The sequence below is a fragment of the Achromobacter sp. 1011811831 genome (genome assembly GCF_059760905.1).
Genome location: NZ_JCBANG010000032.1, coordinates 1 through 55,066, shown reverse-complemented (window position 1 = coordinate 55,066; position 55,066 = coordinate 1). Strand labels below are relative to the sequence as shown.

Below are 55,066 nucleotides of genomic sequence, written 5' to 3'. Positions count from 1 at the left end.
CCGAGCTGGCCGGCCACCTGGGCGTGCCCGCCGACAAGCTGCAAGCCACCGTCGCGCGCCACGACACGCACGCGGCACAGGGCCAGGACCCCGACTTCGGCAAGGGCAGCACGGCCTACAACCGCTACCTGGGCGATCCCGAACACCAGCCCAACCCGTGCCTGGCGCCGCTGGGCGATGGCCCCTACTACGCGGTCAAGGTCTACCCCGGCGACATCGGCACCGCCTGCGGCATCGCCGCCAACGAACACGCCCAGGCGGTCGACGCCGCCGGCCAGCCCATCGCAGGCCTGTACGTGGCGGGCAACGACATGCAATCCGTGATGGGCGGCGCCTACCCGGCACCCGGCATCACCCTGGGCCCGGCCCTGACCTTCGGCTGGGTGGCCGGACGCCACCTGGCCAGCGCGACTTCCTGACGCCAGCAACCGACAAGGATCCTTCCATGAAAATCTATTTCTCCCCCGCCTCTCCCTTCGTGCGCAAATGCCTGGTGGCCGCGCATGAACTCGGCTTGGCCGATCGCATCGAGAAGCTGCCCAGCGCGGCCGGCCCGGTCGCGCGCGACCAGACCATCATCGCCAGCAACCCGCTGGGCCAGGTGCCGACCTTCTTCACCGACGACGGCCAGGTGCTGTACGACAGCCGCGTGATCTGCGAATACCTGAACGTCCTGGGCGGCGGCGCGCTGTTCCCGGCCGAAGGCAAGCCGCGCTGGCAAGCGCTGACGGAACAATCGCTGGGCGACGGCATGCTGGGCGCCGCGCTGCTGGCCCGCTACGAAACCGTGCTGCGCCCCGAGGCGCTGCGCTGGGACGGCTGGTACGAAGGCCAGATGGGCAAGGTACGCGACGGCCTGGCGCTGCTGGAACAGAACACCGCCGCGCTGGCGCAACGCGTGGACATCGGCACCATCACCATCGGCTGCGCGCTGGGCTACCTGGACTTCCGCTATCCCGACTACGACTGGCGCGCCGGCTTCCCCGCCGTGGCCGCGTGGTTCGCCGCGTTCAACCAGCGCCCGTCCATGCAGGCCACGCTGCCGCACGCCTGAGCGCGGCGCTCCGCTTTTTTAGGGCGGGCCGCGAGGACTGGGGATTCCCGCCGGGCCCCGGGCCGGACGCCCGCCTGGTACGGCGCCTATCGGGCCGCCGCTGGGCCCCTGGCGCAAGCCAGGGGCATTTTTTCGTTCATGCGTCCGGCAGCCGCCGCCATGAAGCTGGAAAACACCTGACGCGCCGCCCGGTCAGACTGGCCCGGGGCAAGACTGCGCTATGCTGCGATGCGCCGACTTCGGCCATACTCAGCCGGCCCCCTATCCCGCAAGCAGGAACCGCTTCCATGAAACGCCTTTTGACGCTCGTCCTGTTCGCCGCCGCCCTGCCCGCCCACGCGGGCTGCCCCGCGCCGGAACAATGGGCGCGCGACTTCCATAAGACGCACGCCGACTTCTATTCCGGTCCGCCACGCCTGGACCGCGCGCTGTACACGCCCGCCTTCGGCGCCGCGCTGCAGCGCGAGTGGAACTACGCCAAGGGCGAGGTCGGTCATCTGGACTATGACCCGTGGCTGGGCGCCCAGGACGGCGACATGGCCCCGCCCTTTGTCTTCGAAGTGGAGTCGGAGGCCAAGGACTCGGCGGTGGTGGCCATGCGCTACGGCTTCGTGCTGGACCCAGGCGCCAAGCCCGCCAAGCATGCGGTGCATCTGGTGCTGAAGAAGGAAGCGCAGCAATGCTGGCGCCTGGACGACTTCATCACGCCTCTTGGCGACTCGCTGATGCGGCTGTATGCGCCCGAACCGGACGCCGGCGCCACCGACAAGACCGCAGGGGCGCGCTGACCCGGGCCGCCGCGAGGCCCTGCCGGCGCCCCGCCGCATTCATCGCGCACGCTGATCCCGCCCCGACGCCACGCGGCGCATGACGCCGGCCGCAGGACAGGAGTACATTGGACTTGCCTGGCCGGGCGGAACTCTCGCCCCGCCGGCACGCTCCAAGCCTTCAGTCTCGGATGCCCAGGGAGCCCCGCATGAACATCGCCGCGATCTCGCCCGTGCCCCGCGTCGCCGCTCCGTATCCGGCGCGCATCCCCCTGCTGGACGACACCCGCCCGGTCTGGGAAACCGAATTCGCCGCCCGCCAGGCGCAACGCGCCGCGCAGTTGCGGGCGGGCCGCAATGCGCAGCCCGTCGCCAACGCGCGCATCGCGCAAGTCCCGGCAGGCGACGGACGCGCCGATGCCGCCACGGCCACAACGCCGCGCGCGCCAGCCCTAGCCGCCACGCCGGCACCACCTACCGTCGATGTCGACCTGCTGCGCGACCAGCACGCGGATTTCCGCATGCGCCAGGCGATCGACGACTTCATCGCCGCGCCCGCCCAGCCGTCCGCCAATGGCGCGCAGGACCTGGGCACCATCGCCGGCCTGGCGCCGCTGCAACCCTACCGCGTCGCCATGGGCAATCCGCAGGTCCAGGAATTGCAGACGGCCGTGGCATTGAAGGCCGCCGGCCTGGGCATCCCGAAGGTCGCCAACATCGGCCCCGTCGAGAACGCCACCGACAACGCGCGCTACCGTCCCGGCGCGCGGACCTAGCCGCCGCCCCTGGCCCTGGCCGCAACGGGTCGGCCGCGGCGTGGCCGGTGAGCGCCCGGCCCGTCATCGCACAACAAGACGCATGAAAAAAACCACCCAAAGGGTGGCTTCTTTCATCGAGGCAACGCGCCGCTTCAGTGGAAGAACTCGGCGATCATCGTCGCGCCCAGGAAGGTGCCGGCGTTGGCGGCCAGCGACACGACCACGATCTTCCAGCCCAGCTTGCGGAAGGCGGGCAGGTCCTTGAGGATGGACAGGCCGGCCATCGCCAGGATCACGGTGGTGAAGGGCAGGAAGTTGACCTTGCCCACCAGCGCGATGATCTGCTCGGAGTACGGCAGCACGCCGGGGCAGCCGGCGGTCATGGCCAGCACCGACAGCACGAACACGGCCGGCAGCTTGGGAATCACGCGCAGCAGCAGGTCGGTCAGCACCACCAGCGCCAGGATGATGAGCATGCCCGGCAGCGCGTCCAGGATCGGCACCTTGTAGCCGAACTGGTTGCCCACCAGCGCGAACAGGCCGCAGACCGCATAGGCGGTGAGGCGGTCGCCGAAGCCCAGCTTGGAGCCATGTGCGGGCGTCTCATCGGCCGTGGCATCGGCGGCGACGGTCTCGTCGGCCTTGGCGCGCGAGAAACGGCCCAGCACCGGCTCGAGCTTGCCGTACAGCCAGATGGTGGTCGGCAGCGAGATGAACAGCGTGAAATACACGCCCACGACGGTGGTCAGCAGGTTGGCGGCGGCGGCCAGCGCGGCCACCTGGTGCGCCATTTCCGGCGTCTGCTGCGAAGCGATGGCGCCCACGCCGGCGGCCATCATGCTGCCCGAGCCCACGCCCGCGCCCATGGCCAGCGAACGCGGATCGAAGATGTTCAGGCTGGTGATGAAGCCGGCCAGCAGCGCCACGAACAGCGCGCCGATCACGGTGCCGGTGATGTACTCGGCCATCACGCCACGGCCTTCCGGCGAGTTCATGCCGTAGCGCTCGCCGATGATGGCCAGGCTGGGCTCTCGGCCCACCGAGAAGGTGGCGCCGATGGCCTCGCGCTTGATGCCCAGCAGCAGCGCCAGCGGCAGGCCCACGGCCATGGTGCCGAAGAAGTGGCCGAATTCCTGGAACACCAGGGCCCAGCCCGCTTCGCGCACCTGCGGCAGCGCGCCGCCCACCATCAGGCCGAGCTTGGCCAGGAAGGGCAGCAGCGCGTATTGCAGGTAGCCGCTGATGCGCGTCTGCATGGCGGTATCCACGCCAGCGCCTGCGGGCAGGCGCTGGCCCAGGGCCGCGACCACCGCGCCGATGAAGATGGCCCAGAGCATGGGCTGCAGCACGATCTTGCCCGGACCGACCGCGAAGGTCATGCTGCCGATGGCCTCGGAAATGAGCACCACCATCAGGATGACGACAAGCATGCGGATGCGGCTGGACAGCGACATCGAAGGCGCGGCCAGGCTGGCGCTGGCGTGAGACATGGGATTCCCCTGGAGTACGTGAGTAGCTATTGGAAGAAAGCGGGCGGATCCGCGCGCGCATCCGCCGGCATCCGCCGCGTCCTCCGGGGACGCGCGCGAACGCGCAGGGGCGATTTTCGCCCCGCCCCCACCCCGCAACCATGACATCGCCCGCGCAGAAACGTTGCGTAAAATGCAACGGTTGAGTGTTTCCTGGGAATTTCTTGCACGAACAGCCAGGAAACCTGGGTAAACCCTTAAAGCAAGTGTGGGTTTGCCGCCGCACTCCCGCCCTTTCGACGCACGCCGCCCCCGCTCTAGCACCTGGATCCCGCCATGGACGAAACCCTGGACGCCCGCCGCACCCACTATTTCATGCAGGTCATGAGCCGAGGCTCGGTGCGCGGCGCGGCCGAGCTGCTGGACATGGACCCGTCCGCCGTCAGCCGGGCCATCGCCGCGCTGGAGCGCGACTGCGGCATGGCCCTGTTCGAGCGGCGCGGACGCGGCCTGGTGCCGACCGACGCCGGCCACATGCTGGCGCGCTACGTGAAACGGCAGCAGGACATCCAGGACAGCTTCTTCTCCGAGATCGACAGCCTGCGCAAGGCCGAGCGCGGCCATATCGACCTGGTGCTGGGCGAGGGCTTCGTGGAACTGATGTTCGACCGCGTGCTGCCGGGCTACTGGCGCAGCCATCCCGAGGTCACGCTGGACATCGACGTGGCGCGCACCTCCGAGATCGCGCAGCGCATCATCGACGACCAGGCCTATATCGGCCTGGTGTTCCAGCCGCCCAACGACGCGCGGCTGCGCACGCATTACTCGCGGCCCGAGCCCATCCGCGCCATCGTGCGCGACGACCACCCGCTCACCCGCCTGCGCCGGCCGCTGCTGCTGACCGACCTGGCCGACTATCCCGGCGCCGCCATGCAGGAAGGCTTCGGCGTGCGCCAGCACATCCAGGCCGCCGAGATCAGCGAGCAGGTACGGCTGCGCAACGTGCTGACCACTTCGTCCTTCAAGGCGCTGTGGCAGTTCGCCGCCACCGGCATCGGCTACGCGCTGACCCCGCCCATCGCCGTCACCGCCGACCTGCGCGCGCAGCGCCTGGCCAGCCTGCCGCTGTCCAATCCCATCCTGAACCAGGGCAGCCTGCAGGTGCTGAGCCGGGCCGGCCGCCATGTGTCCCCGGCCGCGCGCGAGCTGCTGGACCATATCGTGCGCGGCATCGCCCTGCCGGACGGCGCGCCATCTGCTACGCCCGATTGAGCCGCAGCTGCGCCTGCCGCGCGGCGCCGCGCCGGCCTACATTGCCCGGACGACATCACGACGGGAGCAGGACATGCGGGCTTTCTTGCGCACGGTCAAGACCGTGCTGTGGGGGTTTCTCGGGATACGCCGCAGGCGCGATTACGATGCCGACATCGCGGGCAACAAGCCCGGCCACGTCATCGCGACGGGGCTGCTGATGGCGGCCGTGCTGGTGGCCCTGCTGGTGGCGGCGGCACGCTGGGCGGTGCGCGCGGCGCTGTGAGGTCGGGTTATGAAGCCCGGACCGCGCCCGGTCATATGCTTATCGCCCGCATGACCTTATTACCACAATGACTTAGACGCTCGTCGTGGCTGCCTGCTACGGTTATGAATCCTCCCGTGGACGCGCCGCGCCCGGCGCTCCGGCAGGATACCAAGAACCGAAAGACTTCAAGGGCAGTAGACATGTACGTGTATGACCCGGTCGACCAGCAGCTCGTCGAGCAGCGCGTGGCGCAGTTTTCGGACCAGACGCGCCGCTTCCTGGACGGCCAGCTCACCGAAGACGAATTCCGCGTGCTGCGCCTGCAGAACGGCCTGTACATCCAGCGCCACGCGCCGATGCTGCGCGTGGCCATTCCCTACGGCATCCTGGCGTCGCGCCAGCTGCGCACGCTGGCGCACATCGCCCGCAAGTGGGATCGCGGCTACGGCCATTTCAGCACCCGCCAGAACATCCAGTTCAACTGGCCCAAGCTTGAAGACGTGCCCGAGATCCTGGCCGAGCTGGCCACGGTGCAGATGCACGCCATCCAGACCAGCGGCAACTGCATCCGCAACACCACCACCGACCACTTCGCCGGCATCGCGCCCGACGAGCTGGTGAACCCGCTGGTGTGGTGCGAGATCATCCGCCAGTGGTCCACGCTGCATCCGGAATTCGCCTTCCTGCCGCGCAAGTTCAAGATCGCCGTGAGCGGCGCCGTGCAGGACCGCGCCGCCGTCGGCGTGCACGACATCGGCCTGCAGGCGGTCGAGCGCGACGGCAAGCTGGGTTTCCGCGTCTGGATCGGCGGCGGCATGGGCCGCACGCCCATCGTCGGCAAGCTGATCAACCCCTTCGTCGAATGGCAGGACCTGCTGACCTACCTGCAGGCCGCGCTGCGCGTCTACAACCTGCACGGCCGCCGCGACAACAAGTACAAGGCGCGCATCAAGATCCTGGTCAAGGACCTGACGCCCGAGGTGTACGCGCAGCAGGTCGATGAAGAGTGGCAGACCATCAAGGGCGGCCCGGACACCATCAGCCAGGCCTTCGTCGACCAGATCGCCGGCCGCTTCGTCTGGCCGCAATATGACCCGGCAGCCAGGGACGAGCCCGATCATTCGGCCGAACTGGCCGCCGCCGACAAGCGCTACGCGCGCTGGCTGCGCACCAACGTGCACGCGCACCAGGTGCCCGGCTACGCCGCCGTCACCGTCTCGCTCAAGGCCACCGGCGTGCCGCCCGGCGACATCACCGCCGACCAGATGGACGCGGTCGCCGCGCTGGCCGACGAGCACGGCTTCGGCGAGCTGCGCGTGTCGCACGAACAGAACCTGATCCTGGCCGACGTGCGCCGCTCGCGCCTGCATGAACTCTGGCAGCAGCTGGAAGCGCTGAACCTGGCCACGCCCAACGTGGGCCTGCTCACCAACATCATCGCCTGTCCGGGCGGGGACTTCTGCGCGCTGGCCAATGCCGTCTCCATCCCGGTGGCCGAAGCCATCCAGCGCCAGTTCGACGACCTGGACTACCTGTTCGAGATCGGCGAGCTGGACCTGAACATCTCGGGCTGCATCAACTCCTGCGGCCATCACCACGTCGGCCACATCGGCATCCTGGGCGTGGATAAGGCCGGCGAGGAGTGGTATCAGGTGACCATCGGCGGACGCCAGAACGGCGCGGCCCGGCCGCTGCCCGATATCGAATCCACGCGCGGCGGCGGCGCGGCGGTGGGCCGGATCATCGGCCCCTCGTTCGCGCGCGACCAGGTGCCGGGCGTGGTCGACCGCCTGATCCAGACCTATCTCGGCCTGCGCGACAGCGAGGCCGAACGCTTCATCGACGTGGTCGACCGCGTCGGCATCGATCCCTTCAAGCAGGACGTGTACGCCGACCCCGCTTTCGCCAAGCCCGCGCAGGAGCCCGCCCATGTCTGAGGTCTTTGCCCACGACGCCCCCGGCCCTCACCTGATCCGAGGCGGCCGGCTGGAAACCGACACGGCGCGCCTGTTCGCGCCCGATCCCGAAGTCGCCGCCGAAGGCCAGGTGCCGCGCGACGAACCCGGCTGGATCGTGCCGCTGTCCACCTGGAAGACTTCGCGCGCCACGCTGCGCCGTCACCATCATCCGGTGGCCGTGCTGCTGGAACCCGACGCCGACCTGCGCGAGCTGGCCGACGCCGACGGCGCGCTGGATCCGTCCGGCATCGCCTTCATCGCGGTGGACTTTCCCATCTATACCGACGGCCGCGGCTATTCGCTGGCGCAGCTGCTGCGCACGCGCTATCAATGGCAAGGCGAGTTGCGCGCGGTCGGCGACGTGATGATCGACACCATCCACTATCAGGCGCGGGTGGGTTTCGACAGCTTCCTGGTCAAGCCCGGCCACGATCCGCACAAGGCGCTGGCCGCGTTCAATACCTTCACGGTGCATTACCAGAAGACGTATCCGGCGCCGGCGGCTGCATAAGCCGCAACATCATCCGCCAGGCCAGGACAATGCCGGGCCTGGCGGATGCGCCGGTGTCAGGCCAGCGTCGGAAACCGCGTCGCGATCTCGTCGCCGGTGAACCGCGCCACCCAGCCTGCCGGATCGTTGAACAGGCGGATGCAGGTGAAGGCCGGGCTCGACCCCATGTCGAACCAATGGCGGATGCCGGCCGGCACCGAGATCAGATCATCCTTTTCGCATAGCGCCGCGTACACGCGGCCTTCGGCGTGCAGCACGAACAGGCCGCTGCCGGCGACGAAGAAACGCACCTCGTCGTCGGCATGGATGTGCTCGGCCAGGAACTTGGCGCGCAGCGCCGCGCGCTCGGGATGGGACGGGTCCAGGCTGACCACGTCCACGCTGCGGTAGCCGCGCTCGGCGACCAGCCGGTCGATCTGTTCCCGATAGGCCGCCAGCACGTCCTCTGGCGCCGCGCCGGGCGACAGCGGCGCCTGCGCGCGCCAGCGCTCGAAGCGCACGCCGATGGCGGCCAGCTCGCGGCCGATCTCGTCGGCGTCGCGCAATGTGCGCCCTTGCGCGGGCGCGTCCTCGGAATAGATGGTCAGCGAGGACATGGACGGCTTACCAGGAGGTGGCGTAGGCGCCGGGGAACTGCTTGGCGACGAAGGCCTTGACCTCGTCGGACTGGTAGGCCTTGATGAAACGGGCGATGCGCGGATCGCTCTTGTTGTCCTCGCGCGCGGCGATGACCACGGGTGCGAAGGGCGCGTCCTTGCTTTCCAGCGCCAGCGCATCCTTGGCGGGCGACAGGCCGGCCGGGATGGCGTAGGCCGAATTCACGGCGGCGGCGTCCACGTCCTTGAGCGAGTGCGGCAGCTGCGCGGCCTCGATCTCGATGAACTTCAGGTTCCTGGGATTCTCGGCGATATCGAACAGCGAGGCGGTCACGGTCACGCCCGGCTTGAGCGTGATCAGCCTGGCGGCCTGCAGCACCAGCAAGGCGCGCGCGCCATTGGTCGGGTCGTTGGGAATGGCGACCTTGGCGCCCGGCTGCAAGTCGTCCAGCCTGGACACGCGCTTGGAATAGATGCCCATCTGCTGCACCACGGCGGTGGCGACCGGCACCAGGTGATAGCCGCGCGCCTTGTTCTGCGCGTCCAGGAAGGGCTTGTGCTGATAGATGTTCAGGTCCAGCTCCTTGGCGTCCAGCGCCGCGTTGGGCTGGATGAAGTCGCTGAATTCCACCAGTTTGACCTTCAGGCCGTCCCTGGCCGCGACCTCGCGCACCACCTCGCCGATCTGCGCGTGCGGACCGACGGTGACGCCAACCTTGAGTTCGGCGTCCTGGGCCGAGGCCGGGGTTGCGGCCAAGCCGGCGACGAAGCCGAACAGGACGGAGAGTAGGGCCAGGGAACGGCGCAGGCGCATGGGAGTTCTCGCGAGACGGGAGTCGAAGGAAGCCTGGGATTCTAGAGAGCGCCCCTCAAAACCGGAAGCGATGAATTTTCATATTCATATGCCCACCCGAACATAAGGACGCGGCCATGACAAGCGCGCCGCGCCACGACACAATAGCGGCTGCCTTCATCGACCCGGCGCGCACGCTTCGCGCCCGTACGCTCATGTCCACCGCTACCGAACTCCATCCCCTGGCGCGCGCCCTGCTGGCCGACCACTACGCCGCCGTCGACGCCGACCTGCCCGCTTTGCTCGACCTGCTGTTCGCCCGCAGCGCCGGCGAAGACTGGCACAAGGCCGGCACCTTCAAGCATCACCTGCTGGGCGTCTACCGCACGCTGGCGCTATGGGACCAGCCGCGCGAAGTGCGGCTGCTGGGCCTGTTCCACAGCGTGTACGGCAATGAGTACGTGGACCTCACGCTGTTCGACCGCGAACGCGAGCGCAACACACTGCGCGCGGCGCTGGGCGAGGAAGCCGAGGAATGGGTCAGCCTGTTCTGCGCCATGCCGCGCACGAAGTTCGTGCAGGCCGTGCTGCAGGACCAGGGCGCCGGTCCCGAGGGAATGGCGCTGGAAGGCGCCGACGGCCAGGTGTTCACGCTGACGCCACGCCAGGTGGCCGCGTTCATCGTGGTCTCGGCCGCCGACATCGGCGAGCAATGGCACAGCTGGCAGGACGAGATCTTCGCCGGCTATCCGCAGCAGCAGCGCCGCGACCTGAAGACGCACTGGGCCGCCTCGCTCTGGCCCGGTCCGCTCAAGCCGCCGTCGAACATCCTGTCCATGCTGTCGCACCTGCTGGCGCCGCTGTCGCGGATGCCGACGAGCACCGGCATCCCGGTGCCGCCGGCCTTCAACCATTGCCGCGCCACGCTGACGCCGCGCGACGAGGCCGCGGCCAGCGCGCTGTACTGGCAGGTGGTGACCCGCATGCAGCCGCTGACCGAGATGGACAGCGCCCGCCACATGCTGGAAGCGGCCATGGAACACAATCCCTGGGTCGGCGAGCCGCGCCTGCTGCTGGCGCAGCTGGCGCTGACGGCGGGCGATTTCGAGGCCGCCGAGCGCCACGCCGCGGCCGGGCTGGCGGCGTTGCAGGCCTGGGGCACGGCCTGGGACAAGCGCATCGAATGGGCCGGCTGGATGGCCTGGGCCCGCATCGAGCTGCAGAACGCGCGCGCGCGCCGCTGGCCGGAGAACCTGGCCGCGCTCAACGGGCTGGGACTGGTGGAGTAAGCCTACATGCCTTCCCAATGCGGGCCGGGCACGTGGATGTCGAACATTTCCAGCACGCGGGCCACGGTGTGGTCCACCATTTCCTCGATGCTGGCCGGCCGGTGATAGAACGCCGGCAAGGGCGGGAACACGATGCCGCCCATCTCGGTGACGGCGGTCATGTTGCGCAAGTGCGCCAGGTTGAACGGCGTCTCGCGCACCATCATCACCAGGCGCCGGCGCTCCTTCAGCGTGACGTCGGCCGCGCGCGTGATGAGATTGTCGGACAGGCCATGGGCCACGGCCGCCAGCGTGCGCATCGAGCAGGGCACGATCACCATGCCGGCGGTCTGGAACGCGCCGCTGGCCAGCGTGGCGCCCACGTCGCGGATGCTGTGCACGTGGTCGGCCAGCGCGTAGACGTCGTGGCGGCCCACGTCCAGCTCATGCTTGATATTGAGCACGCCGGACGCCGAGATCACCAGGTGCGACTCGACGTCGTCCACGCCGCGCAGCGCCTGCAGCATGCGCACCGCGTACAGGGCGCCCGTGGCGCCCGTGATGCCGACGACGAGACGACGCACGGGATCAGGCCGTGGCGCCGGATTGCTCCAGCAGGGTCTTGAGCTCGCCGGACTCGTTCATCTCGGCCATGATGTCCGAGCCGCCGACGAATTCGCCGGACACATACAGCTGCGGGATGGTCGGCCAGTTCGAGTATTCCTTGATGGCCTGGCGGACTTCGTCGTCCTCCAGCACGTTGACCGTCACCAGCTTCTTGACGCCACAGCCCTTGAGGATCTGGATGGCCTTGCCGGAGAAGCCGCACTGGGGAAACTGGGCGGTGCCCTTCATGAACAGCACGACGGGATGCTGGGTAACGGTTTCGCGGATGAATTCTTGGACGTCGCTCATGGTGATCTCGCAGACAGGCGCCGTGCGGGCGCCGACAAGGGAATTACGCAATTATAGGTACTGCCGGGAAAACCGGCCGGAACCCCCTGCGCGCCGTCGGGGCATCGGCGGGCGCCTGCCCATCCCCGCGCCGCCGGTCGGGACGGCGCCCGGCCCCGGATCGGTCCGTTTCCTCGGGTTCGGCCCCTCAAGTCGCCTAAACTTGGCGCTCGATCAGGGGAGATCGAGTCCCGCCCCCTGATGCCGCGACGCAGGATGAGGCCGCCAGATGCGATACCAGACGACCCGGCCGGAACCCCGGCCCACCAAGTCCCCCCGAACCAAGCCGGCCGAAGTTCGCCTGGACGAACTGATGGCCGCCGCCGAAAAGCTGTTCCTGGCCAAGGGCGTGGAAGCCACGACAATCAGCGAGATCGTCGAGGAGGCGCAGGTTGCCAAGGGCACGTTCTACCACTACTTCGCGTCCAAGAACGACATGCTGAGCGCCCTCGCCCAACGCTACACCGCCCGTTTCCTGGAGCGCCTGCGGGGCGCCGTGGACGCCTGCCCCGCCGGCGACTGGCGCGCCCGTCTGCGGGCCTGGATCCACGCCAGCGTCGAGACCTATGTCGAGACCTACCGCACGCACGACATCGTCTACGCCAACCATCATCACCACGACCGCGCCAATGCGGACAGGAACGCGATCCTGGACCAGTTGCAGGGCATCATCGAGCACGGCATGGCGGCGGGCGCCTGGACCACGGACCAGCCCAGGGTCGTGTCCCTGCTGATCTATTCCGGCGTGCACGGCGCGACCGACGACATCATCGCGGCCCGGCCCGCTGACTGCGCCGCCTTCGCGCGGGCCGTCGCCGACAGCTGCATGCGCATGCTCGACGCCCCCAAGTCGGACGCGCCCAAGCCTCGCGGCCGGACCCGCTAGCGCCGACCCGACCAGCGGCCGCCGGAAATGCGCTCGATGCCGGCCAGGTCGCGGCGGCTTGCCACGTCCTCGTAGCCGGCCGCCTGGAGCAGGCCGCGCACCGCCTCGGCCTGATCCCAGCCGTGCTCCATCCACAGCGCGCCGCCCGGCTTGAGCCGCGCGCCGGCGCCCTGCACGATGCGGGCCAGGTCGCCCAGCCCATCGGCGCCGTCGGTCAGCGCGCCGCGCGGCTCGAAGCGCACGTCGCCCTGTTGCAGGTGCGGATCATCGCTGGCCACGTAGGGCGGGTTGGAGACGATCAGCTCGAAGCCCTCGCCGGCCGGCACGGCGTCGAACCAGCTACCTTCAACGAAGCGCACCGAGGCCGCCAGTTCCCAGGCGTTGCCGGCGGCCACGGCCAGCGCGGCCGGGCTCAGGTCGCTGGCCATCACGCGCGCGTCGCGCCGGGCCAGCGCGATCGAGATCGCGATCGCGCCGCTGCCGGTGCCCAGGTCCAGCACCGCCGGCGCGGACTGGCCTTCCAGGCATTGCAGCGCGGTTTCCACCAGCACCTCGGTGTCCGGACGCGGGATCAGCACGTCGGGCGTGACGCGGAACAGATGGCCCATGAATTCGCGGCGGCCGACCAGATAGGCCATCGGCTCGCCCGCCAGCCGGCGCCGGGCCAGGTCCTCGTAGGCCTGTTGCGCGGCGGCCGGCAGTGGATCGGTGTCATGCGCCAGCAGCCAGGCACGCGGCTTCTGCAATACGTGCTCCAGCAGCATGCGCACTTCCAGGCGCGGCAGCCGGGTATCGGCGAGCAGGGTCTTGACCTGGGTCATCGCGCGCCTCCGTGGCTCAGACGTCGTCGCCCAGCGCCGCCAGCTGCTCGGCCTGGTGTTCGGCGATCAGCGCGCCGGTCAGCTCTTCCAGGTCGCCTTCCATGATCTGCTGCAGCTTGTACAGCGTCAGGTTGATGCGGTGGTCGGTCACGCGGCCCTGCGGGAAGTTGTAGGTGCGGATGCGCTCGGAGCGGTCGCCCGAGCCGATCAGGCTCTTGCGCTCGGCCGCTTCCTTGCTCTGGCGCTCGCGGGTTTCCTTGTCCTTCAGGCGCGCGGCCAGCACCTGCATGGCCTTGTCCTTGTTGCGGTGCTGCGAGCGGTCGTCCTGGCATTCCACCACCAGGCCGGTCGGCAGGTGGGTGATGCGCACGGCCGAATCGGTCTTGTTGATGTGCTGGCCGCCGGCGCCGCTGGCGCGGAAGGTGTCGATGCGCAGGTCGCTGGGGTTGATGACGATCTCGGACACCTCGTCGGCCTCGGCCATGATGGCCACGGTGCAGGCCGAGGTGTGGATGCGGCCCTGCGCCTCGGTGGCGGGCACGCGCTGCACGCGGTGCGCGCCGGACTCGAACTTGAGCCGGCCGTAGGCGCCGTCGCCGTCGATGCGCGCGATCACTTCCTTGTAGCCGCCCAGTTCGGACGGACTTTCCGACATCAGCTCGACGCGCCAGCCGCGCTGCTCGGCGTAGCGCGTATACATGCGCAGCAGGTCGCCCGAGAACAGCGCGCTCTCGTCGCCGCCGGTGCCGGCGCGGATTTCCAGGAACAGGCTGCGGCCATCATTGGGGTCGCGCGGCAACAGCAGCAGTTGCAGCGCGCCTTCCAGTTCCTCGATCTTGCCGCGACTGGCCTTGATCTCTTCCTCGGCCATGGCCTTCATGTCGGGATCGGACAGCATCTCCTGCGCGGTGGCGAGATCTTCCTCGCTGCGCACGAAGGCAGTGAAGGCCTCGACCACGGGCTCCAGTTCGGCGCGCTCGCGCGAGAGCTTGCGGAAGCGGTCCATGTCGGACGCGGTGTCCGGTTCGGCGAGCATGGCATCGACCTCGATGAGGCGATGGCACAGATGCTCCAGCCGGCTGCGCATGGATGATTTCATGATGGGCGGTACTCGAATGGAGGAAAGCGGATGGCGGGCGCGCGGCAACGCGGACGCCCGCCGGAAGGCGGGACGCGGGCCAGCGCCGCTAACGGCGGGAGTCGCGGCCGGGGAACAGGCGCGGCATCCAGGCAAGCAGCTGCTTGCGGTCCTCGCCTTCGCTGCGGTTCAGCGCCGCCAGCGGGCCATGCAGGTACTTCTGGGTTAGGCCGTGGGCCAGCTGCTCCAGCACGGCCTCGGGCGATTCGCCGCGCGCCAGCATGCGGCGCGCGCGCTCCAGCTCGGCGGCGCGCACATCCTCGGCGGCCTGGTGCAGGTCGCGGATGACGGGCACCACTTCGCGGGATTGCATCCAGTGCATGAAGCCCTGGACGCGGGTTTCGATGATGGCCTCGGCCTGCACCACGGCGGCGCGGCGCGCGTCGGTGCCGGTCTGCACCAGGCGGCCCAGGTCGTCCACCGAATACAGGTAGACGTCGTCCAGGCGGCCGACTTCGGGTTCGATATCGCGCGGCACGGCCAGATCGATCATGACCATCGGGCGGTGGCGGCGCAGCCGCGTGGCCCGCTCCACCATCCCCAGCCCGAGGATGGGCAGGGAGCTGGCCGTACAGGACACGATCACGTCGAATTCGGAGAGGCGGTCGGTCAGGTCCGACAGCTTCATGGTGCTGGCCGAGAAACGATTGGCCAGCAGCTCGGCGCGCTCGGCCGTGCGATTGGCCACGACCATGCTGCGCGGGCGCTGCGCGGCGAAGTGCGTGGCGCAGAGTTCGATCATCTCGCCGGCGCCGATGAACAGCGTGCGGGCCTGGCCCAGGTCGCCGAACACGCGCTCGGCCAGGCGCACGGCGGCCGCGGCCATGGACACCGACTGCGCGCCGATGGCGGTCTGCGACCGCACTTCCTTGGCCACCGAGAAGGTGCGCTGGAACATCTGGTGCAGCAGCGTGCCGAGCGAACCGGCCTCGCCGGCAGCGCGCACGGCGTCCTTCATCTGGCCCACGATCTGGGTCTCGCCCAGCACCATGGAATCCAGGCCGCTGGCCACGCGGAAGGCGTGGCGCACGGCGTCGTCCTGGTGATGGCGATAGAGGTGCGGGCGCAGGGTGCCGGCGTCGAGCCGGTTGTAGTCGGCCAGCCAGGCCGGCAGCTGCTCGGCCACATGGCCGTCGGCAGCGCAATAGATCTCGGTGCGGTTACAGGTCGAGAGGATGGCGGCTTCGCGGACCGAGCCGCCGAAGGCCGAGCGCAATCCGTCCAGCGCGGGCCTGACCAGATCGACGGGCATGGACACGCGTTCGCGGACCGAGACCGGCGCGGACGTGTGATTCAGACCGAAGGCAAGGACAGCTACCGACATGTGGGAAAGATGGGCGGGCCGCCCTGTACTTGTGGATATGTAACAGCAGACCGTTGAAGATTATACCTCCGCGGCTTATCCACGGACCACGGCGACGGCCAGGCGCGACGCTGGGTCGCACCTGGGTCGCACACGGGCATGCCCTGCGTCCAACAAGCGCGACGTCGGCCGAAGAGATATCGGCGTCGACACGGCATCGGCATGCAGGTCACCACGCGATTGGCCGGGTCCGCCAACTTTGATCGGCCAGGCCCGCCAACTTTTTTAAACTTTTTTCGCGTTGACTGGCACAAGTCCAAAAAATTGTGTATAGTTGCGGACTTCGTTGGCCTGGTAGCTCAGTTGGTAGAGCAGCGGATTGAAAATCCGCGTGTCGGTGGTTCGATTCCGCCCCAGGCCACCAAAAGATTCAAGAAGAAGGCCAGCTCCGATGAGCTGGCCTTCTTGCATTGCGGCGCTGATACGCACTCTATACGAGCGCTGCGGCCCGAGCCATGACCCAACCCGCGCCCCGACAGGCGACCCGATCTCGATCCCATGGTCTCTGGCCCAGGGCGGGATCGGAGCCGGATCGAACTCAGATCAAAACCGGATGCCAAGACTGGCCTTGACGCCATGATCTTGCGTCGATGATCCGATCATCCCCGAATACGCCAGGCCCAGCGCGGTCCCTCGGCCCAGCGTCACATCCATGCCGGCCTCGATCAACGCGGCATTCCTCGCGATCGGCACGCCGGCCGCCGTGAACGCGTCTCCCCCGGCAAACCGCTGCGCCGATGCCGGCGTCGTATCCCCCAGCGCATGGCGCCAGCCCACCGACGCGCGCGCCGTCGCGGCCGCGCGGCCCAGCGTGAACGCGCTCGATGCGCGCAGGCCCAGGGTCGTGTAGCCCACGCCGGTATCCTGTCCTCGCGCGCGCAGCGCCGCCGCGCCGCCCCGCTCGTCGATCCTTCCGGTTCGCAGATTCACATATGCCGCGCTGACGAAAGGCTCGACGGCCGCCACCGGCGTGTCGATGCGATAGCCCAGGTCGCCGAAGACCTGGGTCGTGCCCGCGCGATAGTCCGCCTTCAGCGCGTCCGCGTACCCCGCGAACGCCACCGGACGCGAGACCCGCAGCGCATGCCAGGTGTGAGCCGCGCCCAGGCGCAGGCCCAGCCTGCCCCATTGCGCGCCGCCATACAGTCCCAGATGGAAATTGTCGCTGGATCCCGAGGCATTGCCGACATCGAAGCGGGTTCGGCTGTAGCCGGCCAGCGCGCCGGCGCGCCAGTGCTGCGACAGGCGCGCATCGGTCCCGAGCAGGAAGCCGCCGGTCGAATGATTGAGCCTGGCGGCGTTGCCGTCGCTGCCTGTCCTGCCCCAGGCACCGAAGCCGCGGCTCCATACCGCCTTGCCGTCCGGCCCGTCTCCCGCCGCCTCTGCCTGCCGCCCGTACAGGGTCATCGAGGCGGTCGACGCCCCCGCGCCGCCCCAGGCGGTGCGCAACCGGTCCGTGGCGGCCTCGCGGACATGGCGGCTGTCCTCGATCAGCGCGGTCCTGGCGCTGGCCAGGATCTCGCCGGACAGCTGGTCGAAGGCGCCGCGCGCGGCGGCGGCGGTCGGCAGCTGGACCACCGCGTCATAGACGGGATTGGCCGCATTGACCCCGATACGCTCGATGGCACGCGCCACGGCGGCCTGGTTGTGCGTGCGAGCCGCGTCGACGAAGGACACGTCGTTGCGCGCCAGGTTCAGATAGGCGTTGTTCGCGTCATAGCTCAGCGTCGGATCCAGGAAGGCGTAGCGCGACGCGACGCCCTCGAACGCGCCCGACAGGCCCTGGTCCGCCGTCAGGATCGTGTAGGTCGAACGCAGCGCGTAACTGCCGGCGTTGCCGACCAGCGCCACCGAGCCGCCGTTGAGCGTGGCCTTGCCGGTGACGCGCGTGAGATCCGATGCCTTGCCCGCCGGATCGACCTCGACCTCATAGCGGGCCCCACGGGCGACGACAAGATCGCCATTGACCGTGAGCGTGCCGATCGAATTGCCGGGCGCAAGCATGCCGCCCGGCTCGACCGTCACGACCGAACCGGCGCCAGAACCGACCGTGCCATGTCCGCCCAGCCGCGCCCCGTCCTGTACCGACACCGAACCGCCCAGCACGGCGGCGGCGCGCGCCGCGTCCGCGCCCACGATCAACGATCCGGCCGATACCACGGTGCTGCCCGTGAAGGCCGCGCTGTTGCCCGCCTGGACCAGCGCGCCCGCGCCGCGCTTGATCAGGCGGCCCGCGCCCGACAGCGCGCCGCCATAGGTGGCATCCACGGCCTGGTCCAGGATCAGCGTCGCGCCCGGGCTGATGGCGGCGTTGCCGCTGAACCGCTCGGCCGCGCTGGACAGCGCGCCGGCCTGCACCGACCAGTCGAGCGCGGACGCGCCGCTCAGCGTCAGCGTGCCCCCGCCCTGCTTGACCATCCGTCCATGGACGCCGCCCTGGCCGCCAATCGCGCCGGCATGGACGCCATCGACCGCCTGGTTGAACACCACCATGGCGGCATTGCCGATATCGCCCGAGAGCGAAGCCGTGTTGCCGATCAGCGTGCCGGCCAGGACCCGCGTATTGCCATAAGCGTTGCCGGCGTGATCGAGCCGCAATGCGCCGGCGCCGGACTTGATCAGGTCGCCCGTCCCGGCCACCGCGCCGGTCAGGCCCAGCTCGGTGTTGGCCGCCACGTCGAACTGCCCCGCGCCCGCCAGCGTCACGGTCCGGCCCGAATCGAAACTGGCCGTCGTCGCCAGCGTGCCGCCGTTCAAGGCCAGACCGCCGCTGGCCGCGCCAAGATTGGCATCGCGCGAAACCTGCAGGATCCCGCCCGTGACCGTGGTTCCGCCGCGATAGGTGTTCACGCCGCTCAGCCGCAAGGTGCCCGCGCCCGTCTTGACCAGACCCAGCGCGCCCGCGCCGCCGTCCTGGATGCGTCCGGAGAAGGAGGAATTCGCCAGCCGCGAGGAATCGACCGTCAGCACGCTGTCGGTCGCGCCGTCATTGGTGATGATTCCGGCCCCGGCCGCCTCGCTGTTGATCCGGCCGACCACCGTGCTATGGCCGTTCAGCCGGAGGATGCCGCCGGGCGCGGGTCCGCCGAACAGGTCGAAGCGCACATCCACCCGATTCGTCAGCGCGTTGTCGGCCTGCACATCCAGCACGCTGCTGTTGGAGAAGTACTTCACGCCCGCGCCGACGGAGCCGGCGACCGAGGCATTGAGACGGCTGCTGTCGAAGAAGTCCTGGGTGCCGCCGCTGATGGCATCGGCAACCAGGGCATTGAGCTGGGTCGTGCCGTAAAAGGTCTGGAAGCCGCCGCTGACGGCCCCGGCCACGGAGGCATTGAGTACGCTGCTGGCGTAGAAGAACTGTTCGCCGCCGTTCAGGGCCCTGCCCGCCGAGGCATTCAGCATGCTGGCGTCGTTGAACGTCTGCATGCCGCCGCTGATCGCGTTGGCCGCCGTCGTATTCAGCCTGCCGCTGTCATAGAAGTCCTGCTCCCCTCCGCTGATGGCGCTGGCCGCCGAGGCATTCAGCGCGCTGCCATCTTCGAACGTCTGCCTGCCTCCGCTGACTGCGTTGGCGCTCGCCGCGTTCAGCGCGCTGTTGTCGCGAAAGGACTGATCGCCACTGGAAAATGGCCCACCCGTCGTGTCGTTTCCCGCATAGCTCTGCGCGCGCGCCAGAGGCTCGAGGAACGGGCTTGCCAGCATCGTGATCAGCGCCGCGACGCCGCCGATTGAAATGTGGCCGCGACGGCGCGAACGCGCGGCCGTGTCCGCGAAGGCAGGGAGGCGGCTGTTCATGATGCGATTCCTTGACGCAATTCCTTCATACCGGCCAACTGGCATGGCCAAGGGCCATGTCCCCCCAATGCGGCGGCCAGGAAAAGGCGCCCGATCCGGCATGGCTTCCATGCTTGCAAGGGCGGAACCCACGCGTCAATACCGCCCCGACCCAGTGAACATCCTGGACGGACGAACGAACAAGGATTTTTAAATTACACAGGAATGCGCCGACGCCGGCTGGGTATGCTGTGGCCGTGGCGGGTCGATCCGCTCCTGGAACGGAAATCGAGAGCGGGGATCATGCACGCTGGAAAAGGCTACCGAAGCTGGCTTCCCGGCGAGGCCGCGCATGCACGGGCCGGGGAATGCCTGAGCCACGCGGGCATGCTGTTGCCGAGCCTGTCCGCCGAGACCGCCATGACGGAACTGATCGCCCATCTGGGCCGGACGCTGCGAGTCGACCGCTGCCGGCTGTTCGAATACGACCGTGATCTGCTTCGCTTCCGCAACAGCCATGAATGGTGCGCGCCAGGCGTCAGCTCGCATCTCGCGGATCTGCAGGACGCGCCCGTCGCGATCATCGCCTGGCTGCACCGCGGCCTGCTCGCCGGCAGGGCGGTGATGATCGACGATGTGGTGGCGCTGCCCGCCTCGGCTCGCGCGCTCAAGCGCGAGCTGCTGCGCCAGCATGTCCGGAGCGTGCTCAGCGTGCCCATCTTCCAGGCCGGACGGCTGCGTGCCTGCCTGGGGCTGGACGCCGTGCGGGCGCGGCGCGCGTGGCAGGACGAAGAGGCGGCCCTGCTGGACCTGTGCGCGCGCCTGATCGGCGCCGCGCGCTACGACAGCCGGGCGCGCGCCCGCGAGGTCGCCGACGGCGGCGCGAAGGCGCCATTGCTGTACCTGGACGCCGGGGCGGGCAGGATCAGGGGCGTGCCGCTGCGGGCCATCGTCGCGGTCCGGTCGATGCGCAACGCGACGCGCCTGTGGATCGACGACGGCAGCGTCGAGCTCGACCGGCGTCCGCTGCATGTCTGGCGCGCGCTGTTGCCGCAGGCATCATTTCCCAGCATCCATCGCACGGCCATCGTCAATCTGTCTCATGTCGCCGCGCTGGACAAGCACGCCGGCGCGGGTTTTCACTGGCAGTTGCGCCTGCGCGGCGTCGCCGAACCCTGGCCCGTGTCCCGGCCGCATCACAGGACCCTGGCCGACCGGCTGGGCTGGTAAGAAGCCTGGCGTGTGTCCGGCGCCGACAGGGCCTCCCGGACATGCTCGACGAACAAGGACACCACGCGCGGCACATGCGGCGTATAGGGCCTGACCGCATACAGCCGGTCGGCGAAGTCGCCTTCCACCCGCCAATCGCCCAGCACCTCGACCAATGTCCCGTCGCACAGCGCCGGACCCGCGCTGAAATCGGGCAACAGCGCGATGCCGACGGAACCCAACGCGGCCTCTCGCAATACCTCGCTGTTGTTGGCCGCGAAGCTGCCCCGGACCGGCACCTGCACGCGCTCGTCCGCCCCCGGACGCCGGAACGCCCAGGCCGCCGCGCCCGAGCGCCGCAGGTAGTGGATGCAGTCGTGCCGCTCCAGGTCCGCCGGCGCGGCGGGCGTGCCGTGCTCGGCCAGGTACATGGGCGTGGCGACCAGCACCGAACGTATCTCGCCGATCAGCGAAGCCACATGCGTGTCGGGCACCTCGGCCACGTGCCGGATCGCCAGGTCGAAGCCCTCGGTGGCCAGCGCGGCCAGCCGGTCGCTCAAGTCCAGCTGGATCTGCACGTCCGGGTAGCGCTTGAGGAACGCCGGAATCAGCGGCGCGATGATCTGCCGCCCCAGCGCCACCGGCGCGGTCATCGCCAGCACGCCCCGGGGCCCGGCCGACAGGTCCTTCACCGCCGAGTAGCCCGCCTCGATGCGCTGGAAGGCGGCGGCGGTCTGCTCGACCAGGTGCGCGCCCGCCTCCGTCAGGCTGACGCCACGCGTCGTGCGCCGCACCAGCGGCAGTCCGACGGCCTTTTCCAGCTCGGCGATGCGCTGGCTGACCGAGGCCTTGCTGAGCTGCAGGCGCTGCGCGGCTGCCGTGAAGCTGCCGGTCTCGGCCAGGATGCCCAGGCAGTGGATGTGCGACCACAGGTCTTCCAATCGTCTTGCTCGTTCCATGCGCATTCCGTTGTTCAGAATTCCAAACACTGATTCCAGCGTATCGGTCTCGACGACCGCCGCGCGTTCAGCGACATTGCGGGCTGGTCCAGCCATTCCCCAAGATCCAGGAGCACAGCATGAACGCAAGCATCGTCGGCCACTACATCGGCGGCCAGACCGTGCCCGGGCAAGGCGCCCGCCAGCCGGTCTACAACCCCGCCACCGGCGCCGTCGCCCGCCACGTCGCCCTGGCCACGCCGGACGAGGTCGCCCGCGCCGTCGCCAGCGCCCAGGCCGCCTTCCCCGCCTGGGCGGACACGCCGCCGATCCGCCGCGCCCGCGTCATGTTCAAGTTCCTGGAGCTGCTGAACCGTCACCGCGACGAACTGGCCCACCTGATCACCGCCGAACACGGCAAGGTCTTTACCGACGCGCAGGGCGAAGTGTCGCGCGGCATCGACATCGTCGAGTTCGCCTGCGGCATTCCCCAGCTGCTCAAGGGAGACTACACCGAACAGGTCTCCACCGGCATCGACAATTGGACGATGCGCCAGCCGCTGGGCGTGGTGGCCGGCATCACGCCCTTCAACTTCCCGGTGATGGTGCCGATGTGGATGATCCCCGTCGCCATCGCCGCCGGCAACACCTTCGTGCTCAAGCCCAGCCCCATCGACCCCAGCCCGTCGCTGCGCATCGCCAAGCTGCTGAAGGAAGCCGGCCTGCCGGACGGCGTCTTCAACGTAGTGCAGGGCGACAAGACGGCCGTCGACGCGCTGCTGGAGCATCCCGACGTGAAGGCCCTGAGCTTCGTCGGCTCCACCCCGATCGCCAATTACATCTACGAAACCGGCGCCCGCCTCGGCAAGCGCGTGCAGGCCCTGGGCGGCGCCAAGAACCACATGGTGGTGATGCCCGACGCCGACATCGACCAGGCCGTGGACGCGCTGATCGGCGCCGGCTACGGCTCGGCCGGCGAGCGCTGCATGGCCATCAGCGTGGCCGTGCTGGTGGGCGACGCGGCCGAGCGCTGCCTGCCCAAGCTGATCGAGCGCACCAAGGCGCTGAAGGTGTTGGACGGCGAGAACCTGGACGCCGAGATGGGCCCCATCGTCACCCGCGCCGCCCATGAGCGCATCAGCGGCTACATCGCGCTGGGCGAGCAGGAAGGCGCCAGGCTGCTGGTGGACGGCCGCGGCTTTCGCGGCGCGCAGGCCGGCGCGGGCTGCGACGACGGCTTCTGGCTGGGCGGCACGCTGTTCGACCATGTCACGCCCGACATGCGCATCTACAAGGAAGAGATCTTCGGCCCGGTGCTGGGCTGCGTGCGGGTGCCGGACCTGAAGGCCGCCGTCGATCTCATCAACGCGCACGAATTCGGCAACGGCGTGGCCTGTTTCACGCGCGACGGCAACGTGGCGCGCGAATTCGGCCGCCGCATCCAGGTCGGCATGGTGGGCATCAACGTGCCGATCCCGGTGCCCATGGCCTGGCACGGCTTCGGCGGCTGGAAGCGTTCGCTGTTCGGCGACATGCACGCCTATGGCGAGGAAGGCGTGCGCTTCTACACCAAGCAGAAGTCCATCATGCAGCGCTGGCCCGAGAGCATCGCCAAGGGCGCGGAATTCGCCATGCCGACGGCGAAGTAGGCCGCGCGCGCGGGCGGCGCGATGGCGCGATGGCGCCGCCCGCGCCCCAACCTGAGGACATGACGGCATGCCGGACGCGGCGACCACGCCATGCCGCGCCATCACGCCGGCGACATCCACCCGCGATAGATCGCTCCCGCGCCAGCCACCGCCAGCAGCAGGAAGATGAGCCGCTGCAGGCGGGCCGGCGCCACCCGCGTCCTGAGGCGCGATCCGGCGTACAGCCCGGCCAGCGCCACGGGCAGCAACAAGGCAGCGCTCTTCAGCATGGCCGGCTGCGCATACAGCCCGGCGGCGGCGAAGGCCCCGGCGCGGACGACTCCGCTGGCCAGGATGACGATCGAAATCGTGGCGCGGAACGCGTCCAGCGCGGCAATGCGGCGCGACAGGTAGATGGTGTAGATCGGTCCGCCCGTGCCGAACAGCGCGCTGAACACGCCGCCGAACACGCCGAACGGCAGCGCCCAGGGCGTGGGCAGCGGTTCCTGGCTGGCGCCCCGGCCCCCCCTCAAGCCGCGCGCGCAGACCGTCAGCACGAAGCAGCCCAGCACGATCAGCGGCCAGCGCGCGCCTGCATTGCGCAGCAGCGTCACGCCCAGGCAGATGCCCAGCAGCATCCACGGAAACAGCCGCGCCAGTTCCACGCGCGACACCTGCCGCCAGTTCCGGCCGCCGACCAGCGCCGTGCAGGCCAGATCGAACAGCACGACCAGCGGCACGGCGAAGGACAAGGGCAGGAACTGCGCCAGGATGGGCACGGCGACCATGGCGGCGCCGAATCCCGTCATGCCGAACACCACATACGCGGTGAAGACGACGGGCGCGGCCAGGGCAATGAGGTCGGCGGACATGTCGCGATCTGCCTGCATGAAAGTGAAAGGGAATGGCGCGCGCCAGCCATCGGGACGGCGCGCGGCGGTTCAGTTGGCCGTGATCTGCTTTTTCTGGACCAGGGCCTGCCAGCGGGCCGACTCCTGCACGATCTCCTCCTTGAGCGGGCCGGGCGGCCTCACGGCGGCGGACATGCCCTGCTCCTCGAAGTAACGCTTCATGCCGGGCTGCTCCACGGCCGTTTTGAGGTCAGCCAGCAGCCGGTCCACGATGGGCTGCGGCGTTCCCGCCGGCGCCATCAGCGCGAACCAGCCGGTGTATTCGAAGCCGGGCACGCCCGCCTCGGCCACGGTGGGCACGTCCGGCAGCAGCGGCGAGCGCTCCTTGCCCGTGACGGCCAGCGCGCGCAGGCGGTCGCCCTTGAGCAGGGGAGTGATGGCATTGATGTTGGCGACGGCCACTTCCACCACGCCCGCCATCAGGTCCGAATAGGCCGGTCCTTCGCCCTTGTAAGGCACGTGCACCAGCTTGACGCCCGCCGCGTCGCTGAAGGCCTCGCCCGCCATGTGCGTCTGGCTGCCCACGCCGGCGGACGAGAAGTTGAGCTTGCCCGGCCGCGCCTGGGCATAGGCGATCAGCTCCCGGATGTTCTTCACGGGCAGGCCGGCGTTCACCGTCACGACCATGGGCCCGCTGGCCACCTTGCCGACCAGGCTGAAGTTGTCCAGCGAATACGGCAGCTTGCCGTAGATGTACTGGTTGACGGTGAACATGCTGCCCGATGCCAGCAGCAAGGTATAGCCGTCGGCGGGCGACAGGGCCACCGCCTGCGCGCCCACGCTGCCGCCGGCGCCGGCGCGGTTCTCGACGATCACGTTCTGCTTCAGGCGCTTGCCCAGCTCGGACGCCAGCGCCCGCCCCAGGAAGTCCGTCGCGCCGCCGGCCGCGAAGGGCACGACGATGCGGACGACCCGGTCTTCGGGCCATTGCGCGCGCGCCGGCGCCGCGAGCAGCGGCGTCAGCATCAATGCACAGGCGAGCGCCTTGGCGTAGCGCCTGCGGTTTTTGGGTTGAACCATGTGCTGCATGTCAGTCTCCTTGGATTCCCGGACCCGGGAGCCCTCCGGTGCGTGCCGGCGGGCGTTTTTTCAGGCAACAGCGTTTCTTGAGGCAACAACTCTCCCTCGGGCCGATCGGCCCGACGTCTACCGGAGGAAGCTACGTGGAAAGCGACGGTTGCCTAGCGCGAGCCGGCCCGTTCTTTTTCTTGGCTGTCGGCGCAAACCGACTTCAGCGCCTCGAGCAGCAGGCTCGAAAGATGAGACCTCGGGTTCTCCTTGGGAACCAGGATGCCCAGCCGTCGGGTCACCGTCGGCGAGCCAAAGGGAATCACGCGGATGGTGGAGGGGAACTCGTTCTTCACGCCCCGGGCCGGAACCACCGAGGCGCCCAGGCCATTGGCGACCATGGCCACCACGCCTTCCAGGTTGTCGATCTCCATGGTCGAGCGCACCACGATCTGGCGCCGCAGGATCTCCTCCTGCACCAGGTTGCCGACGCGCGCCAGGCGGTTGAAGCGCACGTAGGGCGTCTGCTCCAGCACTTCCTGGTCGTTCGCGCCCTTGACCGAGCGGTGGGCGATGACGACCAGCTGCTCATCGACGAAGGGCAGGAAATCCAGGTCCGAACGCGGCACCTCGGGCTCGGTCACGATGGCCACGTCCAGCTGCCGGTGATGCACGGCGCGTTCCAGGTCGTGCGTGAGACCCGTGGTGACGTGGACCTCCAGGCCATGGCCCTGCTTCTGCAGATGGCGCAGCGCCAGCGGCAGCACGCCGGAGGCGCAGGTGTGCACGCTGCCCAGCTTGAGCAGGCCGGCGCCCGTGCCCTTCTTCAGCGCGGCGCTCATGCTTTCCCAGTGCGCGATCAGGTCGCGCGCGCGGTGCACCAGCGCCAGCCCGGCGTCGGTCAGGACCGGCGGGCGGCGGCTGCGGTCGAAGATCGCGATCTCCAGTTCCTCTTCCAGCGCCCGCACCTGCATGCTGACAGCCGACAGCGACAGGCCGATGCGATTGCCGGCCTCGGCGAAGCTGCCGCAGTCGGCGATCGCGATCAGGGTGTAGAGCGTCCGGATATCCATCATGCGGGCCTTCGTTCAGGGCGGGGTGGGCGACACGGGGTGGGCAACAGTCTATGGGTTCCGCGCCGGGATGCCCAGCAGCCTGCACGCGTTGCCGCCCATTATCTTCCTCAGGTTCTCTTGCTTGATCGGCAGGCTTTCGAACCACGACTTGTATTCCCGCACCGGACAGAACGGGAAGGAACTGGCGTAGAGCATCCGGTCCGACAGGAAGCCGTCAGCCGCCTTCACGTATTCCTCCCAGCCCGGCATGCGCGAGAAGTACATATCGGGCGACAGCCACAGGTTCTGGCGCCGGAAGCCCAGGTGCAGGATTTCGTTGACCCAGGGCCAGCCACCGTGTGCGACCACCACGTTCAGGTTCGGGAAATCGGCCAGCACCCGATCGGTGCGGATCGGGTCCGAATAGCTCAGGTCGGGCCCGGCCGTGCCGCCCACCATCATGATGACGGGCACGCCCACGTCCTCGCAGTGGCCATAGATCGGATACAGCCGCCGGTCGTCGGCATGCATCGGCACGGGGTAGGAACCCGGCTCGATATTGATCAGCTTGAAACCGTCCGCCAGCGCCTGGTCGATGGTCCGGCAGGCCTGCCGGCGGTCGGTCGGGTCGATCGAGGCCGCGCCGATGAAGCGGCCCGGATGCGCGGCCACGATCTGGCGCACGTCTTCGTTCGGCACGCTGCCCAGCACGCCGGCCAATCGGCCCACGACCACGCCCGCGTCGACGCCGGCGGCCTCCATTTCCCCCAGCAGCAGGTCCATGGACTGCTGCTGCGCGGCCGGCGAGGGCGTGAAGCCCACGGTGCGCGTGAAGCCGTCGCGCCGCGCGCCGGCCGAGTACATCAGCGTATTCAGGAAGCCGCCTACGGGCGGCCTCAAGCGGAAATCGATGATCATTGCCGTGTCTTCCCTATCCATGTGTTGACGGCCTGGCGCTAGCGGGCAGCCGCTACATCACTTCGTCCTTGCGGTCGTCGGTTTCGCCGTAGCGATGCAGCGCGGGCGGCTTCAGCCCGGCGTAGAGCCGTTCGATGCCCGCGTTGATCGTCTCGGCGTGCTGCGCGAACAGGGAGTTCCCTTCCAGATCGCTTTCCACGATGAAGGGGCCGAAGTTCTCGACATCGAACAGCCACATCGCCTGTGCGATGCCCAGCTCGTCCAGCCAGTGCACCTCGCGCACGCGCTTGATGCCGCGCCCCAGCAAGGCGCCCGTGCCATAGCCCACCGTGGTCAGGTAGATCGCGCCGCCAGGCGCCAGCACCCGCTTGTAGTCGTCCGCCGGCATGCCGCCCTTGCCGATCAGGATGCGGCAGCCGGTTTCCTCCAGCCAGCGCGGAATCCACTTGGAAAAGCGGAACGAGGCCGTGGCCGTGACGGCGCCGACCCGGTAGCCGCCCTGCCCGTCCGGCGCGGCGGCCGGCGAGCAGTGGAAGTTCACATTACTGAGCGCGCGCAGGTCCACCGGCGGCGCCAGCCCTTCGTCCAGCACCTTCTTGTAGACGCCCTCGCGCGCCGTGTAGACCAGGCCGTTCAGGTACACGGCCGAGCCCAGCTCCAGCCGGGCGATGTCCTCGATCCGGGCCGGCAGGTCCAGGTGGAAGACCTTGATGTCATCGTCCTTGCTTACCATTCGACCGTCTCCCGGCGCAGATAGGGGGTGAACCATTGCGGATCGGTTCGATATTCGATGCGGCCGTCGGCGTGGATGCGCGCGGTGGCGCGGCGCGACGACAGGCAGAACGTGTGCAGGCTGATCGGCATGCCGCCGGTATGCGTGTAGCCGCATTCGATATGGCAATCGACCACCATGCCCGAGCCGACGAAACCCATCGCGCCCATGCCGATGGCGTTGCCCAGCTTCATCAGTTCCAGTTCCAGCTCGGCGACCCTGGGATCCGGATTGCGATCGCCCACGGTGCGCAGGCAGGCGGCCTGCTTGCCCAGCTGCATGCAGGTGTCCTTGGAGCCGCCCAGGCCGATGCCGACGATGGCCGGCTGACAGGCCAGGCCGCGCTTGCCGAAAGCGATCAGCGTGTCCAGCACGAAGCGCTTGATGCCGTCGATGCCGTCGCCCGGAAACAGCATGCGGTAGTCGGTGCCGAACAGTCCGCCCTTGTGCACGGTGGTGATGTCGATCCAGTCGGCGTCGGGCTCGAAGGACCACTCCACCTCGGGCGCGTTCAGGCCCACGTTGTTGTTGTGATCGGTGCGCCAGAGCGGATGGACGCGGTTGGGCCGCAGCGGGATCGACACCGTGCCTTCGGCGGTGGCGTGGCGCAGCGCGCGCTCGACGGCAACGAAGCCCGACTCGACCGAGGCATTGTTGCCGACCTTCACGTAGTAGCGCGGCAGGCCCGTGTCCGCGCACATGGGACGGCGGTCCTGGTCCGCCGCCTCCCAATTCTCGACCATGGCATGGATAACGAAACGCGGCAGCTTGCCCGTCTCGGTCTTGCGCAGTTCCAGGATGCCCTGTTTGTAGTCGTCCGGGATCTCGATCGCCGCGCGGCGCATGATCTCCAGCGCGGCCTCCTCGATCTTGTGTATCGGTATCTGCATGGTGCGCGCCTTATGCCTGGGGGGTGCCGGCTTCGCCGTCGATCAACGACTGGCCGGGTTGGACGATGTCGAAGGAAACCGGAACCATGTCCAGCCGCAGGTCGCCGCCCGGCGCGCTGACGCGCGTGTAGCGGCTGGCGTGCAGGTCTCCCGGCTCCGGGAAGTCCTCGCGGAAGTGCGCGCCGCGGCTGTTCTCGCGCGCCAGCGCCGACACGGTGATGACCTTGGAGATATCGACCAGGCTTTCGAGGTTGAGCCAGTCGTGCCAGGTCAGGTTGTAGCGGCGGTCGCCATCGGCCACGCCGATGCCCCGAAGCGCGGCATGGTGGGCCGCTACGGCCTCCAGGCCGCGCTCCATCGCGGCGCGCTGGCGCAGCACGCCGACGTCGTCCCACATGGTCCGCGCCAGCTGGTCGCGCAATTCATGGATGCGGCCGGCCGGTTTCGAAAAGGGATATTCCGCGCGCTCGATGCCGCGCGCGATGGCGCGCGGATCCGGATCGCGCCAGCGGCCGTTGGCGGCCACGTGCGCGGCCATCGAATCGCCGGCGATGCCGCCGAACACGGTGGAATTCGCCACGCCATTGCCGCCGAGCCGGTTGGCGCCATGCACGCCGCCGCAATCCTCGCCCGCCGCGTACAGCCCTGGCGACGCGGTCGAGCCGTCGACGTTGAATTCCACGCCGCCCATCAGATAGTGCGCGGTCGGCACCACCTCGACCTTGCCGCCCGCCAGGTCGAAGCCGCAGTCCTTGCAGCGGTTGACCATGCCGGGGAAGGTCTTGGCGACTTTCTCCGGACCCAGGTGGCTCATCTGGATGTACACGCCGCCCATGGGCCCGGTGCGCCCGGCGCGCATTTCCGCATAGATGCCCCGGCTGACCACGTCGCGCGTGGCGCGCTCGCCGCGCTTGTCATAGTTGGCCATGAAGCGCTCGCCGTCGCCATTGAGCAGATAGCCGCCGGCGCCGCGCAGTCCTTCCTCCAGCACCGTGCCCGTCATACGGGTGTCGGGGCCGCCCAGCAGGCCCGTCGGATGGAACTGCACCATCTCCATGTCGCGCAGCGACAGGCCGTAGCGCAGCGCCATGGCCAGGCCGTCGCAGGTCTTGTCGCCGGACGGCGTGTGATAGCGGTACATCGTCGGCCCGGCGCCAGTGGCCAGCAGCACGGCCTTGGCCTGGATCAGCCGGTAGCCGCCCGTGCGCATGTCGATGAACAGCACGCCGGCGATGCCCGAGCCATCGGCGGCGGGAATCAGCTCGATGGCGCGGTGCTCCTCCAGTTCCTCGACATCCACCGCCCGGACCTGCTCCATCAGCCGGTTGATGATCTCGATGCCGGTCAGGTCGGCCTTGTGCACGGTGCGGTCGAAGCTCTGGCCGGCGAAGGCCTTGGAATGCAGCGAGCCGTCGGGATTGCGGTCGAAGAAACAGCCGATCTCGTTCTCCAGCTCGCGCACGCGCTCGACCGCGCCCTCGACCAGGCGCCAGGCCAGGTCCTGCCGTGGCAGCCACTTGCCGCCCTCGATGGTGTCCATGAAATGCCGCTCCACCGAATCGCCGGCGGACAGCGCGACGTTGTAGCCGCCCTGCACCATGCGGGTACAGCCGCACTTGCCCAGCAGCCCCTTCACCGTCACGGTCACGCGCAGGTCCGGGTTCGCCTTCTTCGCGTGCAGCGCCGCGAACAGGCCGGCGCCGCCGGTGCCCAGTATCAGGATGTCGGTCTTGTGTTGTTCGATCTGCATCTCAGATGACTCCAGCGATGAACACCAGGCCGATCGCCATCGACACGGCGAAGCCCCAGCCGATCCAGCCGTTGCGGGCATTGCGCGTCGAACGCCAGGGCAGCAGTTCCAGCGCCAGCAGGCGCAGGCCGAAGCACAGGTGCAGCGCCAGCAGCAGGACCAGCCCCCATTCGCCGACCTTCATCGCCGGCATGTCGGACAGCTTCAGGAAGCGGTCGAAGCGGGCCTCGTCCAGCGCCATGCCCAGCACGTAGAAATGCACGGGCAGGAACAGCGCCAGCGCCAGGCCGGACAGGCGGTGGCCCAGGAAGGCCCAGTACGCCTGGTGATTGCGCACGGACTTCATTGCAGCAGCCCTCCCACGGCGGCCACCGCGCGCATGCCCAGGAACAGGATCGTCACGCCGAAGGCCAGCCCGATACAGAAGGCCGCGCGCCGGCCCAGCCGCAGCCATTCGACCAGGATGTTGCGCAGGCCGATGGGCACGTGGATGGCCACGCAGGCCACGAACAGCCCGTAGAACAGGATCCATGCCCAGCTGCCCTGGGTGCGCGACAGCACGGCGCCGGCGCTCAGGCCGCTGCGCACGGCGTAGATGATGAGTCCCAGGTGCACGAGGACGAAGGGCGCCATGGCCATCGCCGTCAGGCGCTGGAGCGCGAACAGGCGGGCCTCCATGTCAGCCCCCCTTGAGCAGGTTGAGCAATGCGCTGCGCTTCAGGCCGGCGATGCTGCCGGTCGGGCTGAGGTCAACCGGACAGTGCTTCATGCAGCTGCCCTGCGTGTGACAGGAATTGCAGCCGCTGCCCGAGGTCGCCTGGCGCAGCACGTCCTTGGGATCGGCGTGGCGTTCGTCGTTGAACAGCGTCCAGGCGCGGTTCAGCGCCGCCGGACCGAGATACTCCGGGTCCCAGGACACCACGTCGCAGGCCGCGTAGCACACGCCGCAGTTGATGCATTCGATGGCGGCGTCGGCCTGCTTGCGCTGCTTGCTCTGCGGCGACACCATCGCCGGCGGATCATGACGCGTGGCCGTGCCGATGAAGGTATTGCCGGCGCGCTTCCATTTCTGGAAGAACTCGCGCATGTCGACCACCAGGTCCTTGATGCGCGGCATGTTGCGCAGCGGCTCGATGACGATCACGCCGTCTTCCTCGACCCGGCTCACGTGCGTGCGACAGGTCCAGCGCGGCTTGCCATTGACGGTCATCGCACAGGAACCACACACGCCCACGCGGCAGGCGTAGCGATAGGAAAGGCTCGGCTCCTGCGTGCGCTGGACTTCGGTGACCACGTCCAGCACGGTCTGGTTGTCGCGCCACGGCACCGAATAGACCGTGAATTCGCCATCGCCAGTGCCGCGTGAAATGCGGACGGTTAGCTGTCGCGGCGTCGTGTTTTTTTCGCTGTCCATGTCTGCCCCAAGGCGTCGGTGAGCCATGGGAAGATTCTAGGAATCGCGAATTGATGAATCAATATTAATTAAGTTGATATTTTTTGAAGAAAAAACGCGCCCGCCAGAGACGGGAAGATCGCGCCGCACGCCGCTATCCGGCAGAAAAACGCGAACAAACACGGTGGCAGTGACAGCCGCCGGCGTCGCGCGCCTCATCCTTACGCACTAATCCCGCGCTGTCGCGGACTCGCTGCATTACGCTGGCATGTCCGGCGGCAGTGCCGGACATGCCGCCACCCCGGCCGGCCAAGGGCGGCGGCATGCGCGCCACCGAGGATCCCAGAGCCATGTCAGCCACGCCCGCCGCCCCCGTCGCACAAGCCGCCGCCCTGGCGCCCACGGTCGCCGCATCCGGCAAGACCTATGCGGAAACCCGACTGGGCGCGCTGCTCAAGGAGTACGAATTCCTGCGGGCCGAACAGCTCATGTGCATCGGCAGGGTGCGGTATCTGGCGATGTTCGCGATCGGGATCGCCGGCGCCTCGCTGCCGGCCATCGCCACCATCATCGCCAGCAAGGAGTCCGGCCCATTGAACGGGATCGGCGAAATCGTCAAGGACCGCGGATTGCTGCTGCAGCTGATCGCGCTGGGCGTCAGCCTGTGCGCCTGCGCCCTGCTCCAGATATACATTGGCGTGTTCAAGCAGATCTTCGCGTTCGCCACGTACTTCCGCGTGGTGCTGGTGCCCGACATCAACGCCACCGCCGCCCGGCTCTCAGAACAGCCGGAGGCGCAGATCTTCCAATGGGAAGTCTGGCTGCAAAAGGAACGCGAGCGCTCCACGCTGCACAAGGCCGACACCGATCTCGAGGCGGAGCCCATATTGATCTCGGCGGTCGCGCTCGTGTACATGCTGGCCGGACTGGCGATCAGCGCGCATACGCGCGAACTGCGCGGCGCCGCTGCCCTGGCCACGATCATCCTGGCCGGTTTCATTTTTGCGAAGTACCGCTCTTTCCGGAACGTGCTGAAGAAATCGACCGATGACAGCCCATATGCCTGAACGCTATGCCTACCCCGGCGCCGAGGCCATCACCGACCGCCTCGAACTCTACATGGATGCCTACAAACTCCAGCGCGAACGCCTGGCGCTGGAACTCTGCCTGCAATCCGACTGGCGCAGCGCGCTGGACGTGGGCTGCGGCGTGGGCCGCTATTTCGAATCCTATGCGCGGGCCGCGGCGCTGCGTCCGGGGCTGGCGCGCGAACTGCACGCCATCGAGCCGGACGACGCGCGCCGCGCGCAGGCCGAACGGGAAGCACGCCGGCTGGCCGGCGCCTGCCCCGACCTGCGCATCCGGATCGCGCGGGACTTGAGCGGCCTGTCCGATGCGCAGCGCTTCGACCTGATCACATGCGCGCAGGTCGTCGGCCACCTGACCCTGGACGATTGCGACCAGCTGCTGGCGACCTTGCAGCGGCTGCGCACGCCCGCCGGAGCGGTCGTGCTGCTGCTGCCAGTGGTGATGAACGAAGCCATCGCCGAACTGGTTCCCTGGAGCGCGCAGGCGGACGACGATTACTTCTACGCCGTCGACTTGCATCGCATGCCGGACGATCCGGACTACGCCGCCGCGCTCGACGCGGATGGCTACACGCGGCTGGTCCGCCAACCGGAAGCGGGCCGCCTGCCGGTCCGGGCGTTCAACGCCGGCCCCCTGCCGATAGACGGCGCCGCCATGTATCCCTGCCCGCTGACCTGCCTGCCGGCCCCGGTCGCCCGCAACCTGGACGCGCAATCCGTCTTTTCGCTGGTCTATTCCGTGCACCGCTACGGCAAGCGCAGCGGCCGGGCGATCCTGGGCGACGCGCTGATCCGACTCTGCTGAGCGGCCTATTGCGGCCAGACCGGCACGGTCATGCCGCGCTTCACCTGGTTCATCACCACCAGCGTAGAGAAGCGCTTCACATTGGGATCGCCCCAGAAGTGCTTCTGCGCGAAGGACTCGTACTCCAGCATGTCGCGCATGGTCAGCGTCAGCACGAAGTCCACCTCGCCCGTGACCGACATGCACTGCATGACTTCCGGCGCCTCGGTCATGGCGCGCTTGAACTTGCCAAGCTTGTCGGCGCGCTCGCTCTCCAGCGATACCAGCACCACCATCATGATGCCGCGCCCCACGGCGGCCGGGTCGACCACCGACACGTCGGCGGCGACCACGCCGGCCTCGCGCAGCCGCTTCATGCGGCGCAGGCAGGACACGGGCGACAGGTTCACGCGCTCGGCCACTTCCTGGCTGGTGCGCTGGTTGTCTTCCTGCATGCTCTGCAGGATGAGGCGGTCGAAATCGTCGAGTTCCATGGCGGCGTGAGACTGGGTGAATGCGGGCGCGGATGCGGGCCGGCGAGCCGTTGCGACGATTCTAATCGCGCCCGCCGCGCCAGCCACGCCCGCCGCCTCGTTTTCGACGGAAAACTCCATTTTTGCCCTGTATGGCGCAGAAAAAAATCAGCCGCCTTGCTTACACTGTGATTCTTGCCGCCTGCAGACCGCGGGCCCGCCGCGCCAGAATCCCATGCCCTCGCTTCAGTTGTTCCTGTTGTTCCTCGCCGCCGACGCGGCGCTCAAGCTCACGCCCGGGCCCGACATGGCGCTGACCCTGTCCCGCGGCATGACCCAGGGCTTTCGCCCGGCCTTTCTGAGCGTGCTGGGCAATGTGGCGGCCGGCTTCGTGCAGGTGCCGGCGGTGGTGCTGGGCCTGGCCTCGGTGCTGCAAGCCTCGCCCCGGCTGTTCCTGGGGGTGAAGGCGGCCGGCGGCCTGTACCTGGCTTACCTGGGCATCAAGGCCATCCTGCGCTGCGCGCGCGACGCCGAGGTCTCGCTCGCGGCGCGGCCCGGCGATGCCCGCGACGCCTTCTGGCAGGGCTTCGTGACCAACCTGCTCAATCCCAAGGTGCTGCTGTTCATGATCGCCTTCCTGCCGCAGTTCACCTCGCCCGAGCAGGGGCCGGTCTGGACGCAGATGCTGGTGCTGGGGGTCACCATGAAAATCCTGAGCCTGCCCTACGGCAGCTGCTTCGCCTACGGCGCCTCGCGCATCCGCGGCTGGGTGGGACGCAACGCCTGGTTCCTGCGCGCGCAGCAGGGACTGCTGGGCGCCATCATGCTGGGCCTGGCGCTTTATGTGCTTTACTCCACCGCCGCGCCCTGAGCCCCCGGCTCCCCGTCACCCGCGCCCGGCCCCTACCCGCTACACGCAATCATGAGCACCGCTACCCTGAACTCCGGAGGCGACACCTCCTCCACGCTGGTTCCCGTCCTGTCGCTGATGGCGGCGATGGCGTCCCTGTGCATCGGCACCTCGTTCGCCAAATCGCTGTTCCCGATGGTGGGCGCGCAGGGCACGACGGCCTACCGCATCGTGATCGGCGCGCTGATCCTGCTGGCCATCTGGCGTCCGTGGCGCTTTCCGCTGAGCCGCGCCAACGCGCTGAAGATCGCGCTGTACGGCGTCACGCTGGCCTGCCTGAACCTGATGTTCTACATGGCGCTGCGCACGCTGCCGCTGGGAATCGCCATCGCCATCGAGTTCACCGGGCCGCTGGCGCTGGCGGTGTTCTCATCGCGCCGCGCCATCGATTTTCTGTGGATCGCCTGCGCGGCGGCCGGGCTGCTGCTGCTGATCCCGACCGGCCAGTCGGTGCACGACCTGGATCCCGTCGGGCTGGCCTATGCGCTGGGCGCGGCGGTGCTGTGGGCGCTGTACATCATCTTCGGCAAGCGCGCCGGGAACATCCACGGCGGCCAGGCGACCTCGCTGGGCCTGACGGCGGCGGCCCTGGTGGCGCTGCCGGTGGGCGCCGCCCATGCCGGCACGGCGCTGCTGGATCCGTCGCTGATCCTGGCCGGCATCGCGGTGGGCGTGCTGTCCAGCGCGCTGCCGTATTCGCTGGAGATGGTGGCGCTCAAGCGCCTGCCGAACAAGACCTTCGGCGTGCTGCTCAGCATGGAGCCGGCAATGGGCGCGCTGGCCGGCGTGGTGGTGCTGAACGAGCAGCTGTCGGGCAGCCAGTGGCTGGCCATCGGCGGCATCGTGATCGCGTCGGCGGGCTGCGCCGCCACCGCCAGGCGCCGCGCGCCGCCCGCCCCCGCGCCAGACTGAGGCGCGGACGGCAGGCCCGTATCAATCGGCGGTGATGCCCTTGCTCCGGATCACCGCGCCCCAGCGCTCATGCTCCTGGCGCGCATAGGCAGTGAAGGCTTCCGGCGTGCTGCCGGTGGGCTCCATGCCTTGCAGCTTGAGCTGCTTGACCACTTCGGGCGCGTGCAACGCCTGCTCGATCGCCTGACTCAGTTTCTTGATCACCGGCTCGGGCGTGCCGGCCGGCGCCACCACGCCCTGCCAGGCGGCGGCCTCGAAGACCGGGCCGCCGGCCTGCGCGAAGGTCGGAACATCGGGCAACTGGTCCGAGCGCCGCGCCGCCGGCACGGCGATGGGACGTAGCTTGCCACCCTGGATCAGCGGCCGCGCGGCGGCCAGGTCGGCCATCATCAAGGGCACCACGCCCGAGGCCACGTCCTGCAAGGCAGGCGGCGTGCCCTTGTAGGGGATGGCGGTGGCCTTGCCCTTCACCGTTTCCAGGAACAGCTCCATCGCCAGATGGTGCGGGCTGCCCACACCCAGCGAAGCGTAGCTGGGCGCCTTGTCGCTCTTCAGGTAGGCGATGACGTCGGCCAGCGTATGCAGGTTCGAGTCCGGCGACACCACCAGCACGATGGGCAGGTCCACCAGCGTGGACACCGGCGCCAGATTCTTCTGCGGGTCGTACGGCAGCTTGCGGTAGAGCCATGGATTCAGGGCCAGCGTGCTCATGCCGGCCGTCATCAGCGTGTAGCCGTCGGGCGCGGCGCGCGCGGTTTCCTGGGCGGCGACGATGGTGGCCGCGCCGGGACGGTTTTCGACCACCACCGGCTGGCCCAGCGCGTCGGCCACATGCCGGGCCACGATGCGCGTGGCGATGTCGCTGCCGCCGCCGGCGCTGAAGGGCACCAGCCAGCGGATCGGATGATCGGGGAATTCGGCCGCCGACGCGGGCCGGACGGCGGCCACGGATGCCGCCAGGGCAGCGGCCAGCAAGGCCGCGCGCGGCAGGCGGCGGAAAATGCCTGTGAACATGGGGACTGTCTCCTTATCCCTTTTTTACGGCCTGCTTGGACCGCATTTAATTAACACATTAATTATGTTGGCACGCCACGGCCGCACCGCGCAAGCGCGCGCCGTCCGTCTTGCGATCACGCGCGGGGTCGAATGTCCGGGTTTCCGGTCCGGCGCGCTCACGCGCGGGCGGCGGCCAGCCAGCCCAGGCCGTCGGACGTGGCGCCGGCCGGCCGGTATTCGCAGCCGATCCAGCCGCGATAGTCCAGCTCGCGCAGCAGCGCATGGATCCAGGAATAGTTCAGTTCGCCCTGGTCGGGCTCGTGCCGCAGCGGCACGCCGGCGATCTGCAGGTGCCCGACGCGGCCGGTGGGCAGATAGCGCCGCAGCTTGGCGCTGACGTCGCCCTCGACGATCTGGCAGTGGTACAGGTCCATCTGCACCTTGAGGTTGGGCGCGTTGACCGCCTCGAGCACGGCATGGGCCTCGTCCTGGCGATTGAGGACGTAGCCGGGAATGTCGCGGGTATTGATGGGCTCGATCAGCAGCGTGACCCCGCAGGCCCGCGCCTGCGTCGCGGCCCAGGCCAGATTCTCGTGGTAGCAGTCCAGCAGCGCGGCGCGTGGCGCGCCGTCGGGCGCCACCCCGGCCATCACGTGCACCTGCGGGCAGGCCAGCGCGTCGGCATAGGACAGCGCCTGCTCCAGGCCGGCGCGGAACTCGTCCTGCCGGCCGGGCAGCGCGGCCAGGCCTCGGTCGCCGCGCGCCGCGACGCCGACCGGCGTGTTGATCAGCACCTGGCGCAGCCCCGCCGCGTCCAGGCGCTCGCGCACGAAGGCCGCAGGCGCTTCATACGGCGACATGCATTCCACGCCGTCAAAACCATCGGCGGCGGCCGCCGCATAGCGGTCCAGGAACGCATGTTCCGTGTACATCATGGACAGGTTGGCGGCGAACTTCAGCATGGCGGGCTCCTGCGCTGCGTGGCGCCGCCCGATGGCGGCACCACGCGAACATAGCACAGGGCCGCCGCCCCGCCGTGCTGCCGCGACTAGTACGTCATGCGCACGCCCAGCAGCACGCTGCGGCCCGGCAACGGCGCCACCGAGGAGATGAACGAGGCATGGTTGTACGCCAGCCGGTTCAACAGATTGGTGCCGCGCAGGTAGACCTCGTAGCCGGTCGAGCCGTAATTGCCGCGATAGGCCACGACGGCATTGACCAGGTTGTAGCCGGGCGTGCTGTTCTCGTAGGCAGCGATGTCCTTCTGCGAGAACACGCGCGCGTACTCGACGCCGGCCGACCACTGCTGCCACTTGAAGTTGCCGCGCAGGCCGGCGCGCGCCGCCGGGATGCGCGGCAGGTTGCCGTCGCCGCCGGTCAGCTTGCCGCGCACGTAGTCGCCGAAGACGGCGGCCGAGAACACGGGCGTGAACTGATGCCGCAGCTCGCCTTCCACGCCGGTGAACTCGGCGTCGCGCTGGGTGTACTCGATCAGGCGGAAGTCCTCGTAGCGGTCCAGCGTGTTGGCGTAGATGTAGTTCTTCACGCGGTTGTGGAACACGCTGGCGCTGAAGGTGGTCGCGCCCGAGTGCTTGCGCAGCGTCAGGTCGATGTTGTGCGAGGTTTCGCGGCCCAGGCCGGCGTTGCCGATCTCATACGTGTTGGTGGCCAGGTGCACGCCCTTGGCGTAAAGCTCCTGCGCGGTCGGCAGGCGCTGCGAGCGCGACAGCGACAATGCCGCCGAATACTCCGGCGCGAAGTTCCAGATGGCCGCCGCCGACAGCGAGGTGCCTGACAGGCTGCTGCGCGCCGCGCCGCCCTGGGGCGAGACCTTCTGCCAGTCCTGGCGCGCGCCCAGCTCGAAGCGCCAGTCGGCCAGCTTGTATTCCTCCAGCAGGAAGATGCCATTGGCGCGCGTCTTGCTGCGCGGCAGGAAGGCTTCCTCGCCGTCCGCGCGGAAATCGCTGTAGGACGTCTGCATGCCCACCACGCCGCGCCAGCCGGCGATGGGCTTGTGCTGCGCCTCCAGGCGCAGGTCGTAGCCACGGTTCTTGAAGGTGGTGCCGACCTTGCCGCCCTCGATCTCCTGGTGCTGGTAGTCGGTCAGGCCGCCGCGCAGGCGGATCTTCTCGATGCCGGCGAAGGGATCCAGGTATTCAGCGCGCAGGTCCGTGCGATTGCTGCGCAGCTTCACATAGGGCACGCCGCCGCCATGGTCGTGATCGTGGTCGTGTCCTGCCTCGTCGCCGTCGCCGTGATCATGGTCGTGGCCGCCGCAATGCAGGTGCGTGCCATGCGGATGGCAGCCTTCGTATTCGTGATTGTGTCCAGGCAGGCCGTACTTGCTTTCCAGGTGCGTGAAGGCCACGCCGATGTAGCCGCGCGGCGTGATCCAGGACATGCCCACCGTGCCTTGCGTGGATTCGCTGTATGAGCCGTCCAGCTTGCTGCTGGACCAGTCCGGCACGCGGTAGTCGCCGCTGCGGCGCTTCATGCCTTCCACGCGCACGGCGAAATTGCCTTCGCCGGCGGTGATGCCGATGGCGCCCGCGCGCTCCTTGGTGCCGGTCGCGCCACGGATCTCGGCCTCGGCGGCGATGCCCTTGTCGGGGACCTCGGTGGGAATTTTCTTGTCGATCACATTGACCACGCCGCCGATCGCGCCGCCGCCATACAGCAGCGCCGCCGGGCCGCGCAGCACCTCGATGCGCTCGGCCAGCAGCGGCTCGGTGGTCACGGCATGGTCGGGCGAGATGGCCGAGGCGTCCATCAGCTCGGAGCCGTCGGACAGCGCCTTCACGCGCGGCGCGGTCTGGCCTCGGATCACCGGACGGCTGGCGCCGCCGCCGAAGGTATCGCTATGCACGCCGGGCAGGCCATCGAGCGTGTCGCCCAGCGTGCCGCCGCGTTTCTCGACCAGCGCATCGCCTTCCAGCACGGAGGCCGGCTGCGTGGTGCTGTTCAGGTCCAGCCCCAGCGGATTGGCCGAGACCGTGACCGGCGCCAGCGTGGCGGCGGCGTCCGCCGGGCCGGCCGCCTGCTGGGCCTGCGCGGTGGCGCCGAAAGCGGCGAGCAGCGCCCACGCCAGCGGCCGCAATCCCGTCCTGGCCGCGCCGGCGCGGCGGGTGGAGCGCCGCGATCCCTCTTTCTTTCCCTGCATCTCGGTTCCTATGGATGTTATATCATTACAAACAAACACCAGATGATATAACATTACAAAGGCAGCAAATAGCAAGGCCACGAAAAAAAGCGCGGCCCCGTCGCCGGAGCCGCGCATTCACGGATCAGGTCCGGGCGGTCAGTCGCCCTGCAGGCCGCACAGCGCCTGCAGCACCGCCACCCGGCTCTGTCCCAGCACCATGCCGTGCCAATCGGCGTCGCCGCAATAGAAGGCATCCAGCGTGGCCTTCAGGATGGCGCGGCGCGCGTCCTCGCCCGCTTCAGGATGCGCGCGCAGCCAGTTGCGGCCGCGCAGCGCCTGCACCACGTCGGCAAAAGGCTGGGTGCCGAATTCCAGCGCCATCAGCGTCGGCGTGGATGTCGGGCAGGCGTCGTAGATGACGCTGGCCAGCTGGCCGGTGATATCCACCGAGGCCGAGCTGCCCTGGTAAGGCACGGCGATATCCGCGCCGTACCAGTGCCGCGCCCGCGCCACTTCGGCCTCGTCGCGTCGGCCGGCGTAGATCTTCTCGCCGTGGCCGCGCGGCCCCAGCCCCGTATGCACGTCGATCCAGCCGATGCTGGAAAAATCGGCGGCATGTTCCTTCAGGATGCGCCGCATGTTCAGCAGCGAGGCCGCCGGGCGATCGCCGCCATAGAACAGGCCGTCGGCATGCGTGTACTGCCCGCGCGAGACGGCCTGGGCGTAGGCGGCCAGGCCGTGCTCGGCGATGTAGCGCTCCTGCTCGCGCCGGTTGGCCTCATTGGGCGGCCAGGACTCGGGCAGCAGCAGCGGATGCAGCGCGCCGTAGCCGGGATTCTCGGGCAAGGGGCGGCCGTCGAAGGGCTGGGCATTGCGGTTCAGGTCGACGTTGCCCTCGTCGGTGCGCGCGATCCACGAGAAGCCATAGGGATTGACGGCGTGCACCAGCAGCAGGGCGACGCCGGCCTCGCGCGCGCGCGCCAGCATCGGCGCGTCGTCCAGCAGCGCCAGCTGGCAGCCGGAGCCACAGAAGCCCTCGGCGCCGTGCGTGGCGGACGTCATGATCAGCAGCCGTTCGGCCTTTGCGTCGCCGATCAGCGCCACATCGGTGGACAGGGCCTCGTCCCGGGCGCCGCGCGCCTCGATCGGATACGAGGCCGTGCGCGCGGCCACGGCCTTGGCGGCGGCGAGAAAGCGCTCGCGCGCCTGGGCGTAGCTGTCGGAAAAATAGCGGGACTGCATCATGCCTCCTGATTGTCGATGTCATGCCCGGTGCGGTCCTGGATCCAGAACAGCACCACGGTGGAAAGCGTCACGGTGACCATCAAGTACCAGGCCGGCGCCATCGGATTGCGGGTGACGTGCAGCAGCCAGGTGACGAAGAACTGCGCGAAGCCGCCGAACACCGAGATGCCCAGCCCATACACCACCGACATGCCGGTGGTGCGCACCGCCTTGGGAAAGAGTTCGGGCAGCATGGTGATGACCGGCGCGGTCTGCAGCGCCAACAATATCGCAAGCAAGGCGATCACGGTCATCAGCCGCGCGCTGCTCGGCGCCGACACCAGCCATTGGAAGCACGGCAACAGCGCGGCCACGGTGGCGGCGCGCGCCCAGAAAATCACGCGTTTGCGTCCCACGCGGTCGGCCAGCAGGCCGACGAAGGGCGCGGCCACGAAGCCGATGGCGCCCAGCACCACGCTGGCCGACAGCGTGGACGTGGCCGGCAGGCCCAGCTCCTTGTTGGCGTAGGCCGGCATGTAGAAGCCGATGATCTGGGCGCAGACCATGCCGCCGATGACCAGCAGGATGCCCTTGGCCACCGCGCCCTTGTGCCCGGCCAGCACGCGCCGCAGCGGCTGGTGGTCGGAGCGGGCGTGCGCCGCGCCCGGCGCGGGCTGGGGCTCCAGCGTCTCTTCCAGGTTGCGGCGGATGTAGGCGCCCACCGGCACGGTCAGGATGCCGATCACGAAGGGCACGCGCCAGCCCCAGTCCTTCATCTGCTCGGGCGTGAGCGCGGCGGTCAGCAGCGCCACCACCAGCGCGCCCAGCATCACGCCCAGCGACTGGCTGCCGAACTGCCAGCTGGAATAGAAGCCGCGCCGCGACGGCGGCGCGTGCTCGACCAGCAGCGTGGTGGACGCGCCGACCTCGCCGCCGGCCGCGAAGCCCTGGATCAGGCGCGCCAGCACCATGATCACCGGCCCGGCGATGCCCATCTGCGCATAAGTGGGCGCCAGCGCGATCAGGCCACAGCCCAGGCCCATCAGCCACAGCGTCAGCGTCATGGCGGCGCGCCGGCCGTGGCGGTCGGCATAGGAACCGATCAGCATGCCGCCGACCGGCCGCATCAGGAAGCCCACGCCGAAGGTGGCCGTGGTGAGCAGCAACTGCCCGTAGCCCGAGGCGGCCGGGAAGAACAGCGGCCCGATCACCAGCATCAGGAAGGTGAAGACGGTGAAGTCGAAGAACTCCAGCGCGTTGCCGATGGTGGTGCCGGCAATGACGCGCCGGCGCATGGAAGGCGTGTACAGCCCCGGCTGGCCGGAAACGGCCGCGACGGCGATAGACATGGTTTCCCCTTGATGTCCGTTAGGCTCGCGGCGCCCGGCCGGTGATCCCGGTTCCGTATCCGCTGCGATGGCCATGAATATACGGATGGCGGACGATAAGGAAAAGATAGTATTTTCGTTCCAGTGAAAGCTTTTCCTGATACCCCCGCATTCCGGAAGTCCGCCCATGAACCTGCGCCAGCTGCGCACCTTCGTCCTCATCGCCGAACACGGCAGCATCCGCGCCGCCGCCCGCGCCCTGCACCTGACCCAGCCGGCGGCCACGCGCAACCTGCGCGAGCTGGAGCAAAGCCTGGACGCCGAGCTGGTGCGCCGCAGCGCCAAGGGCGTGGAACTGACCGCCTACGGCCAGGCGCTATACAAGCGCGCCGTGCTGATCCTGCAGGAAACGCGCCGCGCCCAGGAAGAGATCGGCCAGATGAAGGACGGCGCTGGCGGTTCGCTGCACCTGGCGGTCAGCTCGTCGGCGCTGACCGTGCTGCCGGGCGCGCTCAGGGACTTCCGGCAGCGCATGCCTCGCGTGTCCGTTTCCTTCAACGAAGTCGCGCCGCCCCACAGCCACGAGCTGCTCGAATCCGGCCATTACGACCTGCTGGTCCAGACCGAATACGGCGGCCAGATCGACGACGGCTTCACCCGCGCCACGCTCTACGACCTGCCGCTGGCGGTGGGCGCGCGCGTCGACCATCCGCTGCGCCGCGCGCGCAGCCTGGCCGAGCTGCACGACGCGCTCTGGCTGGTGCCGGGCAACATCGAATCGCCGTCCAACCTGCTGCGCCTGGCCTATGCCGCCCATGGCCTGCCGCCGCCCCGCGATGTGATCCCCTGCCAGTCCATCGCCGTGGGCCTGGCCCTGATCGCCGAAAGCGACGCGCTGGGCATCTTCGTGCGCGACCTGTTCGAGCATCAACTGCTGCCGCGTCCCCTGCGCATGGTGCCGCTGGACCACGCGCTGCCCGCCGCGCGCGTGTGCATCGTGACGCGCGCCGATTCACCGCCCACGCCGGCGGCGCAGTGCTTCATGGACTGTCTGCACGCGGCGCGCGACGAGCGCGGCCGCAAGACTGGCGGCTGAAGACAACGCCGCCCGGGCTGACGCCAAGACGCTGCGTCACGCAAGCCCGCGCGGACGGACAAAAAAGAACCGGCGGCGCTCGCGCGCCGCCGGCCTGAAAAACCGAAGGCTGTCCAGCAACAGCCTCGGCACTGCAATCGTCCGATGCCGAAGCCCCGCCCTGTTCAGCCCGCCCGGCCGGCGATCTCGCCCACCACCCGCACCCGCGCCCGGACGGCGTTGCCCGGCAGGTAGGCCAGCGGAATGTCCTCCTGCTCGATCACGGTGACGGTATCCGCGTCGGCGCCGGCGGCCACCGCGCGGCCCACGGCGATCTTGCGCGCCTGTTCCAGCAGTTCCTCGCGGCCGAGGTTGGTGAAGATCTGGTCGACCTCGCCCGACACCTGCGCGATGGCCGCGCCCACGGCGTTGGCCACCGCGTGATTGGCCACCCGCGCGACTTCCGAGAAGCCCGCCACGCGGTCGGGAATCAGCACCGAGCCGCCGCCGACCGCGATCAGCGGCACGTCGCGCGCGTCGCTCTTCATGCGGTCGCTGGCCTCGGCGATGGCTTCATGGATGCGCGCCAGCGCCCCTTGCACCGTGGCCGCGCTCAGGTGCGCCACGCGCGAGCGGTCGCCGATATCGGCCAGGCCCGCCGCCACCGCGATATCGGTGCAGGTCAGCTGATTGCCGCCGAACACCAGCGCCTCTTGCAGCAGCCGGTGGCCCACGCTGACCGGCCCGATCTGCAGGGTATCCGGGTTCACCAGCGTGCCGCCGCCCACGCCGATGGACAACAGGTCCGGCATGCGGAAGGCCGTGCGCACGCCGCCCACCTCGACCATGTTGTTGGCCTGCCGGGGGAAGCCGTTCTGCACGCAGCCCACGTCGGCGGTGGTGCCGCCCACGTCGCACACCACCGCGTCGTTGATCTTGGCCAGGAACACCGCGCCGCGCATGGAGTTGGTCGGCCCCGACGCGAAGGAATGCACCGGGAAGTCGCGCGCGTTCTCGGCCAGCGTCACGGTGCCGTCGTTCTGCGTCAGGAACAGCGGCGCGTCGATGCCGCTGTCGGCCAGCGCCTGCACGAAGGCGTCGGTGGTCTTGTGCGCCAGGTCGATCAGCGTGGCGTTCAGCAGCGCGACGTTCTCGCGGCCCAGAAGGCCGATGCGGCCGAGCTGGTGCGAATAAGTGATGCGGCAGTCCGGATGTTCCTGCTTCAGGATCTCGCCGGCGCGCAGCTCGGCGTCGCCGATCAGCGGCGAGAACACGCCGCTGATCGCCACGGTCGACACGCCCGAGGCGCGGATGGCGCGGGCGGCGTCGCGCACCGCGCGTTCGTCCAGCGGCATCAGCTCGCGGCCGTCGAACTCATGGCCGCCCTGCACCAGATAGGTACCGCCGTTGACCTTCTGCGCCAGATCCTCGGGCCAATCGCAGAACGGCAGCAGCGAGGCCGCGGCCGGCAGGCACACGCGCAGCGCGGCGGCGGGCTCCAGGTCGCGCCGCTGCACCACCGCGTTGGTGAAATGGGTGGTGCCGATCATCACCGCCTCGGGCGCCGCAGCCTGCGGGCAGGCCTGGATCAGCGCCGCCAGCGCGCGCCGCACGCCGGTGGTCACGTCGGAAGTGGTGGGCGACTTGACCGCCCCGAGGACCTGATTGTCCTGCACGAATACGGCGTCCGTGTTGGTGCCGCCTACGTCGATGCCAATGTGTTTCATAGCGATTGCTTCACGCGAAGACAGTGCGATAGTCGATGTCGAATCCAAACGCGCGCGGGCCGACCAGCTCGAGGCCGCGTTCGCTGGTGAATACCTGGGGCGCGGGCAGCGCCAGCACGCTGACGCGCTGGCCAAAGCGCAGCACGTCGGTGCCGATGCCGTCGCCGCTGACCGAGTCCAGCACGCAGATCAGGTCCGGCGTCATGACCTCGGGCACGCCGTCGCGCTCGCCCACCGAGAACTCGTTCTGGAAATGCAGCGTGTAGCGCGAGCCGCGATCCTCGCCCAGCCCTTCGAGCACGGCGCGGCCGCGCAGGAAGCCCGCCGTGGTGCGGCGTTCCACGTCCACGACCTTGCCGCTGAACATGCGCTTGCCGCCGGATTCCTGCAGCACCGCGCCGATCACGTCGTCGTGCTGGCGCCGCGCGCGCAGCACCACCTCGCCCAGCCGGATGGCCTTGCTGACGGTGTAGAGGATGCCGTGTTCCTTGACCTCGGCGCCGCTGCGCGGGGTCTTGCAGGTGGCGGCGGTGGAGCCCATCTCGACCACCACCTTGCGGCTCAGGCGCTCGACCCAGGTGGCCGACGCGGCGCGCGTGACGATGACCTCGTTGTCGCGGATGTCGGCCACGGCCAGCGGATACATGGGCAGGCCGCGCACGGCGAAGCTGGTCATCTGGGCCTCGGGATAGGCGCGGCCCATGCTGTCGGCGTCCACCACCGGCAGGCCCATCAGCGCGGCCACCATGAAGGGTTGCAGGCCGTTGCCGCCGCCGATTTCCAGCGCCATGATGGCGCGGAAACGCTGGCCGCAGTATTCCTCCATCATGCGCACCGGCTTGACCGCGAAATGCGGATCGGCCAGCCGTTCCTGGCCGACCAGCGGCGCGCCCATGCCCGACACCACCGCCACGCGGTCGTCCTCGTTCAGGTACATGGGGTCCAGCAGCGAGGCGCGATAGCCCTTCTTGTAGAGCTGGCGCATGTTGAGCAGTTTCTGGTACGGATCGCCGCCGCCGCCGGTGCCCAGTATCCAGGCGCCCACGGCCAGGGCTTCCATCTCTTCGGCGGACACGACGCGCGTTCCGGTTTGCGTGCTTGCGGCTACAGATAGCATGGTTCGATGAAGTCTCTGGTGAACCGGGAAGGTGGCCAAACATTACTGCGCGCTTCCAAGCCCGGGCAAATTGAATCTGTGCATGCCTCGCATAAACCCAAATCATGCGGCGGCATGCGCTGCGCCTATGCGCCGCATTCTTCGTATTTATTTGCCGCCGCCGGGTCCATCTGCAAATATCGGCGTACAGACTCCGGCAACGTCCGGCACGCGACATACAAGGGGAAACACCAATGCGGCATCGTCTGAGCAACTTCCTGCTGGCGGCGGCCATCGCCTGCGCGCCGCTCGCCTCGCATGCGTTCGAGACCGCCAACGGCAAGCGCATCCTGGTCATCGGCGGCCAGCAGGCCGTGTCGGTGATGGACCCTGCGCAGAAGTACGATTTCTCGATCCGCACCATCCAGCAGGCCACCTACGACGCGCTGCTCAAGTACGAGGGCGACCCCGTCGAGCTCAAGCCCTGGCTGGCCACGTCCTGGACCGTCAACGACGACGCCACCGTCTGGACATTCAAGCTGGACCCGCGCGCGAAATTCCAGAACGGCGATCCGGTGGACGCCGCCGCGGTCAAGGCCTCGTTCGAGCGCACGCTCAAGCTGAACAAGGGCCCGGCCTGGATGTACACCGATTTCCTCAAGCCCGAGAACATCAGCGCCGAAGACCCGCAGACGCTGCGCTTCACGCTCAGCCGCCCCTACGCGGCCTTCCTCAGCCTGCTGCCGTGGTGGTACGTGGTCAACGTCAAGCAGGCCATGGCCAACGAGCACAACGGCGACTACGGCCAGCAATGGCTGACCGATCACACCGCCGGCTCCGGTCCCTACCGCATCAAGCGCGTCGAGCCCAATTCGCTGTACGAGCTGGAAGCCTGGGACAGCTACTGGAAAGGCTGGCCGCAGCCCGAGAAGGCACGCCTGGGCGGCATCATCTACCGCGTCATCACCGAGAACTCCAGCCGCCGCGCGGCGCTGGCGCGCGGCGAGATCGACATCGCCGGCAGCCTGTCGCCCGAGGACCTGGACCAGCTCGAATCGGTCAAGGGCGTGAAGATCGGCCGCAAGGCCGGCACCGGCATGGGCGGATTCGGTCTGAAATTCAATACGCAGGGCAAGTACATGTCCGACCTGAACCTGCGCCGCGCCCTGGCCTATGCCTTCGATTACGAGTCCTTGCTGAAGATCTACAACGGCCGCGCGCGGCTGATGGACAGCCCCTTCCCTCCCTCGGTCAAGGGCCATGTCGCCGTGCCCGACATGCCGCGCCGCGACATGGACAAGGCCCGCGCATACCTGGCCAAGTCCAAGTGGCCGCAAGGCGGCATCGAGCTGGAATACGTCTACGTGCAGGGCCTGGAGGAAGAACGCCAGATGGGCCTGTTGCTGATCGACAATCTCAAGCCGCTGAACATCACGATCCGCATGGTGCCGCTGACCTGGCCCAACATGGTGGCGCGCGGCGCCAAGGCCGAGACCTCGCCCGACATCTTCGCGTCCTTCAGCACCACCATGTCGATCGATCCGGACCCGGTGGCCTACATGTATCACAAGGGCTCCTGGGGCCAGTACTACGCCACGCATTTCCTGGACGACCCGGAACTGTTCTCGCTGATCGACCGCGCGCGCACGCTGCCGGCCTGGTCCGACCGCCAGCCGCTGTATGAAGAGATCCAGCGCCGCATCGTGGCGGACCAGCCCGAGATCTTCGGCATGATCCGCGACCGCAACACGGCCACGCGCGACTACGTGCAGGGATTGGTGGACTCGCCCATCCGCATGGCCAGCGAGTTCGACCTGTACCCGCTGTACATCGGCCGCTAGGACCGTCACGCCCCATGCTGCGCTTCATCGTCAAACGCTCGGCCTTCATGCTGCTGATGGTGGCGGGCCTGCTGGCCATCACCTTCACCATTTCGCACGTGGCGCCGGGCGATCCTGCCCGGCTGGCCGCCGGCCCGAACGCCACCGAGGCCATGGTCCAGACGCTGCGCGCCGAGTACGGCATGGACAAGCCGGTGGTGGCGCAGTTCGGCGGCTATCTCGCCGGCGTCGTGCAGGGCGACCTGGGACGCTCCATCACCACCACCCGGCCGGTGTTCCAGGACCTGCTGCGCTATTTCCCCGCGACGCTGGAGCTGGTGTGCTTCGCCATCCTGCTGTCCATCGTCGGCGGCGTGGCGCTGGGCACGCTGGCCGCCGCCACGCAGAACCGCTGGCCCGATCACCTGATCCGCCTGCTATCCACGTCCGGCGTGGCCTTCCCGATGTTCTCGCTGGGCCTGCTGCTGAAATACGCCTTCGCCCAGCACCTGGAATGGCTGCCGCTGGGCGGCCGGCTCGACATGCTGGCCCTTCCGCCGGACACCATCACCGGCTTCTACACCATCGACAGCCTGCTGCACGGCGACGTCGACACCTTCCTGTCGGCGCTGTCCTACATGCTGCTGCCGGCGCTGGCGCTGTCGTTTCCGGCGCTGGCGTCCATCATCCGCGTCAACCGCGCCGAGATGCTGGAAGTGCTGCGCCAGGACTACATCGTCGCGGCGCGCGCGCACGGCGTGGCGCCCTGGCGCGTGATCGCCAAGTACGCGCTGCGCAACGCCATGCTGCCCACGCTGGCCATGATCGGCCTGCGCTTCGGCTGGATGCTGGGCGGCACGGTGCTGATCGAATCGGTGTTCGACTGGCCCGGCATCGGCCTGTACGCGGTGCAGGCCACCATGAATTCCGACTTCCAGCCCATCATGGGCGTGACGCTGGTGCTGGGCGTGAGCTTCATGCTCATCAACTTCGTCATCGACATAATCTACGGCCTGCTGGACCCGCGCGTCCGGCAGCAGGGTTGAGCATCATGTCCACCACCGCCCTACCCACCTCCCCGGATGCGCGGCACGGCCTGGGCCGCCAGCTGCGGCTGTACGCCAGCACCTTCGCGCGCAACAAGTCCGCCATGCTGGGCCTGGTCATCGTCACCGGCTTCCTGCTGGTGGCGCTGTTCGCGCCCTGGCTGGCGCCCTATCCCGAGGACGCCGCCGGCAGCGTCAAGCTGGCGCAGAAGCTGCTGCCGCCCAGTTCGGCGCACTGGTTCGGCACCGACGAGATGGGCAACGACGTGTTCTCGCGCGTGATCCTGGGCGCGCGCACCTCGCTGCAGATCGGCCTGACCATCACCGTGATCGCCGCGCTGATCGGCGTGCCGCTGGGCGTGATCGCCGGCTACTTCGGCGGCCGCGTGCAGGAATGCATCATGCGCGTCACCGACATCTTCCTGTCGGTGCCCGGGCTGGTGCTGGCCATCGCCATCGTCGGCGCGCTGGGGCCAGGCATCCTCAACGCCATGATCGCGCTGTCGCTGGTCTGGTGGCCCGGCTACGTGCGGCTGGTGCAGGCCAAGACGCTGTCGCTCAAGGGCGAGGTCTATATCGACGCGGCCCGCATGATGGGCGCCGGCCCGCTGCGCATCGTGTTCGTCCACATCCTGCCCAACTGCGTCTCGCCCATCGTCATCAAGGCGTCGATGGACATGGGCATGGCCATCCTCAGCGCCGCCAGCCTGGGCTTCCTGGGCCTGGGCGCGCAGCCGCCCGCGCCGGAATGGGGCGCGATGATCTCCGTGGGCCGCAACTACCTGCCGCAATGGTGGTGGTACTCGGCCTTTCCCGGCCTGGCCATCTACCTGACCGTGCTGGGTTTCAACCTGATCGGCGACGGGCTGCGCGACGTGCTCGACCCCAAACAACGAGGCTGAGGCTTCCCCCGAAGCGCCGGACGCGCGGCGGAACGACTGACATGAACGCACCTTTGCTCGAATTCGACGACTTCAAGCTGCACTTCGATACCTTCGACGGTTGCTACCAGGCGCTGGACGGCGTCACGCTCAGCGTGGCGCCGGGCGAAGCCCTGGGGATCGTGGGCGAGACCGGCTGCGGCAAGTCGGTCACGGCCAAGAGCGTGCTCGGGCTGGTGCCCAGCCCGCCAGCGCGCGTGGCGGGCGGCGACCTGCGCTATCGCGGCCGCAGCCTGCTGGGCCTGGATGAAGCGGCCATGCGGCGCATCCGTGGCGTGGAGATCGCGATGATCTTCCAGGATCCCATGACCTACCTGAACCCGCTGTTCACCATCGGCGACCAGATGTCGGCGGTGATCGCCGCGCATGACGCCGGCAAGCCGCGCGGACAACGCCGCGACGCGCGCCAGCGCCGCGCCCATGCCACCGAGATGCTGGCCCGCGTGCACCTGCCCAATCCCGACACGCAATTGACGCGCTATCCGCACCAGCTGTCCGGCGGCCAGCGCCAGCGCGTGCTGATCGCCATGGCGCTGTCCGGCTCGCCGTCGCTGCTGATCGCCGACGAGCCGACCACCGCGCTGGACGTCACCATCCAGGCGCAGATCCTGGACCTGCTCGACGAGCTGCGCCGCGACCTGGGCCTGGCCATCCTGCTGATCTCGCACGACCTGGGCGTGATCTCGCGCGTCTGCGACCGCGTCGCCGTGATGTACGCCGGCACCGTGGTCGAGACCGCGCCGGTGCAGGCGCTGTTCGACGCGCCGCGCCATCCCTACACGCGCGGCCTGCTGGCCTCGGTGCCGCACCCGCGCCGGCCCGCGCAGATGCCGGTGGGCATCCCCGGATCCGTGCCCAATCTGCTGCATCCGCCCGCCGGTTGCCGCTTCCAGGCGCGCTGCCCGTCCGCCGCCGCGGCCTGTACCGTCAAGCGTCCGCCCTCCGTGGAACTGGCGCCGGGCCACAGCGCCGCCTGTCTGCTGCTGACGCCGGCCGCAGCCACCGCTGGAGGCCGCGTCCATGCTGCTTGAGCTGCAATCCGTATCGCGCGAGTTCGCCATGAACGACGGCCGCAAGCTGCACGCGGTCAACGAGGTCGACCTGGCCATCGCGCCCGGCGAGGCGCTGGGCCTGGTGGGCGAGTCCGGCTGCGGCAAGTCCACGCTGGGCCGGCTGTGCGCGCGGGCGCTGGACCCGACGCGCGGCAAGGTCCTGTTCGAGGGCCGCGACATCACCCGGCTGCCGCCCGCCGAGCTGCGCGCGCTGCGCCGCTCGATCCAGTTCATCTACCAGGATCCGCATTCGGCGCTGAACCCGCGCATGACCATCCTGCGCAGCGTGTCCGAGCCGCTGATCCTGCATACCGATCTGCGCGGCGCCAGGCTGCGCGCGCATGCGGCCGAGCTGATGGAGATGGTGGGCCTGCCGGCGCAATTCCTCAGCCGCTATCCGCACGAGCTGTCGGGCGGCCAGAAGCAGCGCGTGTGCATCGCCCGCGCCATCGCGCTCAAGCCCAGGCTGCTGGTGCTGGACGAACCCACCTCGGCGCTGGACGTATCGGTGCAGGCGCAGATCCTGGGCTTTCTCAAGGATTTGCAGGAGCGCTTCCAGCTGTCCTATCTGTTCATCTCGCACAACCTGGCGGTGATCCGCGCGCTGTGCCCGCGCGTGGCGGTGATGTACCTGGGCCGCATCGTCGAGCAAGGCCCCACCGAGGCGGTGTTCGCCCAGCCCCGGCATCCCTATGCGCAGGCGCTGATCGACGCGATCCCGGTGCCCGAGGCGCGCCAGCCGGAGCGCCGCATCGTGCTGCAGGGCGACATCCCCTCGCCCATCGACCTGCCGCGCGGCTGTGCCTTCGCCTCACGCTGCCCGCAGGCCATCGCCGGCCGCTGCGACGCGACGCAGCCGGGGCTGTACCGCGACGGCGCGGCGCGCGAGGTGCGCTGCCATCTGTACGCGCCGGCCTGAGCGGGCCTCGCTGACACGCTCCTGACCAGCCGGCAAGATGGTAAAACAGCACACTGATATGAGTCGCCCGGCATGACCGCTCTCGTGGACAAGTTCGCCAACCAGCTCGACTGGAACCTGCTGCGCACCTTCATGGTGATCGTGCAGGAACGCAGCATCACGCTGGCCGCCCACCGGCTGTCGGTAACGCAGCCTTCCGTCAGCGCGGCCCTGCGCCGCCTGGAAGAGCGGCTGGACCGCCGGCTGATCGAACGCGGCGGCGCGGCGTCCTTCCAGCCCACCGCCGCCGGCGAGGTGCTGTACCGTCACTGCGCCGACATCTACCGCCTGGTCACCGCGCTGCCCGACGCGCTGGACGCGGCCCATAGCGCCGTTCAGGGCATCGTCACCCTGCACCTGAGCGGCCATGTGCACTGGCCCGAGCTGCCGACGCTGATCGCCGCCTACCGTCAGGAATTTCCGCTGGTCCGCTTCCGCATCAAGCGCGGCACCTGCGGCGACATCCTCAGCCTGCTGGCGCAGAAGAACGCCGCGCTGGGCGTCGTGTCCGCGCCCGACGCGCGCCCGACCCTCAGCCATGCGCCGCTGTTCGAGCAGGACATGCTGCACTACGCCGCCGCCGGCGCGCCGTCCGGCGAACTGCGCGGCGCCCCCGTGATCGGCTACGAAGACGAACAGACCGGCGCTCCGCTGGCCGCGCTGGCCGTGCACCGGATCCGCTGCGGACTGGAAGGCGCCACCGTGGCCGAGGGCCTGGACTGCGACGCCGTGGCCGCGCTGGTGCGCGCCGGCGCCGGCATCGGCGCCCTGCCGCGCCGCTACGCCGAGACCGATCCGGGCCTCGTTGCGCTGCCGCTGGAACCCGTGACGCTGCCTGTCTACCTGGTGCGCCACGAACAGGCCGGCGCCAGCCGCGCGGACCAGAGCTTCCTGCAATTCCTGGCGTCGCGGCTGCCGGCCGCCAGCCCGCCCCGCGCCGCCTCGGACTGAGCCGCCCCGCGCCGGACAAGCACGCGCGCCCCTGCGGTTATCATTGCGCGTAGCCCGGACGCCCCCGCCTGCCAGACGGACGGCGCGGACCCGCCCACCCCTGCCGCCGCGCCCCATGTCGTTCCCCAAACTCTCCTCGCCGCCCACCCTGACCGACACGGTCGCCAAGCGCCTGCTCGCCGAAATCCAGGAAGGCCGCGTGCAGCCCGGCGACAAGCTGCCCACCGAAACCGCGCTGGCCGAACAGTTCGGCGTCAGCCGCACCGTGATCCGCGAAGCGGTGTCGCGCCTGCGCCAGGACGGCATCGTCGAGGCACGCCAGGGCAGCGGCGTGTTCGTCAGCGGGGCCACCGGCAACCGCGCGCTGCGCATCGACGCCGCCGAGCTGAGTTCGCTGGATGCCGTGCTGCATATCGTGGAATTGCGCCGCGCGCTGGAAACAGAGATCGCCGCGCAGGCCGCGGCGCGGCGCAAGAAGCGCGACATGGCCGCCATCGACGCGGCGCTGGCCGCGATCTCCGAGGCCGTGGCCGCCGGCGGCGACGGCGTCCAGGAAGACGTGGCCTTTCACCGCAGCATCGCGCATGCCACGGGCAATCCGTACTTCCTCACCACCCTCACCTTCGTCAGCCAGTTCCTGGTCGCCGCCACCCGCATCACGCGCGGCAACGAGGCGCGCCACGCCGACCAGATGCGCGCCGTGCTGCAGGAACACGCCGCCATCGTCGAGGCCATACGCGGCCAGGACGTGGAAGGCGCGCGCGAAGCGGCGCGCGTGCACATGATCAACGCCGCCAAGCGGCTGAGCCTGGCGCACCGCTGAACGGCGCGGCGACGATTGCCGCAAGGGGCCGCCTCATCCGCCCACGCTCGAACGCGCGGGCGCGCCATCGCCGGCAACGCCGGCATCAGCCTTGCGCGAAAGCCTTCAGGAAGAAATCCGTGGCGCCGAAATTGCCCGACTTCAGCGCGATGCTGATGTCGGCATCGACGGCCGCCGCGTGGCCCGAACACCAGGGCACGCCCGGATCGATCTGCTCGCCGATGGCGATCTGCTCCAACCCCAGCGCCTGCACCACCGCGCCCGAGGTCTCGCCGCCGGCCACGATGAGCTGGCGCACGCCGAGCTCGACCAGGCCGCGCGCGATGCGGGCGATCTCGGTCTCGATCAGCGCCCCGGCCCGCTCCGCGCCCAGCGCGCCCTGCGTCTGCCGGACGCTGTCCGGCGCGGCCGTGGAATAGAGCAGCACCGGTCCCAAGGCCAGCAAGGGGCGCGCCCACGCCAGCGCTTCGCCCGCCACGTCCTCGCCCGCCGCGATGCGCAAGGGATCCAGCGCCAGCGCCGGACGGCCGCTGGCGATGAACGCGGCAACCTGCCCATTGGTGGCGGTCGAGCAGCTGCCCGCCACCACGGCGCGCGCGCCGGCCGCGCGCGCCGGCGC

General features: G+C 69.0%; 53 protein-coding genes and 1 tRNA gene (1 of these 54 cut by a window edge). 25 read left to right on the top strand and 29 right to left on the bottom strand.

All coding sequences use genetic code 11. From position 1 onward, the window contains the following. The 4 genes from AC6LJ9_RS14440 to AC6LJ9_RS14425 form a co-directional block, all read left to right on the top strand. Nucleotides 1–419 carry the end of an FAD-dependent oxidoreductase gene (locus AC6LJ9_RS14440; protein WP_498148096.1) on the top strand. The gene continues 1,282 nt to the left of window position 1, outside the view, so the window shows 419 of its 1,701 coding nt (coding positions 1,283–1,701); its start codon lies off the left edge, out of view; it ends in the stop codon at nt 417–419. A gap of 26 nt (nt 420–445) precedes the next feature. Further along, nucleotides 446–1,054 (top strand): glutathione S-transferase, encoded by a 609-nt coding sequence (locus tag AC6LJ9_RS14435; protein WP_212319092.1) that lies wholly within the window; start codon nt 446–448, stop codon nt 1,052–1,054. A gap of 287 nt (nt 1,055–1,341) precedes the next feature. Further along, nucleotides 1,342–1,842 carry a YqhG/Tai3 family protein gene (locus AC6LJ9_RS14430; RefSeq protein WP_498148092.1) on the top strand — a complete coding sequence of 167 codons (501 nt, stop codon included), beginning with the start codon at nt 1,342–1,344 and terminating at the stop codon, nt 1,840–1,842. Between the two features lie 188 nt (nt 1,843–2,030). After that, complete coding sequence (locus AC6LJ9_RS14425; protein ID WP_498148091.1) at nt 2,031–2,597, top strand: hypothetical protein; 567 nt, start codon at nt 2,031–2,033, stop codon at nt 2,595–2,597. 134 nt (nt 2,598–2,731) lie between these two features. On the opposite strand, the gene AC6LJ9_RS14420 is transcribed toward AC6LJ9_RS14425, so the two are convergent. Further along, nucleotides 2,732–4,069: a DUF3100 domain-containing protein gene (locus AC6LJ9_RS14420; protein ID WP_498148090.1), complete on the bottom strand. Its 1,338-nt coding sequence runs from the start codon at nt 4,067–4,069 to the stop codon at nt 2,732–2,734. Between the two features lie 315 nt (nt 4,070–4,384). Between AC6LJ9_RS14420 and AC6LJ9_RS14415 the strand changes: the two genes are divergently transcribed. The 4 genes from AC6LJ9_RS14415 to AC6LJ9_RS14400 all read left to right on the top strand — a co-directional run bounded on the left by AC6LJ9_RS14415 (nt 4,385) and on the right by AC6LJ9_RS14400 (nt 8,036). Continuing rightward, on the top strand, nt 4,385–5,320 hold the full coding sequence (locus AC6LJ9_RS14415) for a LysR family transcriptional regulator (protein ID WP_498148089.1): 936 nt from the start codon (nt 4,385–4,387) through the stop codon (nt 5,318–5,320). 73 nt (nt 5,321–5,393) lie between these two features. Beyond that, nucleotides 5,394–5,585, top strand: a complete 192-nt coding sequence (locus tag AC6LJ9_RS14410) for a DUF2970 domain-containing protein (protein WP_498148088.1) — start codon at nt 5,394–5,396, stop codon at nt 5,583–5,585. A 182-nt stretch (nt 5,586–5,767) separates the two neighbouring features. Next, complete coding sequence (locus AC6LJ9_RS14405; protein WP_498148087.1) at nt 5,768–7,504, top strand: nitrite/sulfite reductase; 1,737 nt, start codon at nt 5,768–5,770, stop codon at nt 7,502–7,504. Further along, nucleotides 7,497–8,036, top strand: a complete 540-nt coding sequence (locus AC6LJ9_RS14400) for a DUF934 domain-containing protein (RefSeq protein WP_498148086.1) — start codon at nt 7,497–7,499, stop codon at nt 8,034–8,036. The genes AC6LJ9_RS14405 and AC6LJ9_RS14400 overlap by 8 nt, the downstream gene beginning before the upstream one ends. 56 nt (nt 8,037–8,092) lie before the next feature. Here the strand turns inward: AC6LJ9_RS14400 and AC6LJ9_RS14395 are convergent, their stop codons facing one another. Together AC6LJ9_RS14395 and AC6LJ9_RS14390 are read right to left on the bottom strand one after the other, a co-directional pair. Next, nucleotides 8,093–8,632, bottom strand: coding sequence for a 1,2-dihydroxy-3-keto-5-methylthiopentene dioxygenase (locus AC6LJ9_RS14395; protein WP_498148085.1), 540 nt, complete (start codon nt 8,630–8,632; stop codon nt 8,093–8,095). Nucleotides 8,633–8,639: 7 nt separating this feature from the next. After that, nucleotides 8,640–9,446: a MetQ/NlpA family ABC transporter substrate-binding protein gene (locus tag AC6LJ9_RS14390; protein ID WP_498148084.1), complete on the bottom strand. Its 807-nt coding sequence runs from the start codon at nt 9,444–9,446 to the stop codon at nt 8,640–8,642. A 194-nt stretch (nt 9,447–9,640) separates the two neighbouring features. On the opposite strand from AC6LJ9_RS14390, the gene AC6LJ9_RS14385 reads away from it, so the two are divergent. Continuing rightward, a complete protein-coding gene (locus AC6LJ9_RS14385; RefSeq protein ID WP_498148083.1) occupies nt 9,641–10,714 on the top strand; it encodes a DUF6817 domain-containing protein in 1,074 nt (357 codons plus the stop codon). A 2-nt stretch (nt 10,715–10,716) separates the two neighbouring features. Here AC6LJ9_RS14385 and AC6LJ9_RS14380 read toward each other — a convergent pair whose 3' ends face one another. Both AC6LJ9_RS14380 and grxD read right to left on the bottom strand, forming a co-directional pair. Continuing rightward, nucleotides 10,717–11,277 carry a UbiX family flavin prenyltransferase gene (locus tag AC6LJ9_RS14380; protein ID WP_498148082.1) on the bottom strand — a complete coding sequence of 187 codons (561 nt, stop codon included), beginning with the start codon at nt 11,275–11,277 and terminating at the stop codon, nt 10,717–10,719. Nucleotides 11,278–11,281: 4 nt separating this feature from the next. Next, nucleotides 11,282–11,608 carry a Grx4 family monothiol glutaredoxin gene (gene grxD, locus AC6LJ9_RS14375; RefSeq protein WP_212320759.1) on the bottom strand — a complete coding sequence of 109 codons (327 nt, stop codon included), beginning with the start codon at nt 11,606–11,608 and terminating at the stop codon, nt 11,282–11,284. A gap of 268 nt (nt 11,609–11,876) precedes the next feature. Here grxD and AC6LJ9_RS14370 point away from each other — a divergent pair, with 268 nt between their 5' ends. Further along, complete coding sequence (locus AC6LJ9_RS14370) at nt 11,877–12,533, top strand: TetR/AcrR family transcriptional regulator (RefSeq protein WP_498148081.1); 657 nt, start codon at nt 11,877–11,879, stop codon at nt 12,531–12,533. Here the strand turns inward: AC6LJ9_RS14370 and prmC are convergent. From prmC to hemA, 3 genes are all read right to left on the bottom strand, one after another. Continuing rightward, nucleotides 12,530–13,354 carry a peptide chain release factor N(5)-glutamine methyltransferase gene (gene prmC / locus AC6LJ9_RS14365; protein WP_498148080.1) on the bottom strand — a complete coding sequence of 275 codons (825 nt, stop codon included), beginning with the start codon at nt 13,352–13,354 and terminating at the stop codon, nt 12,530–12,532. The genes AC6LJ9_RS14370 and prmC overlap by 4 nt on opposite strands. A 16-nt stretch (nt 13,355–13,370) precedes the next feature. Beyond that, on the bottom strand, nt 13,371–14,453 hold the full coding sequence (gene prfA / locus AC6LJ9_RS14360; protein WP_212320761.1) for a peptide chain release factor 1: 1,083 nt from the start codon (nt 14,451–14,453) through the stop codon (nt 13,371–13,373). An 88-nt stretch (nt 14,454–14,541) separates the two neighbouring features. Next, the gene (gene hemA, locus AC6LJ9_RS14355; protein ID WP_103271368.1) at nt 14,542–15,816 is read right to left on the bottom strand and encodes a glutamyl-tRNA reductase; all 1,275 of its coding nucleotides are present in this window, start codon (nt 15,814–15,816) and stop codon (nt 14,542–14,544) included. Between the two features lie 327 nt (nt 15,817–16,143). On the opposite strand from hemA, the gene AC6LJ9_RS14350 reads away from it, so the two are divergent. After that, nucleotides 16,144–16,219 (top strand) — tRNA-Phe (locus AC6LJ9_RS14350). 179 nt (nt 16,220–16,398) lie between these two features. Here AC6LJ9_RS14350 and AC6LJ9_RS14345 read toward each other — a convergent pair. After that, nucleotides 16,399–19,650 (bottom strand): autotransporter outer membrane beta-barrel domain-containing protein, encoded by a 3,252-nt coding sequence (locus AC6LJ9_RS14345; RefSeq protein ID WP_498148079.1) that lies wholly within the window; start codon nt 19,648–19,650, stop codon nt 16,399–16,401. Between the two features lie 282 nt (nt 19,651–19,932). On the opposite strand from AC6LJ9_RS14345, the gene AC6LJ9_RS14340 reads away from it, so the two are divergent. Further along, entirely contained in the window at nt 19,933–20,859 is a 927-nt protein-coding gene (locus AC6LJ9_RS14340; RefSeq protein ID WP_498148078.1) for a GAF domain-containing protein, read from the top strand. On the opposite strand, the gene AC6LJ9_RS14335 is transcribed toward AC6LJ9_RS14340, so the two are convergent. After that, a complete protein-coding gene (locus tag AC6LJ9_RS14335) occupies nt 20,826–21,797 on the bottom strand; it encodes a LysR family transcriptional regulator (RefSeq protein ID WP_498148077.1) in 972 nt (323 codons plus the stop codon). The genes AC6LJ9_RS14340 and AC6LJ9_RS14335 overlap by 34 nt on opposite strands. 119 nt (nt 21,798–21,916) lie before the next feature. Here AC6LJ9_RS14335 and AC6LJ9_RS14330 point away from each other — a divergent pair, with 119 nt between their 5' ends. Then, a complete protein-coding gene (locus tag AC6LJ9_RS14330; protein ID WP_498148076.1) occupies nt 21,917–23,425 on the top strand; it encodes a CoA-acylating methylmalonate-semialdehyde dehydrogenase in 1,509 nt (502 codons plus the stop codon). Nucleotides 23,426–23,526: 101 nt separating this feature from the next. On the opposite strand, the gene AC6LJ9_RS14325 is transcribed toward AC6LJ9_RS14330, so the two are convergent. From AC6LJ9_RS14325 to AC6LJ9_RS14280, 10 genes are all read right to left on the bottom strand, one after another. Continuing rightward, a complete protein-coding gene (locus tag AC6LJ9_RS14325; protein WP_498148075.1) occupies nt 23,527–24,276 on the bottom strand; it encodes a sulfite exporter TauE/SafE family protein in 750 nt (249 codons plus the stop codon). Nucleotides 24,277–24,345: 69 nt separating this feature from the next. Further along, on the bottom strand, nt 24,346–25,344 hold the full coding sequence (locus AC6LJ9_RS14320) for a Bug family tripartite tricarboxylate transporter substrate binding protein (RefSeq protein ID WP_498148074.1): 999 nt from the start codon (nt 25,342–25,344) through the stop codon (nt 24,346–24,348). A 152-nt stretch (nt 25,345–25,496) separates the two neighbouring features. Continuing rightward, nucleotides 25,497–26,399, bottom strand: a complete 903-nt coding sequence (locus tag AC6LJ9_RS14315; protein ID WP_498148073.1) for a LysR family transcriptional regulator — start codon at nt 26,397–26,399, stop codon at nt 25,497–25,499. 48 nt (nt 26,400–26,447) lie between these two features. Continuing rightward, complete coding sequence (locus tag AC6LJ9_RS14310) at nt 26,448–27,296, bottom strand: amidohydrolase family protein (protein ID WP_498148072.1); 849 nt, start codon at nt 27,294–27,296, stop codon at nt 26,448–26,450. Between the two features lie 52 nt (nt 27,297–27,348). After that, the gene (locus tag AC6LJ9_RS14305; protein ID WP_498148071.1) at nt 27,349–28,029 is read right to left on the bottom strand and encodes a fumarate hydratase C-terminal domain-containing protein; all 681 of its coding nucleotides are present in this window, start codon (nt 28,027–28,029) and stop codon (nt 27,349–27,351) included. Beyond that, nucleotides 28,023–28,958, bottom strand: coding sequence for a fumarate hydratase (locus tag AC6LJ9_RS14300; RefSeq protein WP_498148070.1), 936 nt, complete (start codon nt 28,956–28,958; stop codon nt 28,023–28,025). The genes AC6LJ9_RS14305 and AC6LJ9_RS14300 overlap by 7 nt, the downstream gene beginning before the upstream one ends. A 10-nt stretch (nt 28,959–28,968) precedes the next feature. Next, nucleotides 28,969–30,708 (bottom strand): L-aspartate oxidase, encoded by a 1,740-nt coding sequence (locus AC6LJ9_RS14295; RefSeq protein WP_498148069.1) that lies wholly within the window; start codon nt 30,706–30,708, stop codon nt 28,969–28,971. Nucleotide 30,709: 1 nt separating this feature from the next. Continuing rightward, entirely contained in the window at nt 30,710–31,054 is a 345-nt protein-coding gene (locus AC6LJ9_RS14290) for a succinate dehydrogenase/fumarate reductase transmembrane subunit (protein ID WP_498148068.1), read from the bottom strand. After that, nucleotides 31,051–31,386, bottom strand: coding sequence for a succinate dehydrogenase (locus AC6LJ9_RS14285; protein WP_498148067.1), 336 nt, complete (start codon nt 31,384–31,386; stop codon nt 31,051–31,053). Before AC6LJ9_RS14285 ends, AC6LJ9_RS14290 begins: the two co-directional genes overlap by 4 nt. Before the next feature lies 1 nt (nt 31,387). Next, nucleotides 31,388–32,122, bottom strand: coding sequence for a succinate dehydrogenase/fumarate reductase iron-sulfur subunit (locus AC6LJ9_RS14280; RefSeq protein ID WP_498148066.1), 735 nt, complete (start codon nt 32,120–32,122; stop codon nt 31,388–31,390). A gap of 302 nt (nt 32,123–32,424) precedes the next feature. On the opposite strand from AC6LJ9_RS14280, the gene AC6LJ9_RS14275 reads away from it, so the two are divergent. Together AC6LJ9_RS14275 and AC6LJ9_RS14270 are read left to right on the top strand one after the other, a co-directional pair. Further along, the gene (locus AC6LJ9_RS14275; RefSeq protein WP_498148065.1) at nt 32,425–33,168 is read left to right on the top strand and encodes a hypothetical protein; all 744 of its coding nucleotides are present in this window, start codon (nt 32,425–32,427) and stop codon (nt 33,166–33,168) included. After that, nucleotides 33,161–33,994: a class I SAM-dependent methyltransferase gene (locus AC6LJ9_RS14270; RefSeq protein WP_498148064.1), complete on the top strand. Its 834-nt coding sequence runs from the start codon at nt 33,161–33,163 to the stop codon at nt 33,992–33,994. The genes AC6LJ9_RS14275 and AC6LJ9_RS14270 overlap by 8 nt, the downstream gene beginning before the upstream one ends. A 5-nt stretch (nt 33,995–33,999) precedes the next feature. Here the strand turns inward: AC6LJ9_RS14270 and AC6LJ9_RS14265 are convergent, their stop codons facing one another. Next, a complete protein-coding gene (locus tag AC6LJ9_RS14265) occupies nt 34,000–34,587 on the bottom strand; it encodes an Lrp/AsnC family transcriptional regulator (protein WP_498148063.1) in 588 nt (195 codons plus the stop codon). Between the two features lie 94 nt (nt 34,588–34,681). Here AC6LJ9_RS14265 and AC6LJ9_RS14260 point away from each other — a divergent pair, with 94 nt between their 5' ends. Then, nucleotides 34,682–35,317 (top strand): LysE family translocator, encoded by a 636-nt coding sequence (locus tag AC6LJ9_RS14260; RefSeq protein WP_498148062.1) that lies wholly within the window; start codon nt 34,682–34,684, stop codon nt 35,315–35,317. A gap of 51 nt (nt 35,318–35,368) precedes the next feature. Further along, nucleotides 35,369–36,268, top strand: a complete 900-nt coding sequence (locus AC6LJ9_RS14255; RefSeq protein ID WP_498148061.1) for an EamA family transporter — start codon at nt 35,369–35,371, stop codon at nt 36,266–36,268. A gap of 21 nt (nt 36,269–36,289) precedes the next feature. Here AC6LJ9_RS14255 and AC6LJ9_RS14250 read toward each other — a convergent pair whose 3' ends face one another. From AC6LJ9_RS14250 to AC6LJ9_RS14230, 5 genes are all read right to left on the bottom strand, one after another. Continuing rightward, entirely contained in the window at nt 36,290–37,282 is a 993-nt protein-coding gene (locus AC6LJ9_RS14250) for a Bug family tripartite tricarboxylate transporter substrate binding protein (protein WP_498148060.1), read from the bottom strand. Between the two features lie 158 nt (nt 37,283–37,440). Then, nucleotides 37,441–38,226, bottom strand: a complete 786-nt coding sequence (otnI, locus tag AC6LJ9_RS14245) for a 2-oxo-tetronate isomerase (protein WP_498148059.1) — start codon at nt 38,224–38,226, stop codon at nt 37,441–37,443. 86 nt (nt 38,227–38,312) lie between these two features. Further along, a complete protein-coding gene (locus tag AC6LJ9_RS14240; RefSeq protein WP_498148058.1) occupies nt 38,313–40,424 on the bottom strand; it encodes a TonB-dependent receptor domain-containing protein in 2,112 nt (703 codons plus the stop codon). Nucleotides 40,425–40,562: 138 nt separating this feature from the next. Next, nucleotides 40,563–41,651 carry a M14 family metallopeptidase gene (locus AC6LJ9_RS14235; RefSeq protein ID WP_498148057.1) on the bottom strand — a complete coding sequence of 363 codons (1,089 nt, stop codon included), beginning with the start codon at nt 41,649–41,651 and terminating at the stop codon, nt 40,563–40,565. Beyond that, nucleotides 41,648–42,979 carry an MFS transporter gene (locus AC6LJ9_RS14230; RefSeq protein WP_498148056.1) on the bottom strand — a complete coding sequence of 444 codons (1,332 nt, stop codon included), beginning with the start codon at nt 42,977–42,979 and terminating at the stop codon, nt 41,648–41,650. Before AC6LJ9_RS14230 ends, AC6LJ9_RS14235 begins: the two co-directional genes overlap by 4 nt. A 166-nt stretch (nt 42,980–43,145) precedes the next feature. Between AC6LJ9_RS14230 and AC6LJ9_RS14225 the strand changes: the two genes are divergently transcribed. Further along, nucleotides 43,146–44,054 (top strand): LysR substrate-binding domain-containing protein, encoded by a 909-nt coding sequence (locus AC6LJ9_RS14225; RefSeq protein WP_498148055.1) that lies wholly within the window; start codon nt 43,146–43,148, stop codon nt 44,052–44,054. A gap of 164 nt (nt 44,055–44,218) precedes the next feature. On the opposite strand, the gene AC6LJ9_RS14220 is transcribed toward AC6LJ9_RS14225, so the two are convergent. Both AC6LJ9_RS14220 and AC6LJ9_RS14215 read right to left on the bottom strand, forming a co-directional pair. After that, nucleotides 44,219–45,760, bottom strand: a complete 1,542-nt coding sequence (locus tag AC6LJ9_RS14220) for a hydantoinase/oxoprolinase N-terminal domain-containing protein (RefSeq protein ID WP_392408946.1) — start codon at nt 45,758–45,760, stop codon at nt 44,219–44,221. 10 nt (nt 45,761–45,770) lie between these two features. Further along, nucleotides 45,771–46,835 carry an S-methyl thiohydantoin desulfurase family protein gene (locus tag AC6LJ9_RS14215; RefSeq protein ID WP_233772616.1) on the bottom strand — a complete coding sequence of 355 codons (1,065 nt, stop codon included), beginning with the start codon at nt 46,833–46,835 and terminating at the stop codon, nt 45,771–45,773. A 275-nt stretch (nt 46,836–47,110) separates the two neighbouring features. On the opposite strand from AC6LJ9_RS14215, the gene AC6LJ9_RS14210 reads away from it, so the two are divergent. From AC6LJ9_RS14210 to AC6LJ9_RS14180, 7 genes are all read left to right on the top strand, one after another. Beyond that, nucleotides 47,111–48,697, top strand: a complete 1,587-nt coding sequence (locus AC6LJ9_RS14210; protein WP_498148054.1) for an ABC transporter substrate-binding protein — start codon at nt 47,111–47,113, stop codon at nt 48,695–48,697. A 14-nt stretch (nt 48,698–48,711) separates the two neighbouring features. Next, nucleotides 48,712–49,722 carry an ABC transporter permease gene (locus tag AC6LJ9_RS14205; RefSeq protein ID WP_212314370.1) on the top strand — a complete coding sequence of 337 codons (1,011 nt, stop codon included), beginning with the start codon at nt 48,712–48,714 and terminating at the stop codon, nt 49,720–49,722. 5 nt (nt 49,723–49,727) lie between these two features. Beyond that, nucleotides 49,728–50,624 carry a nickel transporter permease gene (gene nikC / locus AC6LJ9_RS14200; RefSeq protein WP_498148053.1) on the top strand — a complete coding sequence of 299 codons (897 nt, stop codon included), beginning with the start codon at nt 49,728–49,730 and terminating at the stop codon, nt 50,622–50,624. A gap of 41 nt (nt 50,625–50,665) precedes the next feature. Further along, a complete protein-coding gene (locus tag AC6LJ9_RS14195) occupies nt 50,666–51,694 on the top strand; it encodes an ABC transporter ATP-binding protein (RefSeq protein ID WP_498148052.1) in 1,029 nt (342 codons plus the stop codon). Continuing rightward, nucleotides 51,684–52,634, top strand: a complete 951-nt coding sequence (locus tag AC6LJ9_RS14190) for an ABC transporter ATP-binding protein (protein ID WP_498148051.1) — start codon at nt 51,684–51,686, stop codon at nt 52,632–52,634. The genes AC6LJ9_RS14195 and AC6LJ9_RS14190 overlap by 11 nt, the downstream gene beginning before the upstream one ends. Before the next feature lie 72 nt (nt 52,635–52,706). Then, nucleotides 52,707–53,624 carry a LysR family transcriptional regulator gene (locus tag AC6LJ9_RS14185; protein ID WP_498148050.1) on the top strand — a complete coding sequence of 306 codons (918 nt, stop codon included), beginning with the start codon at nt 52,707–52,709 and terminating at the stop codon, nt 53,622–53,624. A gap of 115 nt (nt 53,625–53,739) precedes the next feature. Further along, nucleotides 53,740–54,447: a FadR/GntR family transcriptional regulator gene (locus AC6LJ9_RS14180; RefSeq protein WP_498148049.1), complete on the top strand. Its 708-nt coding sequence runs from the start codon at nt 53,740–53,742 to the stop codon at nt 54,445–54,447. An 85-nt stretch (nt 54,448–54,532) separates the two neighbouring features. Here the strand turns inward: AC6LJ9_RS14180 and AC6LJ9_RS14175 are convergent. Continuing rightward, a partial coding sequence (locus AC6LJ9_RS14175) for a nucleotide-binding domain containing protein (protein ID WP_498148048.1) occupies nt 54,533–55,066 on the bottom strand: 534 nt, incomplete at its 5' end.

Coding starts and splice junctions, on each gene's coding strand:
- AC6LJ9_RS14435 (WP_212319092.1), top strand. CDS start 446: ATGAAAATCTATTTCTCCCCCGCCTCTCCCTTCGTGCGCAAATGCCTG.
- AC6LJ9_RS14430 (WP_498148092.1), top strand. CDS start 1,342: ATGAAACGCCTTTTGACGCTCGTCCTGTTCGCCGCCGCCCTGCCCGCC.
- AC6LJ9_RS14425 (WP_498148091.1), top strand. CDS start 2,031: ATGAACATCGCCGCGATCTCGCCCGTGCCCCGCGTCGCCGCTCCGTAT.
- AC6LJ9_RS14420 (WP_498148090.1), bottom strand. CDS start 4,069: ATGTCTCACGCCAGCGCCAGCCTGGCCGCGCCTTCGATGTCGCTGTCC.
- AC6LJ9_RS14415 (WP_498148089.1), top strand. CDS start 4,385: ATGGACGAAACCCTGGACGCCCGCCGCACCCACTATTTCATGCAGGTC.
- AC6LJ9_RS14410 (WP_498148088.1), top strand. CDS start 5,394: ATGCGGGCTTTCTTGCGCACGGTCAAGACCGTGCTGTGGGGGTTTCTC.
- AC6LJ9_RS14405 (WP_498148087.1), top strand. CDS start 5,768: ATGTACGTGTATGACCCGGTCGACCAGCAGCTCGTCGAGCAGCGCGTG.
- AC6LJ9_RS14400 (WP_498148086.1), top strand. CDS start 7,497: ATGTCTGAGGTCTTTGCCCACGACGCCCCCGGCCCTCACCTGATCCGA.
- AC6LJ9_RS14395 (WP_498148085.1), bottom strand. CDS start 8,632: ATGTCCTCGCTGACCATCTATTCCGAGGACGCGCCCGCGCAAGGGCGC.
- AC6LJ9_RS14390 (WP_498148084.1), bottom strand. CDS start 9,446: ATGCGCCTGCGCCGTTCCCTGGCCCTACTCTCCGTCCTGTTCGGCTTC.
- AC6LJ9_RS14385 (WP_498148083.1), top strand. CDS start 9,641: ATGTCCACCGCTACCGAACTCCATCCCCTGGCGCGCGCCCTGCTGGCC.
- grxD (WP_212320759.1), bottom strand. CDS start 11,608: ATGAGCGACGTCCAAGAATTCATCCGCGAAACCGTTACCCAGCATCCC.
- AC6LJ9_RS14370 (WP_498148081.1), top strand. CDS start 11,877: ATGCGATACCAGACGACCCGGCCGGAACCCCGGCCCACCAAGTCCCCC.
- prmC (WP_498148080.1), bottom strand. CDS start 13,354: ATGACCCAGGTCAAGACCCTGCTCGCCGATACCCGGCTGCCGCGCCTG.
- prfA (WP_212320761.1), bottom strand. CDS start 14,453: ATGAAATCATCCATGCGCAGCCGGCTGGAGCATCTGTGCCATCGCCTC.
- hemA (WP_103271368.1), bottom strand. CDS start 15,816: ATGTCGGTAGCTGTCCTTGCCTTCGGTCTGAATCACACGTCCGCGCCG.
- AC6LJ9_RS14345 (WP_498148079.1), bottom strand. CDS start 19,650: ATGAACAGCCGCCTCCCTGCCTTCGCGGACACGGCCGCGCGTTCGCGC.
- AC6LJ9_RS14340 (WP_498148078.1), top strand. CDS start 19,933: ATGCACGCTGGAAAAGGCTACCGAAGCTGGCTTCCCGGCGAGGCCGCG.
- AC6LJ9_RS14335 (WP_498148077.1), bottom strand. CDS start 21,797: ATGGAACGAGCAAGACGATTGGAAGACCTGTGGTCGCACATCCACTGC.
- AC6LJ9_RS14330 (WP_498148076.1), top strand. CDS start 21,917: ATGAACGCAAGCATCGTCGGCCACTACATCGGCGGCCAGACCGTGCCC.
- AC6LJ9_RS14325 (WP_498148075.1), bottom strand. CDS start 24,276: ATGTCCGCCGACCTCATTGCCCTGGCCGCGCCCGTCGTCTTCACCGCG.
- AC6LJ9_RS14320 (WP_498148074.1), bottom strand. CDS start 25,344: ATGCAGCACATGGTTCAACCCAAAAACCGCAGGCGCTACGCCAAGGCG.
- AC6LJ9_RS14315 (WP_498148073.1), bottom strand. CDS start 26,399: ATGATGGATATCCGGACGCTCTACACCCTGATCGCGATCGCCGACTGC.
- AC6LJ9_RS14310 (WP_498148072.1), bottom strand. CDS start 27,296: ATGATCATCGATTTCCGCTTGAGGCCGCCCGTAGGCGGCTTCCTGAAT.
- AC6LJ9_RS14305 (WP_498148071.1), bottom strand. CDS start 28,029: ATGGTAAGCAAGGACGATGACATCAAGGTCTTCCACCTGGACCTGCCG.
- AC6LJ9_RS14300 (WP_498148070.1), bottom strand. CDS start 28,958: ATGCAGATACCGATACACAAGATCGAGGAGGCCGCGCTGGAGATCATG.
- AC6LJ9_RS14295 (WP_498148069.1), bottom strand. CDS start 30,708: ATGCAGATCGAACAACACAAGACCGACATCCTGATACTGGGCACCGGC.
- AC6LJ9_RS14290 (WP_498148068.1), bottom strand. CDS start 31,054: ATGAAGTCCGTGCGCAATCACCAGGCGTACTGGGCCTTCCTGGGCCAC.
- AC6LJ9_RS14285 (WP_498148067.1), bottom strand. CDS start 31,386: ATGGAGGCCCGCCTGTTCGCGCTCCAGCGCCTGACGGCGATGGCCATG.
- AC6LJ9_RS14280 (WP_498148066.1), bottom strand. CDS start 32,122: ATGGACAGCGAAAAAAACACGACGCCGCGACAGCTAACCGTCCGCATT.
- AC6LJ9_RS14275 (WP_498148065.1), top strand. CDS start 32,425: ATGCGCGCCACCGAGGATCCCAGAGCCATGTCAGCCACGCCCGCCGCC.
- AC6LJ9_RS14270 (WP_498148064.1), top strand. CDS start 33,161: ATGCCTGAACGCTATGCCTACCCCGGCGCCGAGGCCATCACCGACCGC.
- AC6LJ9_RS14265 (WP_498148063.1), bottom strand. CDS start 34,587: ATGGAGTTTTCCGTCGAAAACGAGGCGGCGGGCGTGGCTGGCGCGGCG.
- AC6LJ9_RS14260 (WP_498148062.1), top strand. CDS start 34,682: ATGCCCTCGCTTCAGTTGTTCCTGTTGTTCCTCGCCGCCGACGCGGCG.
- AC6LJ9_RS14255 (WP_498148061.1), top strand. CDS start 35,369: ATGAGCACCGCTACCCTGAACTCCGGAGGCGACACCTCCTCCACGCTG.
- AC6LJ9_RS14250 (WP_498148060.1), bottom strand. CDS start 37,282: ATGTTCACAGGCATTTTCCGCCGCCTGCCGCGCGCGGCCTTGCTGGCC.
- otnI (WP_498148059.1), bottom strand. CDS start 38,226: ATGCTGAAGTTCGCCGCCAACCTGTCCATGATGTACACGGAACATGCG.
- AC6LJ9_RS14240 (WP_498148058.1), bottom strand. CDS start 40,424: ATGCAGGGAAAGAAAGAGGGATCGCGGCGCTCCACCCGCCGCGCCGGC.
- AC6LJ9_RS14235 (WP_498148057.1), bottom strand. CDS start 41,651: ATGATGCAGTCCCGCTATTTTTCCGACAGCTACGCCCAGGCGCGCGAG.
- AC6LJ9_RS14230 (WP_498148056.1), bottom strand. CDS start 42,979: ATGTCTATCGCCGTCGCGGCCGTTTCCGGCCAGCCGGGGCTGTACACG.
- AC6LJ9_RS14225 (WP_498148055.1), top strand. CDS start 43,146: ATGAACCTGCGCCAGCTGCGCACCTTCGTCCTCATCGCCGAACACGGC.
- AC6LJ9_RS14220 (WP_392408946.1), bottom strand. CDS start 45,760: ATGAAACACATTGGCATCGACGTAGGCGGCACCAACACGGACGCCGTA.
- AC6LJ9_RS14210 (WP_498148054.1), top strand. CDS start 47,111: ATGCGGCATCGTCTGAGCAACTTCCTGCTGGCGGCGGCCATCGCCTGC.
- AC6LJ9_RS14205 (WP_212314370.1), top strand. CDS start 48,712: ATGCTGCGCTTCATCGTCAAACGCTCGGCCTTCATGCTGCTGATGGTG.
- nikC (WP_498148053.1), top strand. CDS start 49,728: ATGTCCACCACCGCCCTACCCACCTCCCCGGATGCGCGGCACGGCCTG.
- AC6LJ9_RS14195 (WP_498148052.1), top strand. CDS start 50,666: ATGAACGCACCTTTGCTCGAATTCGACGACTTCAAGCTGCACTTCGAT.
- AC6LJ9_RS14190 (WP_498148051.1), top strand. CDS start 51,684: ATGCTGCTTGAGCTGCAATCCGTATCGCGCGAGTTCGCCATGAACGAC.
- AC6LJ9_RS14185 (WP_498148050.1), top strand. CDS start 52,707: ATGACCGCTCTCGTGGACAAGTTCGCCAACCAGCTCGACTGGAACCTG.
- AC6LJ9_RS14180 (WP_498148049.1), top strand. CDS start 53,740: ATGTCGTTCCCCAAACTCTCCTCGCCGCCCACCCTGACCGACACGGTC.